50 protein-coding genes (1 of these 50 cut by a window edge) are annotated in these 56,938 nt (G+C 62.2%); 30 read left to right on the forward strand and 20 right to left on the reverse strand.

Features of this window, described 5'->3' with window-relative positions; genetic code table 11:
• From mapR to QMK47_RS11215, 3 genes are all read right to left on the reverse strand, one after another.
• Complete coding sequence (mapR, locus tag QMK47_RS11205) at positions 1-1,410, reverse strand: GntR family transcriptional regulator MpaR (RefSeq protein WP_253473236.1); 1,410 nt, start codon at positions 1,408-1,410, stop codon at positions 1-3.
• A gap of 168 nt (positions 1,411-1,578) precedes the next feature.
• Positions 1,579-2,991: a cytochrome c oxidase accessory protein CcoG gene (gene ccoG / locus QMK47_RS11210; RefSeq protein ID WP_253473239.1), complete on the reverse strand. Its 1,413-nt coding sequence runs from the start codon at positions 2,989-2,991 to the stop codon at positions 1,579-1,581.
• A 287-nt stretch (positions 2,992-3,278) separates the two neighbouring features.
• A complete protein-coding gene (locus tag QMK47_RS11215) occupies positions 3,279-3,515 on the reverse strand; it encodes a DUF3203 family protein (RefSeq protein WP_214509041.1) in 237 nt (78 codons plus the stop codon).
• Positions 3,516-3,652: 137 nt separating this feature from the next.
• On the opposite strand from QMK47_RS11215, the gene QMK47_RS11220 reads away from it, so the two are divergent.
• On the forward strand, positions 3,653-4,153 hold the full coding sequence (locus QMK47_RS11220) for an MgtC/SapB family protein (protein ID WP_258690795.1): 501 nt from the start codon (positions 3,653-3,655) through the stop codon (positions 4,151-4,153).
• A 141-nt stretch (positions 4,154-4,294) separates the two neighbouring features.
• Here QMK47_RS11220 and QMK47_RS11225 read toward each other — a convergent pair whose 3' ends face one another.
• A complete protein-coding gene (locus tag QMK47_RS11225) occupies positions 4,295-4,459 on the reverse strand; it encodes a hypothetical protein (RefSeq protein ID WP_013692690.1) in 165 nt (54 codons plus the stop codon).
• A 210-nt stretch (positions 4,460-4,669) separates the two neighbouring features.
• On the opposite strand from QMK47_RS11225, the gene QMK47_RS11230 reads away from it, so the two are divergent.
• The 3 genes from QMK47_RS11230 (at position 4,670) to glgB (ending at position 12,497) form a co-directional block, all read left to right on the forward strand.
• The gene (locus tag QMK47_RS11230; RefSeq protein WP_253473245.1) at positions 4,670-6,667 is read left to right on the forward strand and encodes an alpha-1,4-glucan--maltose-1-phosphate maltosyltransferase; all 1,998 of its coding nucleotides are present in this window, start codon (positions 4,670-4,672) and stop codon (positions 6,665-6,667) included.
• 239 nt (positions 6,668-6,906) lie between these two features.
• A complete protein-coding gene (gene treS, locus QMK47_RS11235) occupies positions 6,907-10,251 on the forward strand; it encodes a maltose alpha-D-glucosyltransferase (protein WP_320390196.1) in 3,345 nt (1,114 codons plus the stop codon).
• Between the two features lie 11 nt (positions 10,252-10,262).
• On the forward strand, positions 10,263-12,497 hold the full coding sequence (glgB, locus tag QMK47_RS11240) for a 1,4-alpha-glucan branching protein GlgB (RefSeq protein ID WP_018611388.1): 2,235 nt from the start codon (positions 10,263-10,265) through the stop codon (positions 12,495-12,497).
• A gap of 274 nt (positions 12,498-12,771) precedes the next feature.
• Here the strand turns inward: glgB and gudD are convergent, their stop codons facing one another.
• Genes gudD through QMK47_RS11255 form a run of 3 tightly spaced genes read right to left on the reverse strand, consistent with a single transcriptional unit; the run spans position 12,772 to position 15,867 of the window.
• Complete coding sequence (gene gudD / locus QMK47_RS11245; protein WP_253473251.1) at positions 12,772-14,115, reverse strand: glucarate dehydratase; 1,344 nt, start codon at positions 14,113-14,115, stop codon at positions 12,772-12,774.
• Between the two features lie 28 nt (positions 14,116-14,143).
• On the reverse strand, positions 14,144-15,490 hold the full coding sequence (locus tag QMK47_RS11250) for an MFS transporter (protein ID WP_320390197.1): 1,347 nt from the start codon (positions 15,488-15,490) through the stop codon (positions 14,144-14,146).
• Positions 15,487-15,867: a hypothetical protein gene (locus QMK47_RS11255; RefSeq protein ID WP_320390198.1), complete on the reverse strand. Its 381-nt coding sequence runs from the start codon at positions 15,865-15,867 to the stop codon at positions 15,487-15,489. Before QMK47_RS11255 ends, QMK47_RS11250 begins: the two co-directional genes overlap by 4 nt.
• Between QMK47_RS11255 and QMK47_RS11260 the strand changes: the two genes are divergently transcribed.
• Positions 15,829-16,539, forward strand: coding sequence for a FadR/GntR family transcriptional regulator (locus QMK47_RS11260; RefSeq protein WP_253473259.1), 711 nt, complete (start codon positions 15,829-15,831; stop codon positions 16,537-16,539). The two genes, QMK47_RS11255 and QMK47_RS11260, sit on opposite strands and share 39 nt — an antisense overlap.
• Before the next feature lie 384 nt (positions 16,540-16,923).
• Here QMK47_RS11260 and QMK47_RS11265 read toward each other — a convergent pair whose 3' ends face one another.
• The 3 genes from QMK47_RS11265 to QMK47_RS11275 are packed head-to-tail and all read right to left on the reverse strand — an operon-like array spanning position 16,924 to position 19,516.
• Positions 16,924-18,105, reverse strand: coding sequence for an acetyl-CoA C-acetyltransferase (locus QMK47_RS11265; protein WP_253473262.1), 1,182 nt, complete (start codon positions 18,103-18,105; stop codon positions 16,924-16,926).
• A gap of 11 nt (positions 18,106-18,116) precedes the next feature.
• Entirely contained in the window at positions 18,117-18,782 is a 666-nt protein-coding gene (locus tag QMK47_RS11270; protein ID WP_003180355.1) for a CoA transferase subunit B, read from the reverse strand.
• Between the two features lie 35 nt (positions 18,783-18,817).
• Entirely contained in the window at positions 18,818-19,516 is a 699-nt protein-coding gene (locus QMK47_RS11275; protein ID WP_003200117.1) for a CoA transferase subunit A, read from the reverse strand.
• 251 nt (positions 19,517-19,767) lie between these two features.
• On the opposite strand from QMK47_RS11275, the gene QMK47_RS11280 reads away from it, so the two are divergent.
• Positions 19,768-20,670 (forward strand): LysR family transcriptional regulator, encoded by a 903-nt coding sequence (locus QMK47_RS11280; protein ID WP_320390199.1) that lies wholly within the window; start codon positions 19,768-19,770, stop codon positions 20,668-20,670.
• Between the two features lie 134 nt (positions 20,671-20,804).
• Here QMK47_RS11280 and QMK47_RS11285 read toward each other — a convergent pair whose 3' ends face one another.
• Complete coding sequence (locus QMK47_RS11285; protein ID WP_320390200.1) at positions 20,805-21,632, reverse strand: NAD-dependent protein deacetylase; 828 nt, start codon at positions 21,630-21,632, stop codon at positions 20,805-20,807.
• Between the two features lie 185 nt (positions 21,633-21,817).
• Between QMK47_RS11285 and QMK47_RS11290 the strand changes: the two genes are divergently transcribed.
• The 3 genes from QMK47_RS11290 (at position 21,818) to QMK47_RS11300 (ending at position 24,061) form a co-directional block, all read left to right on the forward strand.
• Positions 21,818-22,090, forward strand: a complete 273-nt coding sequence (locus tag QMK47_RS11290) for a hypothetical protein (protein ID WP_214509051.1) — start codon at positions 21,818-21,820, stop codon at positions 22,088-22,090.
• 358 nt (positions 22,091-22,448) lie between these two features.
• Positions 22,449-22,820 carry a general stress protein gene (locus QMK47_RS11295; protein ID WP_253473271.1) on the forward strand — a complete coding sequence of 124 codons (372 nt, stop codon included), beginning with the start codon at positions 22,449-22,451 and terminating at the stop codon, positions 22,818-22,820.
• 311 nt (positions 22,821-23,131) lie between these two features.
• Positions 23,132-24,061: a ZIP family metal transporter gene (locus QMK47_RS11300; protein ID WP_320390201.1), complete on the forward strand. Its 930-nt coding sequence runs from the start codon at positions 23,132-23,134 to the stop codon at positions 24,059-24,061.
• Between the two features lie 25 nt (positions 24,062-24,086).
• Here QMK47_RS11300 and QMK47_RS11305 read toward each other — a convergent pair whose 3' ends face one another.
• The 3 genes from QMK47_RS11305 to QMK47_RS11315 all read right to left on the reverse strand — a co-directional run bounded on the left by QMK47_RS11305 (position 24,087) and on the right by QMK47_RS11315 (position 27,244).
• Entirely contained in the window at positions 24,087-24,494 is a 408-nt protein-coding gene (locus QMK47_RS11305) for a YkvA family protein (RefSeq protein ID WP_320390202.1), read from the reverse strand.
• Positions 24,495-24,575: 81 nt separating this feature from the next.
• Positions 24,576-25,820 carry an NAD(P)/FAD-dependent oxidoreductase gene (locus QMK47_RS11310; RefSeq protein WP_253473280.1) on the reverse strand — a complete coding sequence of 415 codons (1,245 nt, stop codon included), beginning with the start codon at positions 25,818-25,820 and terminating at the stop codon, positions 24,576-24,578.
• Positions 25,821-25,825: 5 nt separating this feature from the next.
• Positions 25,826-27,244 (reverse strand): PLP-dependent aminotransferase family protein, encoded by a 1,419-nt coding sequence (locus QMK47_RS11315; protein ID WP_253473283.1) that lies wholly within the window; start codon positions 27,242-27,244, stop codon positions 25,826-25,828.
• A gap of 296 nt (positions 27,245-27,540) precedes the next feature.
• Here QMK47_RS11315 and QMK47_RS11320 point away from each other — a divergent pair, with 296 nt between their 5' ends.
• The 5 genes from QMK47_RS11320 (at position 27,541) to QMK47_RS11340 (ending at position 31,911) form a co-directional block, all read left to right on the forward strand.
• Positions 27,541-28,506 (forward strand): transporter substrate-binding domain-containing protein, encoded by a 966-nt coding sequence (locus QMK47_RS11320; RefSeq protein WP_320390203.1) that lies wholly within the window; start codon positions 27,541-27,543, stop codon positions 28,504-28,506.
• A 51-nt stretch (positions 28,507-28,557) separates the two neighbouring features.
• On the forward strand, positions 28,558-29,334 hold the full coding sequence (locus QMK47_RS11325) for an amino acid ABC transporter ATP-binding protein (protein ID WP_249410642.1): 777 nt from the start codon (positions 28,558-28,560) through the stop codon (positions 29,332-29,334).
• A gap of 3 nt (positions 29,335-29,337) precedes the next feature.
• Entirely contained in the window at positions 29,338-30,018 is a 681-nt protein-coding gene (locus tag QMK47_RS11330; RefSeq protein ID WP_253473289.1) for an amino acid ABC transporter permease, read from the forward strand.
• A 1-nt stretch (position 30,019) separates the two neighbouring features.
• A complete protein-coding gene (locus tag QMK47_RS11335; RefSeq protein WP_214509058.1) occupies positions 30,020-30,667 on the forward strand; it encodes an amino acid ABC transporter permease in 648 nt (215 codons plus the stop codon).
• 224 nt (positions 30,668-30,891) lie between these two features.
• Positions 30,892-31,911, forward strand: coding sequence for a hypothetical protein (locus QMK47_RS11340; RefSeq protein ID WP_253473293.1), 1,020 nt, complete (start codon positions 30,892-30,894; stop codon positions 31,909-31,911).
• Between the two features lie 9 nt (positions 31,912-31,920).
• Here QMK47_RS11340 and QMK47_RS11345 read toward each other — a convergent pair whose 3' ends face one another.
• Complete coding sequence (locus tag QMK47_RS11345; RefSeq protein ID WP_003200134.1) at positions 31,921-32,115, reverse strand: hypothetical protein; 195 nt, start codon at positions 32,113-32,115, stop codon at positions 31,921-31,923.
• A gap of 367 nt (positions 32,116-32,482) precedes the next feature.
• Here QMK47_RS11345 and glsB point away from each other — a divergent pair, with 367 nt between their 5' ends.
• Entirely contained in the window at positions 32,483-33,391 is a 909-nt protein-coding gene (gene glsB / locus QMK47_RS11350; RefSeq protein WP_253473296.1) for a glutaminase B, read from the forward strand.
• A gap of 62 nt (positions 33,392-33,453) precedes the next feature.
• Here the strand turns inward: glsB and QMK47_RS11355 are convergent, their stop codons facing one another.
• Complete coding sequence (locus QMK47_RS11355; protein ID WP_253473299.1) at positions 33,454-33,783, reverse strand: hypothetical protein; 330 nt, start codon at positions 33,781-33,783, stop codon at positions 33,454-33,456.
• A 634-nt stretch (positions 33,784-34,417) separates the two neighbouring features.
• On the reverse strand, positions 34,418-36,364 hold the full coding sequence (locus QMK47_RS11360; RefSeq protein ID WP_253473302.1) for a DNA topoisomerase III: 1,947 nt from the start codon (positions 36,362-36,364) through the stop codon (positions 34,418-34,420).
• Between the two features lie 243 nt (positions 36,365-36,607).
• Here QMK47_RS11360 and QMK47_RS11365 point away from each other — a divergent pair, with 243 nt between their 5' ends.
• The 4 genes from QMK47_RS11365 to QMK47_RS11380 all read left to right on the forward strand — a co-directional run bounded on the left by QMK47_RS11365 (position 36,608) and on the right by QMK47_RS11380 (position 41,170).
• Entirely contained in the window at positions 36,608-37,015 is a 408-nt protein-coding gene (locus QMK47_RS11365) for a response regulator (RefSeq protein ID WP_003200142.1), read from the forward strand.
• Between the two features lie 103 nt (positions 37,016-37,118).
• Positions 37,119-37,640 carry a sigma-70 family RNA polymerase sigma factor gene (locus QMK47_RS11370; protein WP_253473305.1) on the forward strand — a complete coding sequence of 174 codons (522 nt, stop codon included), beginning with the start codon at positions 37,119-37,121 and terminating at the stop codon, positions 37,638-37,640.
• Entirely contained in the window at positions 37,637-38,596 is a 960-nt protein-coding gene (locus tag QMK47_RS11375; RefSeq protein ID WP_258690804.1) for a FecR domain-containing protein, read from the forward strand. The genes QMK47_RS11370 and QMK47_RS11375 overlap by 4 nt, the downstream gene beginning before the upstream one ends.
• 96 nt (positions 38,597-38,692) lie before the next feature.
• Complete coding sequence (locus tag QMK47_RS11380) at positions 38,693-41,170, forward strand: TonB-dependent siderophore receptor (protein ID WP_320390204.1); 2,478 nt, start codon at positions 38,693-38,695, stop codon at positions 41,168-41,170.
• Positions 41,171-41,213: 43 nt separating this feature from the next.
• Here the strand turns inward: QMK47_RS11380 and QMK47_RS11385 are convergent, their stop codons facing one another.
• Both QMK47_RS11385 and QMK47_RS11390 read right to left on the reverse strand, forming a co-directional pair.
• Positions 41,214-42,836, reverse strand: coding sequence for an MFS transporter (locus QMK47_RS11385; protein WP_320390205.1), 1,623 nt, complete (start codon positions 42,834-42,836; stop codon positions 41,214-41,216).
• A gap of 207 nt (positions 42,837-43,043) precedes the next feature.
• Positions 43,044-44,687: a GMC family oxidoreductase gene (locus tag QMK47_RS11390; protein ID WP_320390206.1), complete on the reverse strand. Its 1,644-nt coding sequence runs from the start codon at positions 44,685-44,687 to the stop codon at positions 43,044-43,046.
• A gap of 130 nt (positions 44,688-44,817) precedes the next feature.
• On the opposite strand from QMK47_RS11390, the gene QMK47_RS11395 reads away from it, so the two are divergent.
• From QMK47_RS11395 to QMK47_RS11405, 3 genes are all read left to right on the forward strand, one after another.
• Positions 44,818-45,702, forward strand: a complete 885-nt coding sequence (locus QMK47_RS11395) for a LysR family transcriptional regulator (protein WP_053123328.1) — start codon at positions 44,818-44,820, stop codon at positions 45,700-45,702.
• 272 nt (positions 45,703-45,974) lie between these two features.
• Positions 45,975-46,346, forward strand: coding sequence for a c-type cytochrome (locus tag QMK47_RS11400; RefSeq protein ID WP_320390207.1), 372 nt, complete (start codon positions 45,975-45,977; stop codon positions 46,344-46,346).
• 115 nt (positions 46,347-46,461) lie between these two features.
• A complete protein-coding gene (locus tag QMK47_RS11405) occupies positions 46,462-47,760 on the forward strand; it encodes a D-arabinono-1,4-lactone oxidase (protein ID WP_320390518.1) in 1,299 nt (432 codons plus the stop codon).
• Between the two features lie 226 nt (positions 47,761-47,986).
• On the opposite strand, the gene QMK47_RS11410 is transcribed toward QMK47_RS11405, so the two are convergent.
• Complete coding sequence (locus QMK47_RS11410) at positions 47,987-48,931, reverse strand: transporter (protein ID WP_253473339.1); 945 nt, start codon at positions 48,929-48,931, stop codon at positions 47,987-47,989.
• Positions 48,932-49,137: 206 nt separating this feature from the next.
• On the opposite strand from QMK47_RS11410, the gene QMK47_RS11415 reads away from it, so the two are divergent.
• The 8 genes from QMK47_RS11415 to QMK47_RS11450 all read left to right on the forward strand — a co-directional run.
• Positions 49,138-50,181 carry an AraC family transcriptional regulator gene (locus tag QMK47_RS11415; protein WP_320390208.1) on the forward strand — a complete coding sequence of 348 codons (1,044 nt, stop codon included), beginning with the start codon at positions 49,138-49,140 and terminating at the stop codon, positions 50,179-50,181.
• A gap of 84 nt (positions 50,182-50,265) precedes the next feature.
• Positions 50,266-51,024 (forward strand): GntR family transcriptional regulator, encoded by a 759-nt coding sequence (locus QMK47_RS11420; protein ID WP_258690807.1) that lies wholly within the window; start codon positions 50,266-50,268, stop codon positions 51,022-51,024.
• Positions 51,017-52,747, forward strand: a complete 1,731-nt coding sequence (locus QMK47_RS11425) for a fumarate reductase/succinate dehydrogenase flavoprotein subunit (protein ID WP_320390209.1) — start codon at positions 51,017-51,019, stop codon at positions 52,745-52,747. The genes QMK47_RS11420 and QMK47_RS11425 overlap by 8 nt, the downstream gene beginning before the upstream one ends.
• A gap of 24 nt (positions 52,748-52,771) precedes the next feature.
• On the forward strand, positions 52,772-53,017 hold the full coding sequence (locus tag QMK47_RS11430) for a ferredoxin family protein (protein WP_003180418.1): 246 nt from the start codon (positions 52,772-52,774) through the stop codon (positions 53,015-53,017).
• Between the two features lie 220 nt (positions 53,018-53,237).
• A complete protein-coding gene (locus QMK47_RS11435) occupies positions 53,238-54,644 on the forward strand; it encodes an ABC transporter substrate-binding protein (RefSeq protein ID WP_258690809.1) in 1,407 nt (468 codons plus the stop codon).
• A 129-nt stretch (positions 54,645-54,773) separates the two neighbouring features.
• Complete coding sequence (locus QMK47_RS11440; protein WP_253473354.1) at positions 54,774-55,556, forward strand: ABC transporter permease; 783 nt, start codon at positions 54,774-54,776, stop codon at positions 55,554-55,556.
• The gene (locus QMK47_RS11445) at positions 55,556-56,404 is read left to right on the forward strand and encodes an ABC transporter ATP-binding protein (RefSeq protein ID WP_253473357.1); all 849 of its coding nucleotides are present in this window, start codon (positions 55,556-55,558) and stop codon (positions 56,402-56,404) included. The genes QMK47_RS11440 and QMK47_RS11445 overlap by 1 nt, the downstream gene beginning before the upstream one ends.
• Positions 56,401-56,938: the 5' portion of a HEAT repeat domain-containing protein gene (locus QMK47_RS11450; RefSeq protein WP_258690810.1), read on the forward strand. The gene runs 425 nt beyond the window's last position; 538 of the gene's 963 nt are visible here — the first part of the coding sequence; the start codon lies at positions 56,401-56,403; its stop codon lies off the right edge, out of view. Before QMK47_RS11445 ends, QMK47_RS11450 begins: the two co-directional genes overlap by 4 nt.

A 56,938-nucleotide genomic window follows, 5' to 3' on the forward strand; every position in this document is an offset into this window, starting at 1 on the left:
TCAAAACGACCGAATAATCCGCCCCAACGTCTCCATGGCCTTTTCCGAGGCCTCGGTCCACGGGCTGCCATAGTTCAAGCGGATGCAATTCCTGAACCGCCGGGTCGGTGAAAAGATCGGGCCCGGCGCGATGCTGATGCCCTGGGCCAGGGCCATCTGGAACAGTTTCAGCGAATCCATCTGCTCCGGCAGCTCCAGCCACAGGAAGTAGCCCCCCGCCGGCTGGCTGACCCGGGTCTGGGCGGGGAAGTAGCGGGCGATGGCGGCGAGCATCGCGCTTTGCTGTTCCTCCAGGGCATAGCGCAGTTTGCGCAGGTGACGGTCGTAGCCGCCGTGTTGCAGGTAGTCGGCGATGGCGGCCTGGGCCGGCATCGAGGCGCACAACGAGGTCATGAGCTTGAGCCGTTCGATCTTCTGCGCGTAGCGCCCGGCGGCGACCCAGCCGATGCGATAACCCGGTGCCAGGCTCTTGGCGAACGAACCGCAATGCATCACCAGCCCTTCGGTGTCGAACGCCTTGGCGGGCTTGGGTGCCTGTTGGCCGTAATAGAGTTCGGCGTACACGTCGTCCTCGATCAGCGGCACCTGATGGCGACGCAGCAGCTCTACCAGCGCCTGTTTGCGCTCCTCGGGCATGGTCGCGCCCATGGGGTTCTGGAAGCTGGTCATGCACCAGCAGGCCTTGATCGGATGGCGCTCCAGTGTCTGCGCCAGCACGTCCAGGTCGATGCCATCGCGGGGGTGGACGGGAATTTCCACGGCCTTGAGCTTCAGGCGCTCCAACACTTGCAGGCTGGCGTAGAACGCTGGCGCTTCGATCGCCACCAGGTCGCCGGGCTCGGTCACGGCTTGCAGGCACAGGTTCAAGGCTTCCAGGGCGCCGTTGGTGACCAGCAGTTCCTCCATGGGCAGCATCAACCCGCCGACCATGTAGCGCAGGGCGATCTGTCGGCGCAAGTGTGGATTGCCCGGCGACATGTCCGTGACCACCATTCGCGGGTCCATGTCCCGTGTTGCGCTGGACAGCGAACGGGACAGCCGTTGCAGTGGGAACAGCATCGGGCTGGGGAATGCCGAGCCGAACGGTACGGTGGCCGGGTCCTTGATCGAGTCGAGGACCGAAAATACCAGTTCACTGACGTCGACTTCGGTGGACTCGTGCACCTGGCTGCTGATCGCAGGCTCCGAAAACGGGCTCGGCGCATGGGTGTTGACGAAGTAGCCGGAGCGCGGCCGGGCCCGGATCATGCCGCGTCGTTCCAGCAGGTAATAGGCCTGGAACACGGTGGATGGGCTGACACCGTAGGTCTGGCTGGCGTAGCGCACCGACGGCACGCGCTGACCTGGCCCCAGCATGCCCGAGCGGATCAGTTCAGCGATGTCGTCGGCAAATTTTTCGTAGCGTTTCATGGTGGGGCCCAGTGAATTTGTGAACTGACTGTGGGAGCGAGTTTGTGGGAGCAAAGCTTGCTCGCGAAGAACGATGACGCGACCTCACTGTTGATTTGTGTCGCCTGTATCGCGAGCAAGCTTTGCTCCCACAGGCTTGCCCTCACAGGTGCCCGGCATCTTACGGGTTCAACGATTCATCGGTGCGACAAAACGGCTCTTGGCCACGCTGTAGATGCCCGGCTCGTCACTGTCGGCAACCTTGAACATCATTTCCTGGGAGCCTTTGCCAGGCCGTTCGCTGAGCATCGCCACCGACACCGGCACATCGACGATTTCACCCGGGGCCAGGCTCAGTTGGGTCTTGCCTTGCAGGATGAAGCCGTCGCCGTCCACCAGGGACAGCTGATAATCCTGGCGCTGTTGGGTCTTGTTGATGATTTTCAAGCTGTAGATGTTCTCGATCTGGCCTGCGCTGTTTTCGCGGAACAGGCCACGGTCCTTGCTGACGTCTAGCGACACCATGGGCCGTTGCATCAGCGCCACGACCAGCGCGCCGATCATCACCAGCAGCACGGCGGTATAGCCGATCAGCCGAGGCCTGAGCAGGTGAGTCTTGCCGCCCTGCAACTGATGTTCGGAGGTGTATTTGATCAGGCCGCGGGCGTAGCCCATCTTGTCCATGATCGAATCGCAGGCATCGATGCAGGCCGCGCAGCCGATGCATTCCATCTGCAGGCCGTCGCGGATGTCGATGCCGGTGGGGCAGACCTGCACGCACATCTGGCAGTCGATGCAGTCGCCCAGGCCAATATTGGCCGGGTTTGCCTCGCGTTTGCGTGGGCCGCGGATTTCACCACGGGCCGCATCGTAGGAAATAGTCAGCGTGTCCTTGTCGAACATCACGCTCTGAAAGCGTGCATAGGGGCACATATGCATGCACACCGCTTCACGCAGCCAGCCGGCGTTGAGGTAGGTGGCTGCGGTAAAGAAAAGCACCCAGAACAGGCTCACGCCGGCCATTTGCAGGGTCAGCAGTTCTTCGGCCAGGGGGCGGATCGGCGTGAAGTACCCCACGAACGTCAGGCCGGTGAGCAGGCTGATGGCCAGCCACAGCGTGTGCTTGGCTGAGCGGCGCAAGAGTTTGTTCAGGCCCCAGGGCGCGGCCTGCAGCTTGATCCGCTGGTTGCGTTCGCCTTCGGTGATTTTCTCGCACCACATGAAGATCCAGGTCCAGGAACTCTGCGGGCAGGTGTAGCCGCACCACACGCGACCGGCAAACACGGTGATCGCAAACAGGCCGAAGGCGGCAATGATCAGCAAGGCCGACAGCAGGATGAAATCCTGGGGCCAGAAGGTCGCGCCAAAGATGTGGAATTTGCTTTCGGAAAGGTCCCAGAGCACCGCCTGGCGGCCGCCCCAGTTCAACCATACCGTGCCGAAGAACAGCAGGAACAGAACCCCCGCACCGCTGATGCGCAGGGTACGAAACAAACCGGTGAAACTGCGGGTGTGGATCAGGTTGTCGGTGCTCCTGGCCTTTATCTTCGTTGGCGCAGGTTCGAACGTCTGTATCAACTGGACGGGGATTCTATCGCTCATGGTCGGTCGCTCATCAGCCTCTATCTGGCCGGCGCACTATGACCATGGAACTGTTTGCATAACAGACTCAGGTGTTTCGATAAAAACCGGATCAGATGCCGCGAAACCCAGGCGCTGCGACACTTTGATGCACCCACGGACGAACGAACAATCCCTGTGGCAAAGGGATCTGTGGGAGCAAAGCTTGCTCGCGATACAGGCACCTCGGTTCAGGAGGTACCGTGTTGTTTGCATCGCGAGCAAGCTTTGCTCCCACCGATTGAACTTGTCGCAAAGGTCCAGGGGGTTCAGATCGCCGAGCCGCTGTCCGTGGCCTTGAGGTGCTTGCGCCCGTCGACCGCGCCGGCCACGGTCAAGGCATCCACTTCGGCTTCAGTGAGGTAGACCAGGTCGCCATTGATCTCCACGGCCGACATGGCTTTGTCCGGGTCGGTGATAACGACCAGTTCGCTGGCGGGGCGTAATTTCTCTCCAGCGGCGGTTTCGAAATGGCAGGTCTTGTCGTTGTCGATTTCTTTAAGCATGGCGTCGCTCCTTTCTGAGTGTCCTGAGCATTAGGTCTCGCGGCCAAGCCAGGGTTCGTGGCGGCTGATCAGCGGTCGGGCGCACCTCTGGCGCCGCCTGCGGTCCATCGTTTATCGAATGAAAAAGAGGACGGTCCATGGACGCCTGGTGGCATGAAGTCTGGGTAACCCTGCAGGCGGAATTCGCCGACATCACCGATGCCCAGCAGATGACCCGGGTCGCGGTGCGCCTGCTCATGGCCGCGCTGCTGGGCGGCATCCTGGGTTTCGAGCGCGAACACAAGGGCAAGGCTGCCGGCGTGCGAACCCACATGCTTGTGGCCCTGGGGGCGGCGCTGTTCGTCTTGGTGCCACAGATGTCCGGGTCCCAGGCCGACGCGATGAGCCGGGTGATACAAGGCGTGGTCGCCGGCATCGGTTTTCTCGGCGCTGGCACCATCCTGAAAAACACCGACGGCGACGAAGGTCACGTCAAGGGCCTGACCACCGCTGCGGGCCTCTGGATGACCGCCGCCATTGGCGTCGCCGCCGGGTTGGGGCGAGAGGCGACGGCGGTGCTCAGTACAGTGCTGGCGCTGGCGATCTTCAGTGTGATGCCGGTGATCGTCCGGGCGCTGGAGAAGGGCGGCAAGCCATAGCCTGGGTATAAGACTTGAACATTAGACTTGTGGGAGCGAGCTTGCTCGCGATAGCGGAGGATCAGCCAGCCACTATGCTGATTGACAGTCCGCTATCGCGAGCAAGCTCGCTCCCACAGGGATTAGCTCCAAATCGTTGACTCAAACCCGCTCCGGCGGCGCCTCGCTCGGCGGGTCACCCAGCGGCGGTTGTGGGTCCAGCGGCGGGTCTTTCTCTGGAATAGGCTCGGGATCAGGGCCGGGCGGGGGCAAGGTGGGGTCGTCGATGTTCGGATCGGGTGTTTCGGCCGGGATGGGAATATTCATCAGGACGGGTCTCCGTGACGCACATGGCTTGAGTCGTGCTTATTGTTGTTGACCACCTTGCACCGGCTTTGATCCCCGGATGCATCGGGGTAAATACCTCTGAACTTTTAGCCGTTGATTCGGTTCGGAGTTTAAGTGAGTTTTTTCAGGGACCCGTTGGGCCTTTACCGCCACAAGCGCGTCCATGGGGCGTAAAAGGAGCGATGCTCGATGACTGCCGAACACCCGACTGAACTGGCCTACAACCCGCATTTGCCACTGTCTCAAGCCTTGCTGTTGCCGCGTATTGCTATTGAAAACACCATGCCGGTGATCGACGGCGGGCAATTCGCCGCCAAGGCCGTAGCTGGGCAGGACGTGACGGTGACCAGCAAAGTCTTCGCCGATGGTCATGACAAGCTGGCCGTGCGCATTCGCTGGCGTGCGCTGCAGGATGAAGTGTGGAACAGCGAGGTCATGAGTGACCTGGGCAACAACGGCTGGCACGGCCAGTTCAACGTGCCGGAACAAGGCCGCTATGTGTTTTGTATCGAGGCCTGGATCGACCAGTTCGCCAGTTTTCGCTACGAGCTGGAAAAGAAATTCGCTGCAGGGGTGCCGATCAGCCTGGAGTTGCAAGAAGGGCGCAACCAAGTGCAAATGGCCGTCGAGCGCAGCACCGGTGACCTGAGCGAGCAACTGGCGGCCTTGCACCATGAGCTCTCCGGTCTGTTGCCGACCGAGCAGGTGGCGCTGTTCCTGGCGCCGCGCAGTGCCGATCTGATGTCCCGGGCCGATCATCGCCCATACTTGAGCATCAGCCCCGAGTATCCGCTGGATGTGGAGCGCCAGCTGTCGGAGTTTGCCAGCTGGTACGAGCTGTTTCCCCGCTCGATCACCGACGACCCCCAGCGCCACGGCACTTTCAACGACGTGCATTCGCGCCTGGCGATGATCCAGGACATGGGCTTCGACGTGCTGTACTTCCCGCCGATCCATCCCATCGGTCGCAGTTTCCGCAAAGGCCCGAACAACTCCCTCACCGCCGGTCCCGACGATCCGGGCAGCCCGTATGCCATTGGCAGCGAGGAGGGTGGGCACGAGGCCATTCACCCGCAATTGGGTAGCCGCGAGGACTTCCGGCGCCTGGTGGCGGCGGCCGCTGACCACGGCCTGGAGATCGCCCTGGACTTCGCGATCCAGTGTTCCCAGGACCACCCCTGGCTCAAGCAGCACCCGGGCTGGTTCAGCTGGCGGCCGGACGGCACGATCAAATATGCGGAAAACCCGCCGAAGAAATACCAGGACATCGTCAACGTTGATTTCTACGCGGCCGATGCGATTCCCAGCCTGTGGGTGGAGCTGCGGGACATCGTGGTGGGCTGGGTCAAGGAAGGCGTGAAGATATTCCGCGTCGACAACCCTCACACCAAGCCGCTGCCGTTCTGGCAATGGCTGATCGCCGATGTGCGGGCCCAGTACCCTGAAGTGATCTTCCTGGCTGAAGCGTTCACCACGCCGGCCATGATGGCGCGGCTGGGCAAGGTCGGTTACTCCCAGAGCTACACCTATTTCACCTGGCGCAACACCAAGGCTGAGCTGGCGACCTACTTCAGTGAGCTCAATGAATCGCCGTGGCGTGAATGTTACCGGCCGAATTTTTTCGTCAACACGCCAGACATCAACCCGGCCTTTCTCCATGAGTCGGGGCGCGCCGGTTTTTTGATCCGCGCGGCCCTGGCAACCATGGGCTCGGGCCTGTGGGGCATGTATTCGGGCTTCGAGCTGTGTGAGTCGGCACCGGTGCCGGGCAAGGAGGAATACCTCGATTCGGAGAAATACGAGATCCGCCCCCGGGACTTCACCGCGCCGGGCAACATCATTGCCGAGATCGCCCAGCTCAACCGCATCCGCCGGCAGAACCCGGCGCTGCAAACCCACCTGGGCCTGAAAATCTACAACGCCTGGAACGACAACATTCTCTATTTCGGCAAGCGCACCGCCGACGGCAGCAATTTCATCCTGGTGGCGGTGAGCCTTGATCCGCGCAACCCGCAGGAAGCCAGTTTTGAGTTGCCGCTCTGGGAGATGGGCCTGCCCGACGACGCCCAGACCCAGGGCGAGGATCTGATGAACGGACATCGCTGGACCTGGTACGGCAAGCACCAGTTCATGCGGATCGACCCGGCGTACCAGCCGTTCGGGATTTGGCGGATCAGCGTGGCGTGATGCGCACTCCCACAGGCGCTGCCTAGGAGCTGTGTAGGAGCTGTGTAGGAGCTGTGTAGGAGCTGTCGAGTGCAGCGAGGCTGCGATCTTTCCCCAGCCACTTGAATCTCAAGCGAAAGATCAAAAGCTCAAAAGATCGCAGGCTTCGCCAGCTCCTACAGGGGGATAAGGCCCTCCGCCACAAAAAGACCTCACAAGCCTGTCTCCCGCGGCTTTATTGAATTCATCAGGAGTTGCAAATGGCGAAGAAACCCCGGTCTGCCAACTTCATCAAAGATCCGCTCTGGTACAAGGACGCGGTGATTTACCAGGTCCACGTAAAATCCTATTTCGACTCCAATAACGACGGGATCGGTGACTTTCCCGGCCTGATCGAAAAGCTCGACTACATCGCCGACCTGGGCGTCAACACCATCTGGCTGCTGCCGTTCTATCCTTCACCCAGGCGCGACGACGGTTATGACATTGCCGAATACCGCGGTGTCAGCGCCGACTACGGCACCATGGCCGATGCGCGACGGTTCATTGCCGAAGCCCACAAGCGCAACCTGCGGGTAATCACCGAGCTGGTCATCAACCACACCTCGGACCAGCACCCCTGGTTCCAGCGCGCGCGCAAGGCCAAGCCGGGTTCGAAGGCGCGGGACTTCTACGTCTGGTCCGATGACGACCACAAGTACGACGGCACGCGGATCATTTTCCTCGACACCGAGAAGTCCAACTGGACCTGGGACCCGGTGGCGGGCCAATACTTCTGGCACCGCTTCTACTCCCACCAGCCCGACCTCAACTTCGATAACCCGCAGGTCATCAAGGCCGTGTTGTCGGTGATGCGCTACTGGCTGGACATGGGTATTGACGGCCTGCGCCTGGACGCCATCCCGTACCTGATCGAGCGCGACGGCACCAACAACGAAAACCTGCCCGAGACCCATGACGTACTGAAGCTGATCCGCGCCGAGATCGACGCCAACTACCCCGACCGCATGTTGCTGGCCGAAGCCAACCAGTGGCCGGAAGACACCCAGTTGTACTTCGGCGATGTCGACGCCCAAGGGATGAACGGTGACGAATGCCACATGGCCTTCCACTTCCCGCTGATGCCGCGCATGTACATGGCGCTGGCCCAGGAAGATCGCTTCCCTATCACCGACATCCTGCGCCAGACCCCGGAGATCCCCGCCAATTGCCAGTGGGCGATTTTCCTGCGCAACCACGATGAGTTGACCCTGGAGATGGTCACCGACAAGGAGCGTGACTACCTGTGGAACTACTACGCCGCCGACCGTCGGGCGCGTATCAACCTGGGCATTCGTCGGCGCCTGGCGCCGTTGGTGGAGCGCGACCGTCGTCGCGTCGAGTTGCTCAACAGCCTGCTGCTGTCGATGCCTGGCACGCCGACGCTGTACTACGGCGATGAAATCGGCATGGGCGACAACATCTACCTGGGCGACCGTGATGGCGTGCGTACGCCGATGCAGTGGTCCATCGACCGCAACGGCGGTTTCTCCCGTGCCGACCCGGCCAGCCTGGTGCTGCCGCCGATCATGGACCCGCAGTACGGCTACCAGTCGGTCAACGTCGAAACCCAGGCCGGTGACCCGCACTCGCTGCTCAACTGGACCCGACGCATGCTGGCGGTGCGCAAGCAATCCAAGGCCTTTGGCCGTGGCACGTTGAAGATGCTCTCGCCGAGCAACCGCCGGATCCTGGCCTATACCCGCGAATACACCGGGCCCGACGGCAAGCACGAAATCATCCTCTGCGTGGCCAACGTGTCCCGCAGCGCCCAGGCCGCCGAACTGGATCTGTCGACCTACGCCGGTATGGTCCCGGTGGAGATGCTCGGCGGCAACGCTTTCCCACCCATCGGCCAGTTGAACTTCCTGCTGACCCTGGCGCCGTATGGCTTCTATTGGTTCGCCCTGGCAACCGAGAACCAGATGCCGAGCTGGCACGTGGAACCGGCCCAGAGCTTGCCGGACTTCACCACCCTGGTGCTGAAAAAACGCCTGGAAGAATTGCTCGAAGCGCCATCGCGCACCACGCTGGAGCAAACCATCCTGCCGAGCTGGTTGCAGAACCGGCGCTGGTTCGCCGGCAAGGACAGCGCGATCGAGAAGGTCGAGATTGTCTATGGCGTGCGTTTTGGTGACCCGCAGCACCCGGTGCTGCTCAGTGAAATCGATGTCACCAGTGGCGGCCAGACCCTGCGTTATCAGCTGCCGTTCGGCCTGCTCGCCGAAGACCAGGTGGGTGCGGCGTTACCGCAGCAACTGGCGTTGTCACGGGTACGTCGGGTGCGTCAGGTGGGCTTGATCACCGATGCATTCAGCCTGGAAAGCTTCGTGCGCGCCGTGCTGCACAGCATGCAGGCCGCCACGGTGCTGCCGTTCGCCGAAGGTGAGTTGCGCTTCGAACCCACCGAAGGCCTGGCCGCGCTGAACCTGGGCGATGAGCCGGAGGTGCGTTACCTGTCCGCCGAACAGTCCAACAGTTCGGTGGTGGTGGGCAGCAGCCTGGTGCTCAAGCTGATTCGCAAGGTCGCCTCGGGCGTGCACCCGGAACTGGAAATGAGCGCCTACCTGACCGCTGCCGGTTTCAGCAATATTTCACCGCTGCTGGGTTCGGTGGTTCGCCGCGACGCCCAGGGTGAAGATGCGCTGCTGATGATCGCCCAGGGCTACTTGAGCAATCAGGGCGATGCCTGGGAATGGACCCAGAACAACCTCGAACGCGCCCTGCGCGATGAGCTGGCGGACGCGGTGTCCGAGCAGGAGCAACATTACAACGCCCTGGGCGAACTGAAGGATTTCGCCGGCATGCTCGGCCAGCGCCTGGGGGAAATGCACCAGGTATTGGCCCAGGCTACCGACGACCCGGACTTCGCGCCGCAGGCTACCAACGCCAAGCAAGCCCAGGCCATCGGCAAGGACGTGGTCGCCCAAGTGGAAAACGCCTTGCGCCTGCTCAAGCAGAACCAGGGCCAGTTGAACCCCGCGGACCAGGCCATGGTCGCACGCTTGCTGGAGCACAAGAAAACCGTCCTGGCCCATGTCCAGGCACTGGCCAGCAAGGCTGAAGGAGGCTTGCGCATTCGCGTCCATGGCGACCTGCACCTGGGGCAGGTGCTGGTGATCAAGGGCGACGCCTACCTGATCGACTTCGAAGGTGAGCCGGCGCGACCATTGCATGAACGACGGGGCAAGCACAGCCCGTACAAGGATGTCAGTGGCGTGTTGCGTTCTTTCGATTATGCAGCGGCCATGGCGATTCACTTGCACACCGTCGACAGCACGGCCGATGCCGATGCGGCGCGGCAACGAGTCGCCGATCGTTATCTGAAAGAGGCTCGCCAGGCATTTGTCGAGGCATATCGGCTGGCGGCAGCTAGTCTTGCCCATGAGTGGAAGGATGCTGAAGGCGAAGACGCCGCACTGGCGTTGTTCGGCCTGGAGAAGGCGGCCTATGAAGTGGCCTATGAAGCCGAGAATCGCCCCACCTGGCTGCCCGTGCCGTTGCACGGTCTGGTCGGGTTATTGAGTGGGCTGCAACCCTTTTCCGACGTAGCCGGACCGATTTAGTGGAGAGAATCATGAGTGTCTCGAACAAAGAACCACAGGGGCAGGCCAAAGAGTCGTTGCTGCCGGCGCCCCATGACATCGACGCGCTGGTGCGCGCCGAACACCACGACCCGTTTTCCATCCTGGGGCCTCATGGCGACGACGCCGGCGGCCAATTCATTCGCGCGTATCTGCCCGGTGCCCTGAGCGTGCATGTGCTGGCCCGCGATGGCGGCGAAGAGCTGGGGGAGCTGCAACCCACTGCAACCCCGGGGCTGTTCGTCGGCCATTTCGACCGCGCCCAGGCGTACTTGCTGCGCACCCGTTGGGCCGGCGGCGAGCAGGTAGCCGAAGACCCCTACAGCTTCGGTCCGTTGCTGGGGGAGATGGACCTTTACCTGTTTGGCGAGGGCAATCACCGCGATCTCAGTTCCTGCCTCGGCGCGCAGCTGACCACCGTCGATGGCATCGACGGCGTGCGGTTCGCGGTCTGGGCGCCGAACGCCCGGCGCGTTTCGGTGGTCGGGGATTTCAACGTCTGGGACGGGCGTCGGCATCCGATGCGCATCCGTTATCCGTCCGGCGTGTGGGAGATATTCGTCCCCAGGCTGGGTGCCGGTGAAGGTTACAAGTATGAAATCCTCGGTGCCCACGGCATCCTGCCGCTCAAGGCCGACCCAGTGGCCCTGGCCACGCAGATGCCGCCAGACACGGCGTCGAGAGTCGCCTCGCCCCTGAAGATCGAGTGGCAGGACGACGAGTGGATGCAGCACCGTCGCGAGCGCCAGCTCCCGGGTGCGCCGCTGTCGATCTACGAATTGCACGCCGGCTCCTGGCAGTGCGAAATCGACGAGGCGGGAGAGGTGGCCCGGCAATACAACTGGCATGAAATGGCCGAGCGGCTGATCCCGTATGTCAAGGACCTGGGCTTCACCCACATCGAGCTGATGCCGATCATGGAGCACCCGTTCGGCGGCTCCTGGGGCTATCAGCCGCTGTCGCAATTCGCGCCGACGGCACGCTTCGGCTCGCCGGACGATTTCGCGGCGTTCGTCAACGCCTGCCACCAGGCCAATATCGGCGTCATCCTCGACTGGGTGCCGGCGCATTTTCCCACCGACACCCACGGCCTGGCCCAGTTCGACGGTACTGCGCTGTACGAATACGGCAATCCGCTGGAAGGCTTCCACCAGGATTGGGACACGCTGATCTACAACCTGGGCCGCACCGAAGTGCACGGCTTCATGCTGGCGTCGGCGCTGCACTGGCTCAAGCATTTCCACGTCGATGGCCTGCGGGTGGATGCCGTGGCCTCGATGTTGTACCGCGACTATTCGCGCAAGGCCGGCGAGTGGGTACCCAACCGCCACGGCGGACGGGAAAACCTCGAAGCCATCGATTTCCTGCGGCACCTCAACGATGTGGTGGCGCTGGAAACCCCCGGTGCGCTGGTTATTGCCGAAGAATCCACGGCGTGGCCGGGTGTCAGCCAGAGCACCCAGCAGGGCGGCCTGGGTTTTGCCTACAAGTGGAACATGGGCTGGATGCACGATTCGCTGCACTACATCCAGCAAGACCCGGTGTACCGCGCTCATCACCACAACGAACTGAGTTTCGGCCTGGTGTATGCCTGGTCCGAGCGCTTCGTCCTGCCGATTTCCCATGACGAAGTGGTTCATGGCAAACGCTCGCTGATCGACAAGATGCCCGGTGACCGTTGGCAGAAATTCGCCAACCTGAGGGCCTACCTCAGCTTCATGTGGGGCCATCCCGGCAAGAAGCTGTTGTTCATGGGCTGTGAGTTCGGCCAATGGCGCGAGTGGAACCACGACCAGCAATTGGACTGGTATCTGCTGCAATACCCTGAGCACCGTGGCGTGCAGAAACTGGTGAGCGACCTGAACCGGCTGTATCGCGAAGAACCGGCGCTGCACGACCAGGATGATGCGCCCCAGGGTTTCCAGTGGTTGATTGGTGACGATGCGCTCAACAGCGTCTACGCCTGGCTGCGCTGGAGCAAGGAGGGCCGGCCGGTGCTGGTGGTCGCCAACTTCACACCGGTGCCGCGCGAGGCCTACCGGGTCGGCGTGCCGTTCGGCGGGCGCTGGGTCGAATTGCTCAACAGCGATGCCGACACCTATGCCGGCTCCAACTATGGCAATGGCGGCGGGGCCTCCACCGAAGAAGTGCCCAGCCATGGCCAGGCCCTGTCGCTGGAGCTCAACTTGCCGCCGTTGGCGGTATTGATCCTGCGGCCGGAGGGTTAACGTTCACCAGGCCCGACTGCCAAAGGCTGAGCTGATAACTGAAGGGGAATGATGACTGTGGCGAGGGAGCAAGCTCCCTCGCCACAGGTATTTGTGGCGCTCATGAAATCAAAGGCCACCCCAGAACCAAATGTGGGAGCGAGCTTGCTCGCGATAGCGGAGTGTCAGTCGACATCAATGTGGCTGACCCACTGCAATCGCGAGCAAGCTCGCTCCCACAAGAAGTCATGGATGACTTCAATTTCATGGGCTCCCACAGGGGGAATTGCTCGCTTCAGCGAACCAGGCACGGCCGCTTGTTGTTGAACGTCCAGCCCGGAATCAGGAACTGCATCGCCACCGCATCGTCCCGCGCGCCAAGGCCCATGCCCTTGTACAACTCATGGGCCTTGGCCAGTTGGTCGGTGTCCAGCTCAATCCCCAACCCCGGTTTTTTCGGTACCTGCACGCAACCGCCCTGGATCTGCAACGGCGCCTTGGTCAGCCGCTGGCCGTCCTGCCAGATCCAATGGGTGTCGATGGCCGTGATGTCGCCCGGTGCGGCGGCGGCCACGTGGGTGAACATCGCCAGGGAAATGTCGAAGTGGTTGTTGGAGTGCGAGCCCCAGGTCAGGCCCCATTCATTGCACATCTGCGCCACCCGTACCGAGCCCTGCATGGTCCAGAAGTGCGGATCGGCCAGGGGAATGTCCACGGACTGCAAGGTGATGGCGTGGCCCATCTCGCGCCAGTCGGTGGCGATCATGTTGGTGGCGGTCTTCAGGCCCGTGGCGCGGCGGAACTCGGCCATGACCTCGCGGCCCGAATAGCCGTTCTCGGCACCGCACGGGTCTTCGGCATAGGCCAGCACCTTGTGCTGGTCGCGGCACAAACGCACCGCTTCCTTGAGCGACCAGGCGCCGTTCGGGTCCAGGGTGATGCGTGCCTGGGGAAAGCGCTCGGCCAGCGCCGTGACCGCTTCGATCTCCGCGTCGCCTTGCAGTACACCGCCCTTGAGCTTGAAGTCCTGGAAGCCATAGCGGGCGTGGGCGGCCTCGGCCAGGCGGACCACGGCGTCGGCGTCCAGGGCTTGCTCATGGCGTACGCGGAACCAGTCGTTGTCGGCGTCCGGCTCGCTGCGGTAGGGCAGGTCGGTCTGCTGGCGATCGCCGACGTAAAACAGATAGCCGAGCATCTTCACTTCATCGCGTTGCTGGCCTTCGCCAAGCAGCGCCGCGACCGGTACGTCCAGGTGTTGGCCGAGCAGGTCCAGCAGTGCCGCTTCCAGGCCGGTCACCGCGTGGATGGTGATGCGCAGGTCGAAAGTCTGCAGGCCACGGCCGCCGGCATCGCGGTCGGCAAAGGCGTGGCGCACGGTGTTGAGGATCTTCTGGTACGTGCCGATGGGGCTGCCGACCACCAGGGAACGGGCGTCTTCGAGGGTCTGGCGAATGCGCTCGCCACCGGGTACTTCGCCCACGCCGGTGTGGCCGGCGTTGTCCTTGAGGATGACGATGTTGCGGGTGAAGAACGGGCCATGGGCGCCGCTGAGGTTCAGCAACATGCCGTCATGGCCCGCCACGGGCACGATCTGCATGCTGGTGATGATCGGGGCTTTGCTGGTTTCTGGGGTGCTCATCTGTACTTATCCTTGAACAATCGAATGATCAGACGTGGCTGGCGGCCGGGTCGGCTGGGGGTGTCACGGCTTTGGGCTTGGGCGTGTTGCGCGCGGCAAACACGATGATCGCGGCAATGATCGAGGTGGCCGCCAAGCCATAGAGGCCGCCCTGGATCGAGCCGGTGTTCTGTTCCAGCAGGCCGAACGTGGTTGGGGCGACGAACCCGCCGAGGTTGCCCACCGAGTTGATCAGGGCAATCACCCCGGCGGCGATCCGGGCGTCCAGGTAAGCCTGGGGAATCGGCCAGAACAGCGACGATGCGGATTTGAAACCCAGGGCCGCGAAACAGATGGCGACGAAGGCGAAGATCGGTCCGCCGGTGGTGGACATGAACATCCCGGCTGCCGCGATCAACAGGGCCGTGGCGACCCAGGCCTGCTGGAATTTCCACTTGGCCGACAGCGAGGCGAAGGCGTACATGCCGACGATCGACAGCAACCACGGGATCGAGTTGAACAGCCCGACCTGGATGTCGCTCAGTTCGCCCATTTTCTTGATGATGCTCGGCAGCCAGAACGTGGCGGCATAGATCGTCAATTGGATGAAGAAGTAGATCAGGCAAAACAGGATGATCTGGCGGTCCTTGAGCAGCTGGCCGATGGACAGTTTGATCGGCGAGGCGGCTTCCCGTGCGCGCTGTTCGTCATCGATGGTCTGGACCAGCACATCTTGTTCTTCGCGGCTCAACCATTTGGCGTCGTGGGGCTTGGAGTCCAGCCAGAACCAGACGAAGACGCACAGGCTGACGGAAAACATCCCTTCGATGAAGTACATCCACTGCCAGCCATGCATGCCCAGGCCGTTGATTTGCAGCAGTAGCCCCGACAGCGGGCCGGAGATCAGCGACGCGATGGCCGAACCGCTGAGGAAGATGGCGATGGCTTTGCCGCGTTCGACACCCGGCAGCCAGCGGGTGAAGTAGTAGATCACCCCAGGGAAGAAACCGGCTTCGGCCACGCCCAGCAGGAAACGCAGGATGTAGAAGTGGGTTTCGTTCTGGATGAAGGCCATGCCCGCGGCCACCAGGCCCCAGGTGAGCATGATGCGCGTCAGCCAGATGCGTGCGCCGATTCGTTGCAAGAGGATGTTGGACGGGACTTCGAACAGCGCATAGCCGATGAAGAACAGGCCGGCACCAAAGCCATAGGCCGCGGCACCGATGCCCAGGTCGTGCTCCATATGGGCGCGCACGAAGCCGATGTTCACACGGTCGATGTAGTTGACGATAAACATGATGACGAACAGCGGCAGGATGTGGCGCTTGACCTTGGCAATGGCCGACAGCAGCACCGGATCCGCTCCGGCATTCGCCTTGAGGCTGGATGTGTTCACTGGTTTTTCTCCCACTCGTTATTTTTATGCGGGGCATCGTGCAGGTGCCGATGTTGATAGACATCATACAACTTGATTTTTTTGAGTGACAATACATTTTTTAGCGCGATTGGATGGGCGGTTAGACTTTTTAGTGCCGTATTTATTGGGCGATGTTGAGGTGTTTGATTGTGTGCAGGGTGGGCGGTGCGGTAGGGGTCGAGGCTTTCTGGGCGTTGATTTTCGAAGTTAATCGCCAGAAATGGTGTGTTGTCATACAAGTTTGGCGTTCTGTAATGCGCACTCTCAAGCCTGCCGGTGGTAGGATCGATCAGGCCTGTTTTCGAGGAACCCTGGCGATGCAAGACACCGAAGCGCCGCTGCGCAAGCGTACCCATAACCTGGCCCATGATTTGGTGGCGAAGCTGAGCCAGAGCATCTTGCTGGGGCAGTTGAAACCCGGGGAAAAACTGCCATCGGAAGGTGCCATCGTTCGCGAGCATGGCGTCAGCCGGACCGTGGTGCGCGAGGCGATTTCCAAGTTGCAGGCTTCGGGGCTGGTGGAGACCCGCCACGGCATCGGCACCTTTGTGCTGGCTCAAACCGGCGAGCCGGGGTTGCGGCTCAATGTCGACACTGCGGCGGGTGTGCGGGCAATCCTGGAGCTGCGCCTGGGCCTGGAAACCCAGGCGGTGGCCTTGGCGGCCCGGCGTCGTAGCGAACACCAGTTGCAGCAGATGCGCCAGGCGCTGGATGACTATCAGCGGTTGTCCAGCAATAACGACAGCTGTGTCGAGGCCGACCGGCGCTTCCATCTGCTCATCGCCGAGGCCACGGACAATGCCTGTTTTGTCGAAATCATGCAGCACCTGGGCAGTGCGATGATCCCCAGGACCCGAGTGAACGTGGCCGAACGCGGCCAGGCGGACCTGGGCAAGCTGGCACAACTGGCCAACCTCGAGCATGAGGCGATCTTCAATGCCATCAAGCGCCAGGACCCGGACGCCGCCCGCGCCGCCATGTGGCTGCACCTGACCAACAGTCGCGACCGGTTTGGTGCAGGTTCCTGACGGCTCATCGTCGCCTGACCCACCGCCATCGCGAGCAAGCTCGCTCCCACAGTGGATCTTCAGTGGGTATAAACCTTGTGGTTGGCCCCGGCCCCCTGTGGGAGCGAGCCTGCTCGCGATAGCGGCCTGGCATTCAACATTGATGCAAACTGACCCGACGCCATCGCGAGCAAGCTCGCTCCCACAATGGATCTGCGGTGGGCAGCGGATCTGTGAACCCCCAAGCCCCCCTGTGGGAGCGAGCTTGCTCGCGATGAGGCCGGTAGGCCGTGCTCAAAACCAGCAGGCAAAAAAAACCGGCGCAACCGAGGTTGCGCCGGTGGTGGTGCCAGTGGTTGTGCGGATATTCGTGGGTCCGCGCAACCACTGTTGAACTTGTGTCGGTTATGCCCGTTCCAGCGCCAGGGCCACGCCTTGGCCGCCGCCGATGCACAGTGTCGCGAGGCCTTTCTTGGCGTCGCGCTTGATCATTTCATGCAGCAGCGACACCAGGACTCGGCACCCCGATGCGCCGATAGGGTGGCCCAGGGCGATGGCGCCGCCGTTGACGTTGACCTTGTCCATGTCCCATTTCAGTTCCCGGGCCACGGCCAGCGATTGGGCTGCGAAGGCTTCGTTGGCTTCGACCAGGTCCAGTTGATCCAGCGACCAGCCGGCCTTGTCCAGGCAGCGGCGGGTGGCCGAGACCGGGCCAATGCCCATGATGGCCGGGTCGACGCCGGCATTGGCGTAGGCACTGATTTTCGCCAGCACGGGCAGGCCCAGGGCCTTGGCTTTTTCCGCGCTCATCAGGATCACGGCGGCGGCGCCATCGTTGAGCGAGGACGCATTGCCCGCGGTGACGCTGCCGTCCTTCTTGAAGGCAGGCTTGAGCTTGCCCAAGGATTCGGCGGTGGTACCGGCGCGCGGTTGTTCGTCGGTGGCGAACGCGACAGGATCGCCTTTGCGCTGGGGAATCAGGATCGGCGTGATCTCCTCGGCGAACCGCCCGCCCTCGATGGCGGCGACGGCCTTCTGTTGGGACGCGGCAGCGAAAGCGTCCTGCTCCTCGCGGCTGATGCCGTACTTGTCCACCAGGTTCTCGGCGGTGATGCCCATGTGGTAATCGTTGAAGGCGTCCCACAGGCCGTCGGTGATCATGCTGTCGATCATCTTCGCGTGGCCCATGCGCAGGCCGGTGCGGGCGGCCGGCAACACGTACGGGGCCAGGCTCATGTTCTCCATGCCGCCGGCGATGATGACGTCGGCATCGCCACAGCGGATCGCCTGGGCGCCCAGGTGCAACGCCTTGAGTCCCGAACCGCAGACCTTGTTCAGCGTCAGCGCCGGCACCGCATGAGGCAGGCCGGCCAGGATCGCCGCCTGGCGCGCCGGGTTTTGCCCGGATCCGGCGGTCAGCACCTGGCCAAGAATCACTTCATCGACCTGTTCGCCCGACAAACCGGTCTGTTCCAGCAGGCGACGAATCACCGCGGCACCGAGTTCCGGCGCGGGAATGGCAGCCAGCGAACCCTGGAAACTGCCAATGGCGGTACGGGTAGCGGCGACAATCACGACTTCTTGCATCGAATCTCTCCTCACTGGGCAGCGAACTGCATTTCAGGCACGTGGTCCGGCACGATCAATTTGCCGGCGGTCTTGGCGACGATTTCCTCGACGCTGACGCCCGGGGCACGTTCTTTCAGGATGAAGGCGCCGTCCTGGATTTCCAAGTAGGCCAGGTCGGTCAGCACGCGCTTGATGCAACCGGCGCCGGTCAGCGGCAGGCTGCAACGGGGCAGCAGTTTCGACTCGCCGTCCTTGGATGCATGGGTCATGGTGACGATGATGTTCTCGGCACCGGCCACCAGGTCCATCGCGCCGCCCATGCCCTTGACCAGCTTGCCGGGGATCATCCACGAGGCGATGTTGCCTTCGACGTCCACCTCGAACGCGCCCAGCACGGTCAGGTCGATATGGCCGCCACGGATCATGGCAAACGATTCGGCCGAAGAGAAGATCGACGCGCCGATGCGCGCGGTGACGGTCTGCTTGCCGGCGTTGATCATGTCGGCATCAACTTCGGCTTCAGTGGGAAACGCGCCCATGCCGAGCAGGCCGTTTTCCGATTGCAGCATGACTTCCATGCCTTCGGGAATGTAGTTGGCGACCAGGGTCGGAATGCCGATGCCCAGGTTCACGTAGTAGCCGTCCTGCATTTCGCGGGCGACGCGTTGAGCCATTTGTTCGCGGGAAAGTGCCATGTTGTTATTCCTTCATTCGGGCCGGGGGCAGGGGATCACTTACGCACGGTGCGCTGTTCGATGCGTTTTTCGAACGTGCCGCAAATGACCCGGTCGACGTAGATGCCAGGGGTATGGATCTGCGTCGGGTCCAGCTCGCCGGGTTCGACGATTTCTTCGACTTCCACCACCGTGATCTTGCCCGCCGTGGCGGCCAGCGGATTGAAGTTCTGCGCGGTGTGGCGATAGATCACGTTGCCGAAATGGTCGGCCTTCCAGCCTTTGACGATGGCGAAGTCGCCGGTGATGGATTCTTCCATCAGGTACTGGCGGCCATGGAATTCACGCACTTCCTTGCCCTCGGCCACTGGAGTACCGACGCCGGTGGCGGTGAAAAACGCCGGGATGCCTGCGCCGCCGGCGCGCATTTTTTCCGCGAGGGTGCCTTGGGGGGTGAGTACGACTTCGATTTCGCCGCTGAGCAGCTGCTTCTCGAACAGGGCATTTTCGCCCACGTAGGAGGCGACCACCTTGCGGATCTGCCGGTCTTCCAGCAGTACGCCGAGGCCGAAGCCGTCGACGCCGCAGTTGTTGGACACGACGGTGAGGTCGCGGATGCCCTTGCGCTTGATCTCGGCGATCAGGTTTTCCGGGATACCGCACAGGCCGAAGCCGCCGGCGATGACGGTCATGCCGTCCTTCAAGCCTTCCAGCGCTTCTTCATAAGAACTCACGCGTTTGTCGAAACCTGCCATAGACACCTCTTTTATTCTTGATGGGGTCGCAATGGAATGCAGTGTTGCGCCAAGTCATATATTTGTTAAGTTGATTTTTAGGTTGGATTGATTGATAAAACTCAATAATTGCCTCCCACTGTAGGAGCTGTCGAGTGCAACGAGGCTGCGATCTTGCCAGAGACGCTTGAATCCCAAGCGAAAGATCAAAAGATCGTCCGAACGCGGCCCGAGCCTTCGGCAGCTCCTACGCAACCGGACACAGGACGCCCATGACCCTCAAGCAAATCCGCGCCTTCCTCGCCGTGGCCCAGAGCCTGAGCTTTGCCGTGGCCTGCGAGCGGCTGCATCTGTCCCAATCGGCCCTGAGCCTGACCATCAAGGCCTTGGAAGAAGGCCTCGGCGGTCGTTTGTTCAGCCGCAATACCCGTAACGTGGCGCTGACGCCCGAAGGTGAATCCTTGCTGCCACTGGCCCGACGGCTGATTGCCGACTGGGACAACGTCGAGGACGAAATGCGCCAGCGCTTCACCTTGCAGCGCGGTCGCGTGACGTTGGCGGCGATGCCGTCATTTGCCGGCAACCTGCTGCCGCCGATCCTCAAGACCTTCCGCGCCCGCTACCCGAATGTCAACGTTACGGTCAACGACGTGATCAACGAGCAGGTGCTGGAAATGGTGCGTGATCGTCATGTCGAATTGGGCGTGGCGTTCGAGCCGATGCAGGGTTCGTCATTGGCGTTCACGCCCTTGTATCTCGATCGCTTCGTCGCGGTGGTGCCGCTGGACTCACCGCTTGCCCAGCGCGACGAGATCCAGTGGGAAACCTTGCTGGAACAGCCGTTCATCACGCTGCAACGACCGTCCACCGTACGGGTGATGCTGGAAGAGCACCTGCAGGCCCGGGGCATGAAACTGCCTGTGGAGTTCGAGAGCCACCAGTTGGCGACCGTCGGGCGGATGGTCGCCAGCGGGCTGGGGGTGAGTGCCGTGCCGGCGCTGTGCGTCGGGCAGATGCATGAACTGGGTGCCCGCTGCATCACCTTGAGCGATCCGGTGATCGAACGGGTCATCGGGGTGCTGACCAAGCCGGGGTACGAACTGTCGGCGGCGGCGCAGGCGTTGTTCGATACGCTCAGGGATCAGGATTTGGGGGCGCAGTTGATACCGAAGTAACCACAATCCCCTGTGGGAGTGATGACCCTGTGGGAGCGAGCTTGCTCGCGATGGCGTCGGATCAGCCAGCAGTGATATTGACTGACCCACCGCCATCGCGAGCAAGCTCGCTCCCACAGGGAGGTGGCGTGGTGTCAGATCAACAGTGGCAACAGTTGCTCACACGGCTCTTCAAGCTTGAGGTCCAGCAGCTCATCGGCCCGGGTCTTGCCCCGGTTGATCGCCAGCAGCGGCTTGCCCTGGTCCTTGATGGCCCGGCACAGGCGAAACGCCGAATACGCCATCAGCGACGAGCCCACCACCAGCAGGCCGTCCGCTTGCTCGACGGCTTGCACGGCGCGGGTCGCGGTGAGGGGGGCGACGTTCTCGCCGAAAAACACCACGTCGGGTTTCAACCGCTCGCCGTCGCAATGAGGGCAGCGGGGCACCTGGAAGCGCGCCTCGAAAGCCGGGTCGAGCAGGGTGTCGCCATCGGGCGCCTGCACCGCATCGACACCGGCCAGGTAAGGATTTTCGGTTTCCATCAACTGTTGAATCTGCTGTCGTTGGCTGCGCTGGCCGCAATCCAGGCACAGTACGCGATGCAGGCTGCCGTGCAGTTCGATGACGTCCTGGCTGCCGGCCTGGTCATGCAGCGTGTCGACATTCTGGGTAATCAGGCCGCTGATGCGTTGCCGTGCCTGCAACTCGGCCAAGGCCTCGTGAGCCGCGTTCGGCCTGGCCTGCCGCACGCGGGGCCAGCCCAGCATCGCCCGCGCCCAGTAGCGCCGTCGTGCCTCGGCCTGGGCGAGGAACTCCTGGTACATCATCGGCTGTCGACCCCGGCGCACCCCGTCGCTGTCGCGGTAGTCGGGGATGCCCGAAGGGGTGCTGATGCCAGCGCCAGTGAGTACCAGGAAGCGGCGTCCGGCCAGGTACGCCTGCAACTGATCGAGCGGTTCGCGATGCAAATCGTCCGGCATGGGGGGTTCTCCGTGAGCCTGGATTCGTTGAGGGTAGCACTGTCGAGCACAAGGTCTACGTCACGCCTTTCGTCGCTCAGCGGCGCTGTTCTGCAAACTTTCCTTGCAGGAGGGGCCTCCACACTTATGTGTGAAAGAGCAATCGGGTTGTTTCGGTCGCTCTGAACCTGTCGCAGAGGAGGCTTATGAAGCAGACCATCGGTGAAGTACGGGCCATCAACAGACAGCGCGGATTGGTGGGTGTGTACGTGGGGCAGGAGCACGGCCATACCGTGCTCGCTCTGCGTTCGGCCAATGACATCGATATTGGCGACATCCTGGAATGGGACAGCGGCACGGCCTTGGGCACTCAGTCCTATCACAACCAGACCAAGGGCTGGACCGCCGATGTGTATGTGGCAAACCACGGTGTGGCGACGGCCAATCTTGAGGTCCAGTTGATGGTGGGCTCTTCCTGACGGAGCCTTCGAGACCGCTGCAACGGGTTGCTGGCGCGACCTGGCCCCCTGTGGGAGCGAGCTTGCTCGCGATAGCGTCGGATCAGCCTGTATTGATATTGACTGACACGCCGCCATCGCGAGCAAGCTCGCTTCCACAGGATGTTGCTGGATGAAGTTTCGGTGTTCAGGGCGGCTAATCAATCACCGCCTGTTTAATAGCCTGTTGCAATAGAGGCCGAGGCAGCAGGGAAATAAATAACGACATTGACCACTCGTCGCCGTTTGCAGATTTCCCTTAAAACCTTGGCGGCGCCATGTTTTCCGAATAAGACGAGTCAGCAAGGCTCGTTGACATCAACTAAACGAGGTGAATGAAATGGCTAACACAGGAAATAACAATCCTGGCAATTTCGCTAACGATCGTGAAAAGGCATCGGCAGCCGGGAAAAAGGGCGGCCATGCATCAGGTGGCAACTTCGCCAATAATCCTGAGCGGGCATCCGAGGCCGGGCGCAAGGGCGGGCAGGCATCGGGTGGTAATTTTGCCAACGACCCTGGGCGTGCCGCAGAAGCCGGCCGCAAAGGCGGGCAAGCCTCGGGTGGTAATTTTGCCAACGACCCTGAGCGGGCGTCGGAAGCCGGCCGCAAAGGTGGCCAGGCCTCGGGCGGCAACTTTGCCAACGATCGGGAAAAAGCCTCCAAAGCGGGTAGAAAAGGCGGTGAAAACAGCCGTGTCGGCGATTCATAATGCCCGCTGACATGGCCAGCCCCGTGCCCATGGCATGGGGCCCATTGGTCTATATAGCGGATTTTGCCGGATTTAAACTACAGCCGGGTTTTACAGCTTTTTCGCTTTATTCGTTAAAAAATACTAGCTAATTGGTGAGTTAATCACCGTTCGTCTCGTTTATTGAATAAAAGATAAATCATCCTTTTACTTCCTCCGACTATAAAAAGCGGCGAGGGCGGCGCTTCCTCGCCTGAATATTGCGTTTGATCGTCACCACCGTTTAGGAGCACGATCAGCCATGTTTTGGTCAACACCCGTAAGGACCTTCGATGGACCAGTCCACCTCCCGGAGTCGATCTTCCTGGCGCACCTGGCTCAACCCCGTGCAAGACAACTTGTTGCTGGGGGTGACGTTCTGGCTCGGGTTGGCGTTGGTGGCCGCGTTGTTGCTCTACAGTGGCTACAACGCCCTGGTTGGCGCCAATCGTCAAAACCTGGGCTATGCGGTGTTGGGCGGTACCTCGGGCTTTGCCGCCACCGCCCTGGGGGCGGTGATGGCGGTGGTGCTGCGCGATATCGCCTCGCGTACCCAGGACATCATGCTGGGTTTTGCCGCCGGCATGATGCTCGCCGCCAGTTCGTTCTCATTGATCCTGCCTGGGATCGAAGCGGCACAGGTCATCTGTGGCAATCAGTTGCTCGCCGCGTTTGTCGTCGTGCTGGGCCTGGGTCTGGGCGTGGCCCTGATGATCGGCCTGGACCGCTTCGTGCCGCACGAGCACGAGCTCAGTGGCCGGCGTGGGCCCCAGGCCGAGCGCATCAATCGCGTCTGGCTGTTCGTGCTTGCCATCACCTTGCACAACTTGCCGGAGGGCATGGCCATCGGCGTCAGTTTTGCCGACGGCGACTTCAAGGTCGGCCTGCCCCTGACCACTGCCATCGCCATCCAGGACATCCCCGAAGGCCTGGCCATTGCCATGGCGCTGCGCGTCACCGGCATCAGCACCTTGCGTGCCGCGCTCATCGCGGTCGGCTCGGGGTTGATGGAGCCACTGGGGGCGGTGATCGGCCTGGGCATGTCGTCGGGCGTCGCCGTCGCGTACCCCATCAGCCTGGGGTTGGCGGCGGGGGCGATGATCTTCGTGGTCTCCCACGAAGTGATTCCCGAAACCCACCGCAACGGCCATGAAACCCCGGCCACTCTGGGGCTGATGATGGGGTTTGCGGTGATGATGTTTCTCGACACGGCGCTGGGCTGAGCCCCCCGACACCGAATGCATGGTTTCAGCCGGTTTTGACGGGACCGCCGTAGAACATGAACCAGGCTCCTGCCAGTGCCGCTATCCAGGCCAGCACAATCAGCGCCGCCGCTAGCTTGTTCACCGGGCGCTGGCCATCGTTTTCCTGCCATTGCCGGGCCTTGGCTGCACATTCTGCGAGCACTGCGAGCGGCATCAGGCGAAGCGCCAACCAAATCCCCAGGGGCAACAAGATCACATCATCCAGATAACCCAATACCGGGATGAAATCCGGGATCAGGTCAATGGGGCTCAGGGCATACGCCACCACGACAATGGCGATCCATTTGGGCAGCCAGGGCGTCTGCGGATGGCGATAGCAGAACCACAGCGTCATGGTCTGGCGTTTCAGTGTCCTGGCCCATTGGCGAAGACGTTCAAGGAGCTTGGTCATCAAAGCCCTGCAAGGTCTGGGATAGAGAAGGGTAACCGCAAACTGCGACGACAATGTACCCAACATGTGGCGAGGAGCTCTTTAGAAACGCTGCACGGAAAACCGTTCGAGCCATTGCGGTGCGGTGCCGGCGATGCACTCGGTGACCAGTTGTCCGGTCGCCCCGGCGAGGGTCAGGCCCAGGTGTTGATGACCGAAGGCGTAGATCAAGCGTGGCTCGTTCGGTGAGGGGCCGATCACGGGCAATGAGTCGGGCAGCGACGGGCGAAACCCCAGCCAGCGACGGGCAACCGGCTCGCGCAGGCCAAGCACGCGGCGCACGTGGTGTTCCAGATAATCGAAGCGTCGAGGATTGGCCGGGTCGTGAATCGAGCCCAGTTCTACCGTGCCTGCCACCCGCAGGCGCCCGGCCATGGGCGTCATGTAGAAGGCGCTTTCCACCGGACAGCAGGGCCGGTTGAGGAGCGTGTCCGGCAGGTCGAACTCGATGTGATAACCCCGTTCGGTGTCCAGGGGGATGCGATCGCCCATCTGCGCCGCCAGCACACCGGACCACGCCCCGCCGCACAGCACCACCCGGTCGGCCAAGTACTGCTGGCCGTCGGCGCTGTGCAAATGAAGCCCGTTGGCGGCGCGTTTTATCGCGATGACCGTCGCCTTGCGCAGCACCCCTTCGGCTACCAACGGTGCGGCCAGGGCTTCGATGAACAGCTTCGGGTCGTCCATGTGGGAGGACTCGGGAAAAAGCAGTCCGGCCACCGAGCGACCCGCCAGTGCCGGTTCCAGCTGTTCGATTTCGATGGCGCTCAACACCTGTTGGGCAATGCCCAGTGAGCGCCGCAATTCGATGGCGGCTTGTGCGGCGGCGAAGCCTTGCTGGGTGCCATAGGCATACAGGCAACCGTTGTGCCGCAAGCGCTGGTTGGCCAGGGGCGTGTCGGCCAGCAACGGTTCGTACCCGCTGTAGGTGCGTTGCAGGATCGTCGCCAGCGCCTGGGTATTGGCGGCGCAGCGCGAGGTCCGGCATTCATTGAGAAAACGCAACAGCCACGGCATCAGTCGCGGCAACCGGGCCCAGTTGATCACGAAAGGCGAATCGGCCGAGAACAGCAACGATGGGATGGCCCGCAGCAACGAGGGTTGAGCAATCGGCATCACCCCGTACGGTGCCAGCGTCCCGGCGTTGCCATACGAGGCGCCGGCGGCAATGCCATCGCGCTCGAGCACCAAGACCCGATACCCTTGGCGCCGCAACCAGCGCGCCGTGGCCACACCAACCACACCGGCGCCGATAACGGCGATCTCGCAATGAACGGGCTGTGTCATCGGCTTCAGATCCGGTTGTGCATGTGAAGGTGCCCCTGGCGAGCCAACTGGCTGATCACGGTCAGGGCCTTGACCAGTTGCTCCCGGGACAACGCGGCTGAAATGTTGATGCGCACTGCTTGCGGTGACAGTTCCGGGCTGAGGGTAAACGCGCCGCCGGGTAGCAGCACCACGCCCTGTTCCTGGCAGAGGCGGGCGAAGCGCGAGCTGTTCCAGGGTTCGGGCAGCAGCAGCCAGGCATGGGTGCCGGTGGCGCTGTGCTGAAACTCCAGCCCTTGCAGATGTGTCGCCAGCAGCGTCTGGCGGATCCGCAGCTCTTCGCGTTGTTCCGAGACCAATTGTTCGGCCAGGCCTTCCTCGATCAACCGTGTGGCGATCAGTGCAGTCAGCGGTGAATTGCTCCAGCAGTCGATGCGTTGCATGGCGATGATGCCCTGCAGCAACGCGGGCGGCGCCATGACAAAGCCCATGCGCAAACCGGGGGCGATGCATTTGGACAGGGCGCTGACGTAAATCGTCTGCTCCGGCAGCAGGGCTGCGAAGGGCGCGGGCGATTGTTCCAGCAGCGGTCGGTAGACGTCATCCTCGATCACCAGCACATCGGTCTGGCGAATGACCGCCGCCAGGGCTTCGCGGCGATCGGCGTCGAGGGTGATGGCGGTCGGGTTGTGAATCGATGGCACCAGGAACAGCAAGCGCGGTTGATGCTCGGCGCAGGCCTGGCGCAAGGCTTCGGGGCACATGCCGCGCTCATCGGCGTCGACACCCAGCAGGTTCAGGCCGAGGGTACGGCACAACCCGTTGATGCCCTGGTACGTAATGCTGTCGGCCAGCACCGTGTCGCCACTGCTGGTGAGGCTGCGCAAGGTATGGGCGATGCCGTGTTGGGCGCCTTCGGCGATCAGGATGTGATCGGCCTGGGCTTCGACGCCGGTGTGTCGCAACCATTGCGCAATGGCCTGGCGGGCCCAGAGCGGACCTTCGCAGGGGTGGTAATCCTTCATGTCGGCAAAACGCGGGTCATCGGCCAGCCGCGGCAGCAACTGGGCAAGCACCCGGTTGTAGCCGTCCGTGGCGGGGCGGTTGACGCTCAGGTCGGCGGTGCCTGGGTCGTTGCTGGGGGCCGACTGGAACTGCGCGGCCGGATGACGCCCCTGAGCCACTTGCGTACCACGGCCCGGCCGGCTTTCCACCAACCCTTTTTGCTGCAGCACCGCCATGGCCCGGGTGACGGTGGTGATGTTCACCCCCAGGGCACTGGCGAACTCACGATGAGGCGGCAGGCGATCGCCCGGCTTGAGCTGGCCATGAAGGATTGCGTGGGTCAGCGCGTCGGCCAGCTGCGCGTACAGCGTCTCGGCTTTCTCGCGATGCAGGCCGGCATGGTTCTTCAGTTCTTTCAGCAGTTTCTCAAATTGACTCATGAGTCCTTGTTCCTGGATTGTCATGCTTCTTCGTGCGCCTTAAAGCAGACTTGTCATGCTTTTTATCCGATACAAAGGCCATTGACAAGGCAAAATAGCGTGATTAGTGTGTGAATTGTAATGCTTGTCATGCAGATGAGCATGACAATGCGTTGAAAATTCGTTTCTCGCACCGGCTTCATTGAAATCGAGCCCCGGAGGGGCGTGGTGGCCGCTTAGGGATCAGGCGGCAAGGTTGTTGTTTGGTTGTATGGCTTGTCCCGGTCAAAATCCTCAATTGCCAATAGGTGAAACCCATGTCCGACTCCAAATTCGATACCCCCGGCCTTTCCCGCCGTTCGGTGCTCAAGGCCGCCGGTTACGGTTCACTGGCCGCCGTCGCCGGCTCGGCCCTGGGGCCGATGCCATTCGCCCTCGCGGCCGGGCAACCGATCAAGACCATTCGCCCCGGTTACCTGACCGCCGCGTGCCTGGGGGACATGCCACTGGGGGCCCTGCGCGACGGCGTGCCGGTCGGCACTGACCTGGAATTGCTGAAGCTGATCGCCGACCGCCTCGAACTCAAGCTCGATGTCTTGACCATGGGCTTTCCGGCGGTGATCGAAGCCGTGCGTTCGGGGCGCGCCGACTGGTTTGGCGGCAACTTCGCCTGGAACCCGATGCGTTCCAAGATCCTGTTGCTCACCGACGCTGTGTTCTACACCGGGGCATACGTGATCATGCGCGACAGCGAGCCGTTCCAGACCAGCATCAGCGTCAATGACATGAAAGGGCGTACGGTGGGCAGCAACACCGGCTATTTCACCATCCCCGACATGAAGAAAATCGACGGTGTAAAAGAGGTGAAACTCTATGACAACACCGACGCCTGCCTACGGGACGTGCGCGCCGGACGGCTGGACTTCGCCGTGCTCGACGCCCCCACCATCGACTACATGATCCTCCAGGACCCCAGCCTCAAGCTCAAGCAAGTGCCCATGGCCTACGACGAGAAATTCCCCAGCCTGACCGCCAAGTTCGAGGCGATCTGGGGCATTCATCCGCAGAACCAGGACCTGTTCGACGGCGTGAACCAAGGGCTACGCTGGTTACGGAGCACCGGACAGATCGGCCCCATCCTGGCCCGCTACGGCATCAAGAACCCCGACTACCTGGTGCCGCTGCCCAAGGACCAGCGCGTCGGCGTGGACCGGGACGAGCAGGGCAACCTCATCGGCCCGTTCAAGCACGCGCCCCGGGATTTCAGCCAGGCGTTTGCCTGACACACCCTCGCGCCTGCGCTCACGATTGTCATCCACTTGCGGACATTGCTCATGGCTGAATCTCATCCACTGGTGCGGGTCGAGGGGCTTCACAAGTCCTTTGGCCGGCTGGACGTCTTGAAAGGCATCGACCTGCAGGTGCAGCAGGGTCAGAAAATATCCCTGATCGGGCCCAGCGGTTCGGGCAAGACCACCTTGTTGCGTTGCATCAACTACCTGGAAGAGCCGACCCGGGGCAGCATCTACATCGACAACGCGCTGATCGGCCAGCGCAAGGTGGGCGAGCGCACGGTGCCCATGGGCGACAAGGAGTTGGCCCGGATGCGCGCCAACATCGGCATGGTGTTCCAGCGCTTCAACCTGTTCCCGCACCTCAGTGTGCTGGACAACATCACCCTCGGCCCGCTGAAGGTCCAGCAGCGCAATCGCCCGGAAGCGGTGGAACTGGCCGAAGACTTGTTGAACAAGGTCGGCATGTTCGCCAAGCGCGACGCCTACCCGGACCAACTGTCCGGCGGCCAGCAACAACGCATTGCCATCGCCCGAGCCTTGGCGATGCGTCCCAAGTTGATGCTGTTCGACGAGGCCACCTCGGCGCTCGACCCGGAGTTGGTGGGCGAAGTGCTGACGGTGATGCGCAAGCTGGCCGAGGAGGGCATGACCATGATCATCGTGACCCATGAGATGCGTTTCGCCGAAAGCGTGTCCGACCAGGTGATTTTCATGGCCGATGGCAACATCGTCGAACAGGGACCGCCCCGGCAGATCTTCCGGGAAAGCCAGGTGGAGCGTACACGCGCTTTCATCAGCGCCGTTCAGGAGCATTGATCGATGTTCGATTCAAGCGAGCTGACCAAGTCCCTCGACCTGCTGCCCTATTTTCTTGAGGTCCTGGGCATCGGCGCACTGACCACCCTGGGCCTGACGGCGGCGTCTTTCATCGTGGCGGCGTTGCTGGGGTTTGGCCTGGCGCTGATGCGCCTGTCGCGTCACCGGGTCTTGCGATGGGTGGCCAGTGTTTACCTGGAGGTGTTTCGCAACGTCCCGATCCTGACCCAGCTGTTCATTCTTTATTTCGGCCTGACCTACATTGGCATCACGTTACCGGCCATCGGCGCGGCGATCATCGGTTTTGGCCTCAATGGCGCGGCGATGCTGTCGGAGGTGTTCCGTTCCAGCATCCTGAACGTCGATCGTGGGCAGAGCGAGGCCGCGTTCTCCATCGGCATGACGCGGGCCATGGCGATGCGCATGATCGTCTTGCCCCAGGCCTTCAAGGTGTCTATTCCAGGCATGGCGAACTTTGCCATCGGTTTGCTCAAGGATACGTCGCTGGCCTCGGCGGCGGCAGTGCCGGAGCTGACATTCAAGGCCAAGATGCTGGTGAGCGAGACCTACCAGACCAACCTGATCTATTTCCTGCTGGCCATCATTTACCTGGCGCTGAGCCTGGTATTGGCCCATTGGGCGGCGCGCACCGAGCGTCGTCTCACCGTGATCAAGGAGCACTGACATGGGCTATGGCGAGTTGTGGGAAGCCACCCACGTCGAACTGCTGCAAGCCGCCTGGGCCACGTTGCAGTTGGCGTTTGGTGCACTGGTGATTGGTTTGGCGGTCGGGTTGTTGGTGGCGCTGGCGCGCTTGTCCGGCTCGCCGGCGTTGCGTCGGTGTGCGTTGTTCTACATCGAGATTTTTCGCGGCACGCCGGCGCTGGTGCAGCTGTTCATCGTCTACTTCAGCTTGACGGCGGTGGGCGTGCAGTTCAGTTCGTTCCAAGCGGCGATGATCGGGCTGGGGCTCAATGCGGCGGCCTACTTGTCGGAAATCTATCGTTCGGGCCTGGAGGCCGTGCCCAAGGGCCAGGTCGAGGCGGCGAAAGCCATCGGCATGCCGCGCCTCCAACTGTTGCGTTGGGTGGTGCTGCCCCAGGCGATCCGCATCGTGCTGGCGCCCATCGGCAATGTGGCGATTTCCCTGCTCAAGGACACCTCGGTGGCCTCGCTGATTGCCGCACCGGACTTGATGCTGCGGGCCCAGGATTTGAGCTCCGTGTATTTCATGCCGCTGGAAACCTATGTGCTGGTCGGCGCCATGTATTTCGCCATGTGCTATCCGTTGTCGATGGCGGTGCGCAGATTGGAGCGGCGGCATAAATCCTGAGCAGCAATCAAACACTTTCGTAGATTCTTAGATGAAACCTGTGGGAGCAAAGCTTGCTCGCGATGGCGGTGTATCAGTCGACATCAATACTGCTGACACACCTATCGCGAGCAAGCTTTGCTCCCACAGGTTTTGCTTCAACAGGTTTTGTTTTCACAGGTTTTACGGTGCCTCGCGACCTATACTCAACTCCGTGAGTGACGTGAATCCGGGGTGGCGCGATCGTGCTGCGTTCGCTGATGTTGGCCGTTTTGCTCGTTCTGGCGGGGTGCGCCACGCCGCAGCGCGGTCAACAGGCTGCCACGGTGTCGATCGACCAGGCCACTTGGCGACAGGTGGACCAGCAGATCATCGCAGCATCGAAAAGCGCTATCGAACAGGCCGGACGCTACGCCCGCGGGTCGATGGAACATTGGCGTGTGTTGGTCTATGAGCGCACCGAGGCTGAGTTCATCCCCTGGTTCAGCAGTTATTGGACCCAGGAATGGCTGGCGGTGAAGGTCAGCTGGTATGCCGCCAGTGCCAAGGCTGAGGAGGATTCCCCGGCCAGGCGCCTGGCGGTTTACTTGCAAGAACAATATCGTGAGCAGGTGTTGGAGCCGGTGGCGGTGGAAATTGATCCCGAGGCGATCAGGGCTGCCGCGACGGACTACTACATACGCCAGCTCAATCAGCAGGTCCAGGTCATCGCCCTGCGGCATCGAATCCCGAACGAACTGATGAACCGGCGTCTGCACGGCATTCCTGCCATCAGCCTGGGGCCGCCGGCGGCGCGTAACGCGTCGTTGTACGAAGTGGTGCATACCGAACCGCTGAATACGCTGCCGGCTTATGCGGCCCTGATCGATCACGTCAATAAGGCCGCTGCCACAGGTGCCGGGCCCTCAGAGGCAGTGATCGCAACAGTGGCGCAACGCACCAGCGAAAAAATCGAGGCGCAATTTGCCACACGCGGGGCGACCGGCGCGGCGGCGGCGGTCGCCGGGAAGGCGGCCGGGGCGTTGATTTCGGTGGGGGTGGCGGGTATTCGCGCGATCATCCACGAGGGCGAGCGGCCGGAAATGGAGGCGCAGATCCGCAAAAGCCTGAGTGCTGCGTTCGATGAGGCGTGGTTCAAGTCGCTCAAGCATCCCCTCAGCGGGGTGATGGCACCGGTGTACTACCTGGACGAGGAAATAGAAGGCAACCTGGTGGAAGCGGAGCTGGCCAATCGCGCGGTGGCATTGCCGGACATCAAGCCGTGACGGGCCGGCTCATTCTGACCCGAGGGTGACACGACAACCCTTGCGCTGGCGGATCTGCTCGTCCGATGGGCGCTCCTTGATGAACTCGAAGCGCGGCTCGCCTTCGCTGTAGATCACCAGCCAACCCCATTCCAGCTCGCTTTCATCCTGCCCGGGCTTGGGCGGTGAGGCCCACCAGGGTTCTTTTTGCATGATCTGGCGCATCGTCTACTCCTGTCGATTGATCCTTTGCACTATAGACCGCTCGATTCGACGACCAGCGCCCATGAAAACGCTTGCATTCATTGCGGCGAACACGGCTGTTGTGGCGAGGGAGCTTGCTCCCGCTGGGGCGCGTTGTAGGAGCTGTCGAGTGCAACGAGGCTGCGATCTTGTCCCAGACAATTGAGTCTAGAGCGAAAGATCAAGATCAAAAGATCGCAGCCTTCGGCAGCTCCTACCACAGCCCAGCGGGAGCAAGCTCCCTCGCCACGTTTTTTTAACTGGCAAATCAGTGTGCTCTGACCTCGCCCACCAGCGTCTAGCGTCTGTATCCCCGCACTCGAACGGGGAATGACTGGACCCCGCGCATATGCAAGCACTGTTGAACGAGATCCTCGATGCGGTTCGCCCCCTGATTGGTCAGGGCAAGGTGGCCGACTACATTCCGGCCCTGGGCACTGTGGCGCCCAACCAGTTGGGTATTGCCGTGTATGGCAACGACGGCGAGTTGTATTGCGCCGGCGACGCCGAAACAGCGTTTTCGGTGCAGAGTATTTCCAAGGTGTTCAGCCTGGTGCAGGCCATCGGGCATTCCGGCGAAGCGATCTGGGAGCGCTTGGGCCATGAGCCGTCTGGCCAACCGTTCAATTCCCTGGTGCAACTGGAATTCGAACGTGGTCGACCGCGCAACCCGTTCATCAATGCCGGCGCGTTGGTGATCTGCGATATCAACCAGTCGCGTTTCGCCGCCCCGGCGTTGTCGATGCGCGATTTCGTACGCCGTCTGTCGGGTAACCCACAGGTGATGGTGGACGGCAAGGTCGCCGAATCGGAATACCAGCACCGCGCCCGCAACGCGGCGATGGCGTACCTGATGCAATCGTTCGGCAATTTCCATAACGATGTGGAAGCGGTACTGCGCAGTTATTTCAGCCACTGTGCCTTGCGGATGAGCTGTGTCGACCTGGCGCGGGCGTTCTGCTTCCTGGCCAACGACGGGTTCTGCAAGCACAGCGGCGAACAGATCCTCACCGCCCGGCAAACCCAGCAGGTCAACTCCATCATGGCCACCAGCGGCTTGTACGATGAGGCCGGCAATTTCGCTTATCGCGTCGGCCTGCCGGGCAAGAGCGGGGTCGGTGGCGGGATTGTCGCCGTGGTGCCGGGGCGGTTCACGGTGTGCGTCTGGTCGCCTGAGCTCAACGTCGCCGGCAACTCCCTGGCCGGCATGGCGGCGCTGGAACTGATGAGCCAGCGGATCGGCTGGTCGGTGTTCTAGAGCCTGCCTCACAAAAAAAGCCCGCTCCTGATCCAGGAGCGGGCCTTTTTGTCGAGTGGCGATCAGCAGAGGCGGTCGATGACCCGGACCTCAGAGGTGCTCTGCATCGACTGCCAGGCCTGGGTCAGCGTTTGCAACACGCGACCGATGAAGTCTTTGTCTGCCGCGGCCTTCTTGCCAACGTAGCCCTGGCCACGGCGGTACATCTTCAGCCGGGCACCCAGCTCTTGCGTGTTCTTTTCGAACTCGTCTTCGCGGGTGTAGGGCGACAGGCAGTCCATATGCACCTGGCCAGTCTTGCTGATCCACAGGATATGGCTGTCGAGAGTGTCCTTGTGTGCGGCGAATATGCGAGCCAGTTCATCAATAGATGGTTGATTATTCAGATTCATGTGTAAGCCCCTTGACCATTTGGTTGATCTGTCTGGTGGTTCGCAAAAACTTCGCTACTCGGTAAGTACCTGCCTGCTACCGAAACCAGGCCGTCAGCGTTCTTCCGTCGAACTTCGACGGGGTCGTGCATCGGTTGTGTAGTGTTATCGAAGGGCTGCTACGCAAATGCGCTGCAACGAAGAGAAACAGCGAAGAATCTTCAGGCAGTGTCAACTTTCGAGGGTTGAACCACGCGCATCATGAGGATCTTCGCCGACGTTTCTCGCCCTTGTTACCGGACGGTCAGGCCAGGTCAGCACCTTCAATCTGCCTTGTGGGCAGTCCCTTATCCAAAAAACAGCTCGGCGGTCAGACGAGCTTGCTCAAACAATTGCCTGTACTCCCGATCGGGGAGACGTCTGCATCATGCAAGGGCAAATCGGAGGCGTCAACGGTTTTGTAGTGATTATTTTTGATCACTACATATTGTCTGACAAAACGGTTTGGGTATGAGGATTTCCAGCCAGACCCCATTCAATGTGGGAGCGAGCTTGCTCGCGATGGCGGTGAATCAGCCCCAGATAATTGACTGACACACCTCTATCGCGAGCAAGCTCGCTCTCACAGGGGATTTATGGTGGGCCTGATTTCAGCTCAGGTTGCCTTGGTTTTAGTGGCTTTGCGCGGTGCGCCGCCGGTCTTGCGCTTGGTCGGCTTGCGTTTGTTTTTCCACGGCGTGGCGCCGCGCCCGGCGGGGCTGGCCGGGCCGCTGATGGTCAGGCTCATGCCTTGGCAGCGGGCGACGTGTTTGCTCATCCAGGCGGCTTGCCGGGTCACGAATTCTTCCAGGCTCATTTCGCCGCTTTGCACCATGTCCAGCGCTTGCTCCCAGATGGCCGTGGTGCCCGGGTCGGCGATGGCCCGGGGCACGGCGTCGATCAGGCTGAAGGCCGCCGGGGTAGCGGACAGCGCCTTGCCGTTTTTCACCAGGTAACCGCGGTCGAGCAGCCCCTGGATAATCGAGGCCCGGGTCGCTTCGGTGCCGATGCCGGTGGTGTCCTTGAGCTTCTGCTTGAGCAACGGGTCTTCTACCAGCTTGGCGACGTTCTTCATCGCCTTGATTAGGTCGCCTTCGGTGAACGGCTTGGGCGGTTGGGTCCACAGGTCCTTGGGTTTCACCTCGTCTACGGCGCAATCGCGGCCTTCGGCCAGCGCCGGCAAGGTCTGCGGCGCCGGTGCTTCACGGCCCCTGGCCGGTGCTAGCGCTTCGGGCAGGGCGCGTTTCCAGCCGGGTTCGACGATCTGCTTGCCCACGGCGCGCAGCGCCTGGCCGGCACAGTCGAAGTCGGCCTGGGTCCGGTCGTATTCATGGTTGGGCAGGAACTGCGCCAGGTAGCGCGCGCGAATCAGCGTATAGACCGCGCGCTGCTTGCCGGCGAGTTTGTCGAGGTTCCTGGCGGCGGCGGTGGGAATGATGCCGTGGTGGGCGCTGACCTTGGCGTCGTTCCAGGCCCGGGACTTGCGTTGCGGTTGCAGGTGCTCGCGCAGCTGTGCAAGGCTTGGTTCGGCCTGGGCGAGGGCGGCCAGGATGGCTGGTGCTTCACTGTGCTGGCTCAAGGGCAGGAAACCGCAATCGCTGCGAGGGTAGGTGATGAGCTTGTAGGTCTCGTAGAGCGACTGGGCGATGTCCAGGGTTTCCTGGGCGCCGAGGCCGAGTTTCTTCGAGCAGACTTCCTGCAGCGTGCCCAGGTCGAAGGGCAACGGTGCCGCTTCGCGCAGACGTTCGGTACGTACCTTCAGTGTCCGGGCGGTGGCGGCGTTGGCCATGGCTTGGGCGGCGTCCCGGGCCAGGGCCTGGTTCAGGCAGCGCTCCTGGTCGTCGCAGGCGTCCGGATCGGCGCGCCACTGGGCGGTGAACGCCGTGCCTTCGTGGCTGAGCTGTACGTCGATGGCCCAGTAGGCGACCGGCACGAAGTCGGCGATGCTGCGGTCGCGGTCCACCACCAGCCGCAGCGTCGGTGTCTGCACGCGGCCCACCGGCAACACGCCCTGGTAGCCGGACTGGCGCCCCAGCAAGGTGAACAGGCGACTCATGTTCATGCCGATCAGCCAGTCGGCCCGGGATCGACCCAGGGCCGAGTGATACAGGTTGAAGGTTTCGGCCCCTGGCTTGAGGGCGGCCAGGGCCTTGCGGATCGATGCTTCGTCCAGGGCCGAGAGCCATAGCCGCCGGATCGGCCCTCGATAACGGCAATGTTCCACCAGCTCCCGGGCGATCATTTCGCCTTCGCGGTCGGCGTCGGTGGCGATCACCAATTCCTTCGCTTCCCCCAGCAGGCGCTTGACCGCCTTGTACTGGCTGGCGGTTTTCGGCTTGACGGTCATTTTCCATTGCGCCGGCACGATGGGCAGGTCGGCCAGTACCCAGCGCTTGTAGCGCGCATCGTAGGCGTCGGGTGGGGCGGTTTCCAGCAGGTGGCCGATGCACCAGGTGACCGTGATGCCAGGGCCCAGCCAGCAACCGTCGCCACGGCGCGTGGCACCGAGCACGGCGGCGATGTCCTTGGCCTGGGACGGTTTTTCACACAGGTACAGCTGCATAGCGCCCTTTTCCTGAGCAGGTTTCATGGGGTTGTAGCATGGTCATGGATGCGCGCCAGGGCAAGTTTTATCTGTATGGATATACAGATAAAAAGCGTTGCGCTGCGTTGCCAAGGGGGCTCTGGCATGACATTCGGCGGCCTGTTGGCACACAGAATGAATTTCTCGCAGGGGGATTGCTCATAACTTCAAGGCGGTTGTTGCCGCAAAGAAGGTTTTATGAGGTCAAGGAGAGTCACTTTCATGAATTCGATGCCAAATGGCAACGGCCAGGCGACTACACGTTTGATTCTCGTTGTGGAAGATGATCCGACCATCCTGGAGTTCCTCTGTGAAATCCTCGAGGAGGAAGGGTTTGTCGTGGAGCCTCGGGAAAGCGCCGACGCGGCGTTGACGTTTCTCGAAGAGAGTGCCCATTACGTCGACCTGTTGCTCACCGATATCACCATGCCCGGCAAGATCGACGGCGCGGACCTGGCCAACCTGACCGGAGACCGCTGGCCACAGATACCGCTGCTGATCATGTCCGGCTTCGAAACGCCGGAAAGCGCGGGAATCAAGCATCACGCTTCGTTCATCGCCAAGCCCTGGGCGCTCGGACAGATGCTGGACCTGGTGGAAAGCACGGTGAAAAGTCACTCCATGAACTGAGCCATTCCAGCGAGTGGGCAGTGGCCGGGCATGTTTGGGTTGCAAGCGGCGATAGGCTCCATGACAATGCGAGTCATTATCAGTCGCGAATTATTCCATTGCCATGTCCGCCAACGATCTGACCCTACGCAGTGCTGTCGACGTTCTGTACAGTGATCATCACGGTTGGCTCCAGGGCTGGCTGCGCAAGCGTTTGGGCAACACCTTCGATGCCGCGGACCTTGCCCAGGATACGTTTGTGCGGGTGATCAAGGCGCGCACTGCGCTGGATATCCGTGAGCCACGACCGTATTTGTCGATGATCGCCAAAGGGCTGTTGATCGACCTGTTTCGCCGTCGCTCGCTGGAGCAATCCTACCTCGAAGTATTGGCGGCCATGCCGCAAGAGCAGCACCCCTCGCTGGAAGAGCAGGCGATCATGCTCCAGGCCCTGATGGAGATCGATCGCTTGCTCCTGGGGTTGGGGCCGCGGGTCAGGCAGGCGTTCATCCTGTCGCAGTTCGATGGCCTGACGTACCCGCAAATTGCCGAACGCCTGGGTGTCAGCGTACGCACGGTCAACAACCACATGGCCAAGGCCATGGAGCATTGCTGCCTGATGCAGATTCAATTGCAGCTTTCATGAACCTGCCCCCGGAAGAGTTGAACGCCATTCGCGTGGCGGCGCAGTGGTACGCCCGGCTGCATTCCGGCATCAGCACCGACGCGGACCGCGCCGACTGGCGCGCCTGGCTGGCTGCCGATCCGTTGCACAGCCAGGCCTGGCAACGCATGGCGGCAGTGGCCGAGCAGATGGCAAGCGTACCGGGTGCCTTGGCCGCACCGACCTTGAGCGACACCCATCATCGATCCCGCCGCCAGGTGTTGCGCAGCGCCTTGCTGCTGACGTCCGCTGGCGGCCTGGGTTGGTTGGGCTGGCACAGCCAGGCAAGCCAGCACCTGTTTTGCGATTACCGCACCGCCGTGGGTGAGCGTCGCGAGTTCCAACTCGCTGATGGCAGCACGGTCCTGCTCAACACCGATACCTCGATCAATGTTCGTTTCGATGGACAGCAGCGGCTCGTGGAGTTGTTGCGGGGTGAGGTGCTCGTGACGACGGCGGTCGATCCCTTGCGGCGTCCGTTCAAGGTGGTGACGGGGCCAGTCGAGGTGCTTGCGTTGGGCACGCAGTTTATCGTCCGGGCCCAGGCGCGGGGCGGCGAAGTGGTGGTGCTGGAGAAAGCGGTCGAGGTGAGTCTGCCGGCGATGGGGTCAAGGCGGCGGGTCGAAGCCGGCCAGCGCCTGGATTTCAATGAGCGGTCGCTGGGAACGTTGCGTGGCAACGATGTGTCGGTCGGTGCCTGGCAGAAAGGCAGCATCATTGCCATTGACCGTCCCTTGGCGGCGCTGCTGGAGGAGCTATCGCGCTACCGTCCCGGTGTGTTGCGTTGGGATCCGGCGATTGGCGACTTGACGGTGTCCGGTGTGTTTCCCGTCGATAACACCGATCTTGCCTTGGCCGCGCTGGAAAGTGGTTTCTCGTTGCGGGTGACCCGCTACAGCCGATTCTGGGTCCAGGTCGCAGGTGGCGACCGGCGGTGACGCTGTGTAATAAAAAAATCCGGGCCTGCACTTTTCATCCTCATCGTTCGGCTCTTCCTCAGTGAGTTTTTATCGACCGTTTTGGGGAGGGGAAATATGCCTTGGGTAAGCGCGCCAGGCCGTCTGGTGTTTGCAGTGAAAATCGGCTTGCTAGCTGTCACCACCGCCGGCGCCACGGCCGTGAATGCCAACCCGGTTCCAGGCGCCTCGGCGCAGTTGCGCTCGGTGCAGGCCTACGATATCGGCGCCGGCAGCCTGGTGGATGTGCTGACCCGTTTCTCCAGCGCCGCCGGGGTCGCTCTTTCGTTTGATGCCCGGCAACTTGAGGATCTGCAATCGCCTGGCCTGAGAGGTTCTTTCGGCGTGGGCGACGGCTTTGCCCGCATCCTTGGCGGTAGTGGCCTGCAAGCTGAGCCCCAGGCCAACGGCACGTATGTGCTGCGCCGGCTGCCCGCCAACGGTTCGGTCATGGAACTGGGAGCAACCAGCATCGAGGCACAGATGCTCGGGGCGACCACCGAGAACAGTGGTTCCTACACGACAGGCGCGGTGACCATCGGCAAGGGCGAGCATACCCTGCGCGAAACGCCGCAGTCGGTGACGGTGATCACCCGCAAGATGCTCGATGACCAGAACCTCAACACCATCGATCAAGTGATGGAAAAGACCCCCGGCATTACCGTCTACGACTCGACCATGGGCGGCAAGTATTTCTATTCCCGTGGGTTCCGCATGTCCGGCCAGTATCAATACGACGGCGTTCCACTGGACATGGGCAACAGCTATGTCCAGGCCGACAGTTTCAGCAGCGACATGGCTTATTACGACCGTGTCGAAGTCCTGCGTGGTGCCGCCGGGATGATGAAGGGCGCGGGCGGCACCTCCGGTGGCGTCAATTTCGTGCGTAAACGTGGCCAGGCCACGGCCCAGACCGAACTCAGCCTCTCGGGTGGCACCTGGGACAACTACCGTGGGCAGGTCGATACCGGTGGCCCGCTGAATGATTCCGGCACCGTGCGGGGCAGGGCGGTGATCGCCGAGCAGAGCCGGCATTTTTTCTACGACGATGCCCGGCGCAAGGACCAGATTTATTACGGTGCCCTGGATTTCGATCTGTCGCCCGACACGACGCTTGGCGTGGGCGTTGCCTATGAAGACGTCGATGCAAGCCCTTGCTGGGGCGGGCTTCCTCGCTATCGGGACGGTAGCGATCTGAAACTCAGCCGTTCCACTTGCCTGGATCCGTCGTGGAACACTTGGCACAGCCAGCGGACCACGGTGTTCAGCGATCTCAAGCATCAGCTCAATGACGATTGGGCGGTGAAGGTCGCTGGTGTCTATACGAAAAATACCCAGGACATCAAATACGCCTTTGCATCGGGTTCGGTGGCGCCGGGCACCTCGACCACCAACCTGCTGGGCAGCATGTACGACTACGACCAGGTCGATTACGGCCTCGACGCCTACCTGGACGGCAAGTTCGACGCCCTGGGGCAGCAACATGAATTGATCGTCGGTTTCAACGCCAGTCGTTCGGACAAGGATGACTTCTTCTCGGTGGCACTGCTGCCACAGAAGCAGAACGTGTTCGATCCGGATCGACATATTCCCGAACCGGACGACAGTTACTTCATCGAAAACTCGACGCGCGGTGGCCCGGTCAAGACCGTTACCCAGCAGCAAGGCATGTATTCGACCCTGCGCCTGAAACTGGCGGACCCGTTGACCGTTGTCGTCGGCAGTCGGGTGAGCTGGTACCGCTCCAAGACCGACTCGGTGTTCCTCACCGGCGGTTCGGAGCATGCCAAGAGCACGGAGACCGGCCAGGTCACGCCGTTTGCCGCCGTGCTGCTGGACCTCAATGAGCACCTGACGGCCTATGCCAGTTATTCGGATATCTTCACGCCCCAGGGCAACTATCGTTCCGAAAGCGGCTCGGCGCTCAAGCCCCTGGTGGGCGAGAGTTATGAGTTGGGGATCAAGGGCGAATGGTTCGAGGGACGCTTGAACAGTGCTTTCAACCTGTTCCGCACGCTGCAGAAAGACCAGGCCCAGACCGACTACTTCTCCAGTTGTGCGTCCTCGGACGGCTTCTGCTATGAGAACGCCGGCAAGGTTCGCGCCCAGGGCTTCGAAGCCGAGATCAGCGGTGAAGTCATCGAGCGCCTGCAACTGCTGGCCGGCTACACCTACACCCAGACCAAGACCCTCAGCGACATAGACACCAGTCTCAACAGTGGTTCGTTCAACAGCTACGTGCCGCGCCATGTGCTGCGCCTGTGGGCCGATTATACCCTCGGCGGAGCGTTCGAACGGGTTAGTGTCGGTGCCGGGGTCAATGCCCAAAGCGATAATTTCCGGGTATCGCCGGCGACGGGCGAGAAGATCACCCAGGCCGGTTATGCCGTGTGGAATGGCCGTGTCGGCTACCGCATCGATGACACCTGGTCGGTGGCCCTCAATGGCAACAACCTGTTCGACAAGCGCTACTACACCACCATCGGCACCGAGAATTTCGGTAACTATTACGGTGAGCCGCGCAACTTCACCATGACCGTGAAGGCGCGCTTCTGATCCCGGTGGCGAGGGCGCCAGTGCCCTCGCCACGGTTTCGTCCTCAGTTTTTATCCAAATCCACGTTCCGGGTTTCCCGCAGGCAGATCATGCCCACCACCAGGCTGACCCCGGTGATCACCACCGGGTACCACAGCCCATAGAAAATATCCCCGGTGTAGACCACCAGGGCGAACGACACGGTGGGCAGGAAGCCGCCGAACCAGCCGTTGCCGATGTGATAGGGCAGGGACATGGAGGTGTAGCGAATGCGGGTCGGGAACAGTTCGACCATCAACGCCGCCAGCGGTCCGTAGCACATCGCCGAGATGATGATCAGCGCCACGATCAAGGCCACGATCATCGGCCGGTTGATCTGCTGGGCGTCGGCCTGTTGGGGGTAGCCGGCCAGGGTCACGGCGCCGCGCAGGGCGGCTTCGTCGTAACCTTCGAGTTTCACGTCACCGACGCTGACCTGCACCGTACTGCCAGACGGAGCCGCAACGCTGCTGTAGGGCAGGCCTTGCTTGACCAGGAAGGTCTTGACCTTGTCGCAAGGGCTGTCGAAACGCGCCTTGCCCACCGGATCGAACTGGAAGGTGCAGGTGGCCGGGTCGGCGACCACGGTGATCGGTGCCTGGCGGCTCGCCTGGTCGATGGCCGGGTTGGCGTAGTGGGCCAGGGTCTTGAAGATCGGGAAGTACAGCGCGGTGGCCAGCAGCAGGCCGATCATCAGCACCGGTTTGCGCCCGACCTTGTCCGACAGCCAGCCGAAAAAGATGAAGAACGGTGCGCCGATCACCACGCTGACGATCAGCAGGCTGTTGGCCAGGGCCGGGTCCATCTTCAGGAACTGGGTGAGGAAAAACAGTACGTAGAACTGCGCGGCATAGAAGGTCACCGCTTGCCCCGCGTTGATGCTGAACAGGGCGATAAGCACCACTTTCAAGTTTTCCCATTTGCCGAAGGATTCGCGGATCGGTGCCTTGCAGCACTTGCCTTCTTCTTTCATTTTCAGGAAGGCCGGCGACTCATGCAGGCTCAGGCGAATCCAGGTGGAGATGCCCAGCAGCAGGATCGACAGCAGGAACGGAATGCGCCAGCCCCAGACTTCGAACTGATCGCCGGTGAAGTAGCGGCAGCCCAGCACCACCAGCAGCGACAGCAGTAGCCCGAGGGTGGCGGTGGACTGAATCCAGCTGGTATGGAAACCGCGCTTGCCCATTGGCGCGTGCTCGGCAACGTAGGTTGCTGCGCCGCCGTACTCACCACCCAGGGCCAGGCCCTGGAGCATGCGCAACAGCACCAGGATTATCGGCGCGGCGATGCCGATGCTGGCGTAGTTGGGCAGCAGGCCGACGCAGAATGTCGCCAGGCCCATGAGGATGATGGTCGCCAGGAAGGTGTATTTGCGCCCGATCATGTCTCCCAGCCGGCCGAACACCAGTGCCCCGAACGGCCGCACGATGAAGCCGGCGGCGAACGCCATCAGGGCGAAGATGAACGCGGTGGTGTCGTTGACCCCGGCAAAGAACTGCTTGCTGATCACCGCCGCCAGGGCGCCATAGAGGAAAAAGTCGTACCACTCGAACACCGTCCCCAGGGACGAGGCGAAGATGACTTTCTGGGTTTCCTGGCTGGTGCCGACGCTGCGCGTGGCTTCCAGGGGCTGAACATGCTCGGACATAGCGGTATCCCTCACAGTGATTGTTTTTGTTGTTCCACTGCGACGCCGGGGTGGCGTCTCCTGATTTGACACACTTTCCTTGAATCGACTCAGCCCCCTTGTGGGAGCGAGCTTGCTCGCGATAGCGGTCTGTCTGTCGCCTAGGTGTTGAATGTGCCGCCGTCATCGCGAGCAAGCTCGCTCCCACAGGGGGACTTTTGTTGTTTTTCAGACCGTGGCCGGCTCCTTTTGGGGCGTGGTGATTCTTGTGTCTGCCTCAAGCATCATCTGCGCCGCCTTCTCGGCAATCATCAACGTCGGCGAGCAGGTGTTGCCCGAGGTGATGCGCGGCATGATCGAGGCGTCGGCGATGCGCAGGCCCTTGATGCCATGGACACGCAGTTGCGCATCCACCACCGCGTCGCGATCCTGGCCCATGCGGCACGTGCCGACCGGGTGGAAAATCGTCGTGCCAATGCGGGCGGCGGCCTGGTGCAGTTCCTCTTCGGTTTGCAGGCTGGGGCCCGGCAGGTATTCCACTGGTTTGAACGCGCTCAGGGCCGGGGCCGCGACGATGCGTCGGGTCAGGCGGATGGCGTCGGCGGCGACCCGCAAGTCTTCGGGGTGGCTCAGGTAATTGGGTTGGATCAGCGGCGCTTCGTGCGGGTCGGCCGAACGAATGTCCACCCGACCACGGCTTTGCGGGCGCAGGTCGCAGACCGATGCGGTGAACGCCGGGAAGCTGTGCAGCGGTTCTCCGAAGCGTTCCAGGGACAACGGTTGTACGTGGTATTCGAGGTTGGCCGAGGCCTGCTCCGGGCCCGAGCGGGCGAATGCGCCGAGTTGGCTGGGGGCCATGGACAGTGGGCCGCTGCGGTCGTACAGGTAGCGCAGGCCCATGCCCATCTTGCCCCACAGGGTGCCGGCGATCTGGTTCAGGGTGCGGGCGTTTTCCAACTGGTAGATCAGCCGCAGTTGCAGGTGGTCCTGCAAGTTACCGCCGACGCCGGGCAGCTCATGCGTCACGCCGATGCCCAGGCGTTGCAGCAGGCTGCGCGGGCCGATCCCGGAACGTTGCAGGATGCCCGGCGAGCCAACGGCGCCGGCGCACAGGACAATTTCCTTGCGGGCCTTGAAGGTCATGCCCTTGCCTTGCCAGCGGGCGCTGATGGCGTGGGCGCGGTCGTCACGCAGCAACACGCGGTCGACCTCGACGTCGGTCAATACCGTGAGGTTGGCGCGGTGGCGAATCGGCTTGAGAAATGCCTTGGCCGCGTTCCAGCGCACCCCGGCTTTCTGGTTGACCTGGAAGTAGCCGCAGCCTTCATTGTCGCCGCTGTTGAAGTCGTCGACGTTGGGGATGCCGCTCTGTTCGGCGGCACTGCGAAAGGCATCGAGAATCGGCCATGACAGGCGCTGGCGTTCGACCCGCCATTCCCCACCGGCGCCGTGAAATTCGGACGCGCCGGCAAAGTGGTTTTCACTCTGGCGGAACAGCGGCAGCACGTCGTTCCAGGCCCAGCCAGCGTTGCCCTCGGCGGCCCAGCCGTCGTAGTCCGCCGCCTGGCCGCGCATGTAGATCATGCCGTTGATGGAGGAGCAGCCACCCAGGACTTTGCCGCGGGGGTAGCTCAGGGCGCGGCCTTGCAGGCCGGGTTGTGCTTCGGTCTTGAAGCACCAGTCGGTGCGTGGGTTGCCGATGCAGAACAGGTAGCCGACCGGGATGTGAATCCACGGATAGTTGTCGCGCCCGCCGGCTTCGAGCAGCAGCACCCGGTGTTGCGGATTGGCCGACAGCCGATTGGCCAGCAGGCATCCGGCAGGGCCGGCGCCCACGATCACGTAATCGTATTCATCGACGACAGGTTGCATTCGCGACCTCATTCTTGTTTTTGTGGGATCCATCCTAGTTGTTAGTTTTCGTCAAAAGAATGTTAGTTTTTGCGCAGCGGCTGTGCGTTTATAAACAGTCATGCCTTCAGGCGCGTTCAAGGATCGCCTCATGTTCGACTGGAATGACCTGCGTTATTTCCTGGAGCTGCAACGCAGCGGGCGTCTGCTGACGGCTGCACGGCGCCTGAACACTACCCACGCCACGGTGGCCCGGCACATCGAGGCCATCGAGAAAAGCCTGGGCACCGCGCTGTTTGTCCAGCATGCCCAGGGCTATGAACTGACCCCGGCCGGCGAGACGCTGCTCAAGCACGCCGAAGCCATGGAGAACGTGGCGTTGCTGGCCCAGGAGGACATCACCCAGTCCAGTGCGCCCCTGGGCAAGATCCGCCTGGGGGTGACCGAAGGGCTGGGCATCATGTTCCTCGCCAGTCGCATGGACGGGTTGTTCCAGCGCTATCCGGGGCTGGAGGTGGAACTGGTGGCGGTGCCGCGCTTTGTCAGTATCCTCAACCGTGAGGCGGAAATCAGCATCCACCTCGAGCGCCCGGCGGCCGACCTGCTGGTCACCCGCAAGCTCACCGACTACAGCCTGGCGCTGTACGCCAGCCAGGCCTACCTGGACCGTTCGCCAGCACTGCGCAGCCGCGAGGACCTGGCCCGCCACGCCTGGATCGGGTATGTCGATGACCTGCTGTTCAGCCAGGAACTGATGTTCCTCAACAGCTTTTGCCGCAACCCTCGGGTGGTGTTCCACAGCACCAGCGTCATCGCCCAGCAGCAGGCCGCGCGCTCCGGCCTGGGGATTGCCGTGCTGCCTTGCTACATGGCCAGCGGCGACCCGACGCTGGTGCCGTTGCTGCCGGACGAAACCATCCGCCGCAGCTACTGGATCAGCACCCGCCGCGAACTGCACAAATCCGTACGCCTGCGGGTGCTGTGGGATTACGTGGTGCAGCTGTGCGAGCGCGAGCAGGGGCTGCTGTTGCCCTGACCCCAAATCCGGTGACATCCCTGTGGCGAGGGCGCTTGCTCCCGCTGGGCTGCGCAGCAGCCCCAAAACCTCAGTTCGCAAAGTCCCTGACCCACCGCAATGAATGATCAGGGCTGCTTCGCACCCCAGCGGGAGCAAGCTCCCTCGCCACAGAGGGCGCAGCGAATGGGCTGGCCGCCCAAGCCCCCTTTTATGGCCCCCAATGACCTCAAGCCGAAGCAGTGGCGTGCCTTAGTGTTGACCCACAACAAAAGCGCCGCCGAGAGGGCCCCATGCCGGCAACGACACCTTCAACCTGGCTCAACCCAGCCTTCATCCTCCTGATCGGCACCTTGCTCGCCGGCTGCGGCGAAGAGGCCAAGCCGCCCGCGCCCACGGTGTTCACGGCCATGCCCAGCGATGCGGCGCTGGCCCAGGTCTACGACAGTAGCTGCAAGCTCTGCCACGCCAACCCTGGTGCCGGGGCGCCGTTGACCGGCGATACGAACGCCTGGGCGCCACGGGTGGCCCAGGGCGCCGACACCCTGCTGGACCACGCGATCAACGGCTACAACGGCATGCCGCCGATGGGCCTGTGCATGCACTGTTCCGAAGAACAGTTCCTGGCCCTGATCGCCTTCATGTCCGGTCATCACTTCCAATAATAAATACGGGTACTACGGCATGACGATGGACTCCTCACGGCGCCGGTTGCTGCAGCAGGCCGGCGTTATCGCAGCCTTTACGGCCCTGGGTAGCCAGGGTGCCCTGGCCGAGCTGATGCGCGCGCCGCGGCTGATCCCCTGGCGCAACTGGTCCGGCGCGCAGAGTTGCCTGCCGGCGGCGCGCCTGGCCCCCAAGGACCTCGATGAACTGGTGAGCGTGGTGAGGCGCGCCGAAGGGCGGATTCGTCCGGTGGGTTCCGGACATTCCTTCAGTGCCCTGGTGCCCACTGACGGCACCTTGTTGTCGCTGAGTTTTTTCAGCGACCTGTTGGCTCATGATGCAGCCAGCCTGCAAGCCGAGTTCGGCGGTGGCACGCCCATGTCCCGCATGGGCCCGGCGCTCAAGGCCATCGGCCAGGCACTGCCGAACATGGCCGACGTGGATTACCAGACCCTGGCCGGTGCCATCGCCACCTCGACCCACGGCACTGGCAAGGCCTTCGGCTCCTACGCATCCCAAGTGGTCGGCCTGCAACTGGTGACGGCCAGCGGCGCGGTCCTCGATTGCGATGCCCAGCGTCATCCAGAAGTGTTCAATGCCGGCCGGGTGTCCCTTGGCGCGCTGGGGCTGGTGACTCGCGTGCGCCTGCAGAACCGCGCCGCCTATCGCTTGCGCGAGCACCAATGGGTGGCGAAAACCGAGGAGTTGCTCGAAGACGTGGACACCCACACCCGGGACAACCAGCACTGGGAAATGCAGGTCGTCACCCATTCCGACTATGCGTTGTCGATCGCCCTGAACGAAACCGCGGATCCGGCCACGCCGCCGATCAGCCCCGAGGAGGAGGGCGGCAACGAATTCGTCAGCCTGATCGAAAACCTCGACAAGTATGGCAGCGACTTTCCAGCGACCCGGCGAGTCCTGCTCAACAGCCTGCGGCTGGTGGCCGATTTCGACGACCGGGTCGGTGACTCCCATGACATCTATGCCAACGCTCGCACCGTGCGCTTCAACGAGATGGAGTACTCGGTGCCGGCTGAATACGGCCCGGCGTGCCTGCGAGAGATTCTGGCGCTGATCCGCGACAAGGACCTGCGCACCTGGTTTCCCATCGAATACCGCTACGTGAAGGCCGACGACATTGCCCTGAGCATGTTCGAAGGCCGGGACAGCTGCTCGATCTCGGTGCACCAGCATTACCAGATGGACCATCATAATTTCTTTGCCGTCATCGAGCCGATCTTCTGGAAATACCAGGGCCGTCCGCATTGGGGGAAATTGCATTCCCTGAACGCCAAGGCGCTCCAGGCGCTGTACCCGCGCTGGACGGAATTCACCGAGGTGCGCCAGGCGCTGGACCCCAGCGGCAAGTTCCTCAATGGGCATCTTTCATCGATTCTGGGTTTGAGCTGAAGGAAGACCCTGTGGGAGCGAGCTTGCTCGCGATGGCGGTGTAGGAGCTGGCGAAGCCTGCGATCTTTTGATCTTGATCTTTCGCTCTCGACTCAATTGTCAGTGGAAAGATCGCAGCCTCGTTGCACTCGATAGCTCCTACACGGCTCCTACCCAGCGCCTACACAGCTAGCCCTACACCGCCGAGCGGGAGCAAGCTCCCTCGCCACAGGTGCTGTGAAACACTCTAGAACGCAAACGGAATACAGACCTTGGCCCAGAGCATTTCGCCCTCGGTGCGGTTCTCCACTGCAAACTCCTTGGCCCAGCGGATTTCGGCGCTGGCGTACTTGAGGAAGGTCAGGTGTAGCGCCGGGCCGATGGCGAAGACCTGGCCGCGTACGCCGTCGTCGACGTCCTGCCCGGCGAATTGCACGGTGCGGCCGTATTGTTTGTCGTCGGTGGTCTGTTTGAGGTAGTAGCCGTTGAGCCCCAGCCTCACGTTGTCGGTCAGGCGGTAGCTGGCGGAATAATCGAAGTGGAAAATCTGCCCCGAACGGTAGTCGGTGTCCTTGTTCTTGCGGTTGAAGCTGTAGGTGGTTTTCATCGACACCTCGGTGTCTTCCGAGGGCAACCAGGTGAAGGAAAACAGCGGCTTGTAGGTGTAGAAATTGTTGCTGGTATTGGCCAGTCGATCGGTGCTGTATTCGCCGGTCGGCACGGTGATTTCCAGCGCCGCGGCCAGGGTCAGGTTCTTGCCCATGTCCCAGAGCACGATGGGCGAAATGGTGGTGTCGCCCATGCCCTCGCGGGTGTCGTGCAAGCCGAACACCGAGACTTCCTGCTTGATCCAGGGCTGGGCGATGTAGATCCCCGCGCGCCCGCCGGCCACCCGCAACGGGCTCAAGTAATCGATACGCGGGACCACTGCCGTGGATTCGATTTCTACGTCCGGCAGTTCACCGCCCAACGAACTGATATTGAATTTCCGGGCCTTGTAGTGGTTGTAGTAGAGGTTGAACGCGACCATGTTGTCCGGAAGGCTGTCGACTTCCAGCGGCAACACGAAAAAACCGTCGGTGCCGGGGCCGATGTTGTCGACCCCCGATTCGGTCGCCAAGGCGGGCAAGGCACTGGCGCAGGCCAGGCCGAGGGTCAATTGCAAGGCGAATGTCGTGCGGATCGGGTTCATGTGGAGGCTCATTATTATTGTTGGAGATGCACCGAAAGTCCGAGCCATACAAATAAGCCGTTCGCCGCCAACAGGGCAGGGTATTGGCGGCCATACAGGGGACTTGGGCGGCCAGATTTTTGTGCCCCTCGATCCGCCGGGGCATGCTAACTTTGTGAAACAACCGGTTACAAAAACGCCACCTAACGTGCTCCGGAACCCGCCCCATGCAGATGAAAGTCATCGACCCGACCTATGAATTGGCGTTGGTATCGCCATTCCTGCTACAGACCCTGGCCGAGGTGGTGGCGGACAAGGGCTTCGATGCCGCCAGCCTGTGTCGCGGCCTGGGGTTCGGCCTCGATGATCTGCAAGACCCCGCCCAGCGCATTTCCTACCGCCAGGCCGTGGTCATGATTCAGCGGGCGCTCAAGCTGTTGCCCGACCAGGGACTGGGGTTGTGGGTGGGGGACCGCAACGTGCTTGGCACCCTTGGCCTGCTGGGCCACGTCCTATCGCTGTGCGAAACCCTGCGCGATGCCTTTGCCCTGGGGGTTCGTTACCAGCACACCACCGGCGGCATCGCGGTGACCAGCGTCGAAGAAGCCACTGACCGGATCATGGTCGAGGCGACCTGCCGGCTGCCTTTCGCCGAGATCCAGGTGTTTGCCGTGGAAGAGTTCTTCGCCAGCCTGATGGTCTATGGCCGGGCGCTGGCGGGGCCCGATTTCAAGCCCCTGGCCGTGGAGTTCATGCACGCCGCGCCGTCCTATGCCCAGGAATATCGGCGGATTTTGGGACCGGATGTGCACTTCGGTTGCCGACACAATCGCATGCTGATCGACGTGCGCTGGCTGGATATGCGTTTGCCCAATCACCACCCGTTGGCCCTGCGCCAGGCATTGGCCTTGCTGGAGCAGGAGGCCACCGAGGTGCACCAGAAAATCGATCTGATCCAGACCGTGGAACGGGCGATTGCCCGGGATCTGACTCGGGGCAGCCACATCGAGAAAATCGCCAGCGATCTCAATATGAGCAGCCGCACCCTGCGTCGGCGCCTGACCGAACACAGCCTGACCTTCGAAGCCTTGCTCGAACAAGTGCGCCGCGGCCGGACCCTGAACCTGTTGGCCAACCCTGAACTGTCCATCGAGCGCATCACCGAAGAAGTCGGCTACAGCGATGTGCGCAGTTTTCGCCGGGCGTTCCGACGCTGGACAGGCATGAGCCCGAGCGCGTTTCGCAATGAGAGCGCCGACGCCCGGCTCTAAGGATATGTCCAAACAGTATTTCTCAAGCCGTGTGGGCTTTCCCTAAGATCACGTCATAACTCGTTATGACAAGTGATAAGGGCCATGTCCGACAACGTTCTTCCCCTCAACAGCGTACCGCTGCATACGCAACTGCGAGACGTGCTGCGTGCGCGCATTCTCGACGGTGAATACCCCCAGGGCGGCCAGATGCCCTCGGAAAGCGAGCTCGGTGCGCTGTTTCGCGTCAGCCGCATCACCGTGCGCCAGGCCCTGGGCGATCTGCAAAAGGAAGGCCTGATTTTCAAGATCCACGGCAAAGGCACGTTCGTGGCCAAGCCCAAGACCTTCCAGAACGTCAGCACCCTCCAGGGCCTGGCCGAATCCATGACCGGGCGCGGCTTCGAGGTGATCAACCGCTTGCTCAGTTTCAAGTTCATCGCCGCCGACCGGCTGGTGGCCGAGCGGCTGAAGTTGACTGAAGGGGAAATGGTGGCGCAGATCAAGCGGGTGCGCTTGATCAACCGCGAGCCGGTCTCCCTGGAGATCACCTACCTGCCCAGGGCCCTTGGTGAACGACTGGAAAAGGCCGACCTGGTCACCCGGGACATTTTCCTGATCCTGGAAAACGACTGCGCCTTGACCTTGGGCCATGCCGACCTGGCCATCGATGCGGTGCTGGCCGACAACGACCTGACCCAGGCGCTGGAGGTCGAGCCGGGCTCGCCCATCATGCGCATCGAACGCCTGACCCATGACGCCAGCGGCCAGCCACTGGACTTCGAACACCTCTACTACCGTGGCGATGCCTTCCAGTACCGCTTGCGGATCGACCGGCAAAAAGGAACGCAGCGCCATGACTAGAAACACCCTGGAACAGGAATACGACATCGTCGTCATCGGTGGTGGCACGGCCGGCCCCATGGCGGCGATCAAGGCCAAGGAGCGCAACCGTGATTTGCGCGTGCTGCTGGTGGACAAGGCCAACGTCAAGCGCAGCGGTGCCATCAGCATGGGCATGGACGGCTTGAACAACGCGATCATCCCCGGCCATTCCACGCCCGAGCAATACACCAAGGAAATCACCATCGCCAACGACGGCGTCGTCAACCAGGCGGCGGTGTACGCCTACGCGACCCACAGCTTCGAAACGATCGAGCAACTGGACCGTTGGGGCGTGAAGTTCGAGAAGGACGAAACCGGTGACTATGCGGTGAAAAAGGTCCACCACATGGGGGCCTACGTGCTGCCGATGCCGGAAGGGCATGACATCAAGAAAGTCCTCTACCGGCAGTTGAAACGGGCGCGGGTGAGCATCACCAATCGCTTGGTCTGCACTCGCTTGCTGACCGACGAAGCGGGCGCGGTGAACGGTGTGATGGGTTTCGATTGCCGCACCGCCGATTTTCATGTGATCAAGGCCAAGGCGGTCATCCTCTGCTGCGGCGCGGCGGGGCGCCTGGGGTTGCCGGCCTCCGGCTACTTGATGGGCACCTATGAAAATCCGACCAATGCCGGCGATGGTTATGCCATGGCCTATCACGCCGGCGCCGAACTGGCGAACCTGGAATGCTTCCAGATCAACCCGCTGATCAAGGATTACAACGGCCCGGCGTGCGCCTATGTCACCGGTCCCCTGGGCGGCTACACCGCCAACAACAAGGGCGAACGCTTCATCGAGTGCGACTACTGGAGTGGGCAAATGATGTGGGAGTTCCACCAGGAGCTCGAAGGTGGCAATGGTCCGGTGTTCCTCAAGCTCGATCACCTGGCCGAGGAGACCATCCAGAACGTCGAGGAGATCCTGCACAGCAACGAGCGGCCCAGTCGCGGTCAGTTCCATGCCAACCGCGGCACCGACTACCGCACGCAGATGGTGGAAATGCACATCTCCGAAATCGGTTTTTGCAGCGGTCATTCGGCGTCGGGCGTGTGGGTCAACGAGCGGGCCGAGACTTCGGTCAAGGGCTTGTACTCGGCCGGCGACATGGCGGCGGTGCCGCACAACTACATGCTCGGTGCGTTCACCTACGGTTGGTTTGCCGGCAACAACGCAGCGGATTTCGTGGCGCAGAAGGAGTTCTCGGCGCTGGATGCCGGGCAGATCGAACGGGAGAGGGCACGTGTCTACGCGCCCCTGGACCGCGAGCACGGCCTGCCGCCAGCCCAGGTGGAATACAAGCTGCGACGTTTCGTCAACGATTACCTGCAACCGCCGAAGGTCACCAAGAAAATGCAGATCGGCCTGCAACGCTTCAGCGATATCCAGCGCGACCTGGACCAGATCAAGGCCCACAACCCTCACGAATTGATGCGCGCCATGGAGGTCAGCGTGATCCGCGATTGCGCCGAAATGGCCGCCCGCGCCTCGCTGTTTCGCGCCGAAAGTCGTTGGGGGCTGTACCACTATCGAGTCGATCACCCACAACGCAACGACAGCGACTGGTTCTGTCATTGCCACTTGAAGAAGGGCGACGACGGCGCGATGACCTCATTCAAGAAAGCCGTCGAGCCCTACATCATCGCCCTCGATGCCGACGAACTGCAGGCCTATGACCGGCTGCGGGTCGGTGCCGACGCGGCGTGAACCGTCCACCCAGAGAGACCGCCCATGGCCTATCAACCCCAGGAAATCTTCTTCCGCTCCAATGCCCCCGTCACCGTGGACGAGGACAAGTGCATCGCCCACAAAGGCTGCACCGTCTGCGTCGATGTCTGCCCCATGGACTTGCTGGCGATCAACCCGGCGACCCAGAAGGCCTACATGGCGTTCGACGAATGCTGGTACTGCATGCCCTGTGAAAAGGACTGCCCGACCGGGGCGGTGAAAGTCGAGATTCCGTACCTGCTGCGTTGACTGACAGGACGCTATCGCGAGCACGCTCGCTCCCACAGTGGATTTGTGGTGAGCGCCGAAAAAAATGTGGGAGCGAACTTGCTCGCGAAGAGGCCCGCCCAAACACCACAAAAGCCATCCGGCCACCCCGGACGCCAAATTCAGAACACCCCTCGTTTCCCACCGCGCCCTGATCGCGGCGGAGACGAACATCCAATAAATGATTCGAGGGGACACACCCATGTTATTGCGTGCAGCACTCGCCGGTCTGGTACTGGCTTCGTTGACCTTGCCTGCCCAGGCAGAAACCATCCGTATCGCCATCGGCACCCAGGACACCACCATCAACTGCGCCGCCGGCGGGTTGTTGATTCGTGAACTGGGCCTGCTGGATAAATACCTGCCCCACGACGGCGCCTACAAGAGCGCCCAATACGATATCCAGTGGAAGAACTTCACCAGCGGCGCGCCGCTGACCAACGAGATGGTCGCCGGCAAGCTCGACTTCGGCGCCATGGCCGATTTCCCCGGGGCGTTCAACGGCGTGGCGTTCGAAACCGCCGGCAAGCACAGCCTGTTCATCAGCGTGTTGTCGGGCAGCACCCAGGGCAGTGGCAACGGCATCGTGGTGCCCAGCGCGTCGGGCGTGCAGTCGTTGGCCGAGCTCAAGGGCAAGACCATTTCGGTGCCGTTCGCTTCCACCGCCCATGGCATGTTGCTGCGCGCTGTCGCGGCCCAGGGATGGGACCCGCTCAAGGACGTCAACATCATTGCCCAGCCGCCGGAGGTGGCCGGCTCCGCGTTGCAAGCTGGCAAGATCGACGCCCACGCTGACTTCGTGCCTTTCGCCGAACTGTTCCCCAGCCGGGGTTTCGCCCGCAAGATCTACGACGGTGCCCAGGCGGGCGCGCCAACCTTCCACGGCGCGTTGGTAGATCAAGCCTACGCCAGACAGTACCCGGAAATTGTCGTGGCCTACCTGCGCGCGAGCATCGAGGCCAATCAACTGCTGGCCGCCGAGCCGGAGAAGTACAGCGAGTTGATCGCCAAGGTCACTGGCGTGGATGCCGAGGTCAATTACCTGTTCCACGGGCCGCTGGGCGTGCAGACCCGCGACTTGACCTGGAAACCGGAATACCGCCAAGCCGTCGGCACCGCCATCGACACCCTCAAGCTGCTGAAAAAGGCCGATCGCGGCCTGGACCTCAACACCTTCATCGATGACCAGTACATCCGCGCCGCATTCAAGGCATCGAACCTCGATTACACCGCGCAACTGGGTAACTACGCCCAGACCCCGCTGGGCAGTACCGATGCGGCGACCGGCCAGGCGATAACCGATTTCAGCCACGTGGCCGAGATCTGGGTGCGTGGCGAGTCGAAAGTGCGCCATTACGCCTCGGCGCAATCGGCCTTCGCCGCGCTGGCGAGCCTCAAGCAGGAAGGCAAGGGCATCCGCGCCGTCTATGCCCAGGCCAGCGACAGCGGGATCAAGCTGCTGGCCGAACAGGCGTGGTTTGCCAGTGATGCCAAGGGCCAGCTCAGCGCATTTCTGCTCAAGGACCAGGCCCAGCAATTTGCTAGCGCCCAGGGCGGCAAAGTCTTGGACTTCAGCGAAGCCACCACCCAGGCGGTCGCAGCCCGCTGACCTGACTCATGACCCTGTGGGAGCGAGCTTGCTCGCGATAGCGGTGTGTCAGTCATCTCAATTGCAGCTGATCTGACGCCATCGCGAGCAAGCTCGCTCCCACAGGGATTCCACTCCGGAGGAAGATTTGTGCATCCATCACCCAAACGCTGGTTCCTGCGAGCCGCTTCCCTGTTGCTCTGCCTGCTGTTCTGGCAACTCGCCGCCAACGGCCACTGGAACCTCGGCCTGGTGACCTTCGCCAACGTCCCGACCCCTCTGGCGGTGATCGAGGCGGCGCTGGGCCTGGGCGAGTCCGGCAATCTCGCCCGGCACCTGGGCAGTAGCCTGGGTCGGGTCTTTGCCGGTTATGGCGCGGCGCTGTTGATCGGCGTGGCGCTGGGCTTGGCCATCGGTCGTTCGAAATGGGCTGAAGACTTATTGCTGCCACCGCTGGAAGTGCTGCGGCCGATCCCGGCGGTGGCCTGGATTCCCCTGGCGATCCTGATGTTCCCTTCGTCGGAACTGTCGATGGTATTCATCACCTTCACCGGCGCGCTGTTCCCGATCCTGCTCAACACCGTGCACGGCGTCGAAGGGGTGGACCGGCGGCTGATCGCGTCGGCGAAGAGCCTGGGGGCCGGGCGCCGGGCGATCCTGCTGGAAGTGATTCTGCCGGGCGCCGCGCCGAGCATCATCACCGGCCTGGCCATCGGCATGGGCACGTCCTGGTTCTGTCTGGTGACGGCGGAAATGATCGCCGGCCAGTACGGCATCGGCTACTACACCTGGGCTTCCTACACCGTGCAGAACTACGCCGATATCGTGGTCGGCATGTTGCTGATCGGTGTGTTGGGCATGGGCAGCAGCCTGTTGATCAAGCGCCTGGGCGGGTTGTTCACGCCTTGGCATCGACCACGAGGAAAAGCCTGATGAGTGTGATGCAAACACCCGAAGGACGGATCGACATCCGTCAGTTGTCCATTGTCCTTGGCCAGGGGAACCAAGCCTTCGAAGCGGTCCAGGGCCTCGATTGCCAGATCGAGGCGGGCCAGTTCGTCTGTGTCCTGGGGCCGTCCGGTTGCGGCAAATCCACCTTGCTCGGGGCCCTGGCCGGGCATCTGCAACCGCGCACCGGCACTTTGAATGTCGACGGCGTGAGCGTTTGCGGCCCGTCGCCCCAACGCGGCATGGTGTTCCAGCAACACACGTTGTTTCCCTGGCGCAGCGTGCGCGACAACGTCGCCTTCGGCCTGAAGATGCGTGGCCTGGGCAAGGCCGAACGGCACCGGGCCGCCGATGAAATCCTCGCATTGGTGGGCCTGGAAGGCTTCGCCGGGCACTGGCCGGACCAGCTCTCCGGGGGTATGCAGCAACGGGTGGAGATCGCCCGGGTGCTGGTCAACCGTCCACGGCTGCTGTTGATGGACGAACCCTTCGGCGCGCTGGATGCCCTGACCCGGTTGAACATGCAGGAGCTGCTGCTGGACATCTGGACGCGCATCCGCACCACCGTGGTGTTCGTGACCCACGACATCGACGAGGCGTTGTTCCTGGCCGATCGTTTGCTGGTGATGAGCCCGCGTCCCGGCCGGATCATCGAGGACCTGCGTTTGGATTTTCCACGGCCACGCACGACCGAACTGGTGACCCGCCCTGAATTCTCCCGCTTGAAGCGCCACTGCCTCGACCTGCTGCGCCATGAAGACGGCCGGCAATTGCCGCGCCTCAATCCTCTCGGGCTTCCCCCTGAAACCTCCTTGCCGCGATTTGCCCTATGACCTCTCTATTCGAAGACACCGACAACGACGACATCCTCGCCCTGCAACCGCGCCTGACCGACGAGGACCCTGGCGTGCGCCGCATTGCCTTGATTGAACTGGCCGACCTTGAGGAACCTGAGGGGCTGCTGTGGCTGGTGGATCGTCTGGCCGAGGACTCCAGTGCCGATGTTCGGGCCGAAGCCGCGCGATTGCTTGAAGCCTGGGAGGACGCGTCGGTGGTTGCGGCCCTGTGCGAGGCCCTGACCGACCCGTCCGCGACCGTACAGGCCGCTGCCGCCCAGAGCCTGAGCCTGCTCAAGAGCGAGGCAGCGGGGCGGGTGATCCTGCCCTGGACGGCCCATGCCGATGCTAGCGTGCGTGTCGCGGCGTTCAGGGCTTTGCGCGAACTGCGCCTGGCCGACGCTGCGCCGGCTGCAATCGCCGCATTGGCCGACAGCGATGCCAGCGTGCGTCGCGAGGCAGTTGGCGTGCTGGGCTGGCTCAAACACCTCGACGCTTTGCCAGCCCTGGCCCGGCTGGCCAGCGATGATC

It is taken from the genome of Pseudomonas sp. P9_35 (assembly GCF_034008205.1).
GTDB lineage: Bacteria > Pseudomonadota > Gammaproteobacteria > Pseudomonadales > Pseudomonadaceae > Aquipseudomonas > Aquipseudomonas kilonensis.

Coding starts and splice junctions, on each gene's coding strand:
- QMK47_RS11390 (WP_320390206.1), bottom strand. CDS start 44,687: ATGCAACCTGTCGTCGATGAATACGATTACGTGATCGTGGGCGCCGGC.
- QMK47_RS11410 (WP_253473339.1), bottom strand. CDS start 48,931: ATGAACCCGATCCGCACGACATTCGCCTTGCAATTGACCCTCGGCCTG.
- QMK47_RS11330 (WP_253473289.1), top strand. CDS start 29,338: ATGTTCGATTCAAGCGAGCTGACCAAGTCCCTCGACCTGCTGCCCTAT.
- QMK47_RS11425 (WP_320390209.1), top strand. CDS start 51,017: ATGACTAGAAACACCCTGGAACAGGAATACGACATCGTCGTCATCGGT.
- QMK47_RS11300 (WP_320390201.1), top strand. CDS start 23,132: ATGGACCAGTCCACCTCCCGGAGTCGATCTTCCTGGCGCACCTGGCTC.
- QMK47_RS11290 (WP_214509051.1), top strand. CDS start 21,818: ATGAAGCAGACCATCGGTGAAGTACGGGCCATCAACAGACAGCGCGGA.
- glgB (WP_018611388.1), top strand. CDS start 10,263: ATGAGTGTCTCGAACAAAGAACCACAGGGGCAGGCCAAAGAGTCGTTG.
- QMK47_RS11435 (WP_258690809.1), top strand. CDS start 53,238: ATGTTATTGCGTGCAGCACTCGCCGGTCTGGTACTGGCTTCGTTGACC.
- QMK47_RS11375 (WP_258690804.1), top strand. CDS start 37,637: ATGAACCTGCCCCCGGAAGAGTTGAACGCCATTCGCGTGGCGGCGCAG.
- treS (WP_320390196.1), top strand. CDS start 6,907: ATGGCGAAGAAACCCCGGTCTGCCAACTTCATCAAAGATCCGCTCTGG.
- QMK47_RS11315 (WP_253473283.1), bottom strand. CDS start 27,244: ATGAGTCAATTTGAGAAACTGCTGAAAGAACTGAAGAACCATGCCGGC.
- QMK47_RS11305 (WP_320390202.1), bottom strand. CDS start 24,494: ATGACCAAGCTCCTTGAACGTCTTCGCCAATGGGCCAGGACACTGAAA.
- QMK47_RS11445 (WP_253473357.1), top strand. CDS start 55,556: ATGAGTGTGATGCAAACACCCGAAGGACGGATCGACATCCGTCAGTTG.
- QMK47_RS11275 (WP_003200117.1), bottom strand. CDS start 19,516: ATGGCAGGTTTCGACAAACGCGTGAGTTCTTATGAAGAAGCGCTGGAA.
- QMK47_RS11270 (WP_003180355.1), bottom strand. CDS start 18,782: ATGGCACTTTCCCGCGAACAAATGGCTCAACGCGTCGCCCGCGAAATG.
- QMK47_RS11405 (WP_320390518.1), top strand. CDS start 46,462: ATGCGCGCGCCGCGGCTGATCCCCTGGCGCAACTGGTCCGGCGCGCAG.
- QMK47_RS11220 (WP_258690795.1), top strand. CDS start 3,653: ATGGACGCCTGGTGGCATGAAGTCTGGGTAACCCTGCAGGCGGAATTC.
- QMK47_RS11345 (WP_003200134.1), bottom strand. CDS start 32,115: ATGCGCCAGATCATGCAAAAAGAACCCTGGTGGGCCTCACCGCCCAAG.
- QMK47_RS11325 (WP_249410642.1), top strand. CDS start 28,558: ATGGCTGAATCTCATCCACTGGTGCGGGTCGAGGGGCTTCACAAGTCC.
- QMK47_RS11355 (WP_253473299.1), bottom strand. CDS start 33,783: ATGAATCTGAATAATCAACCATCTATTGATGAACTGGCTCGCATATTC.
- gudD (WP_253473251.1), bottom strand. CDS start 14,115: ATGAGCACCCCAGAAACCAGCAAAGCCCCGATCATCACCAGCATGCAG.
- QMK47_RS11285 (WP_320390200.1), bottom strand. CDS start 21,632: ATGCCGGACGATTTGCATCGCGAACCGCTCGATCAGTTGCAGGCGTAC.
- QMK47_RS11255 (WP_320390198.1), bottom strand. CDS start 15,867: ATGGGTACGCTTGCGCAGCGGCGCTTCGGTGTCTTGCATCGCCAGGGT.
- glsB (WP_253473296.1), top strand. CDS start 32,483: ATGCAAGCACTGTTGAACGAGATCCTCGATGCGGTTCGCCCCCTGATT.
- QMK47_RS11370 (WP_253473305.1), top strand. CDS start 37,119: ATGTCCGCCAACGATCTGACCCTACGCAGTGCTGTCGACGTTCTGTAC.
- QMK47_RS11380 (WP_320390204.1), top strand. CDS start 38,693: ATGCCTTGGGTAAGCGCGCCAGGCCGTCTGGTGTTTGCAGTGAAAATC.
- QMK47_RS11415 (WP_320390208.1), top strand. CDS start 49,138: ATGCAGATGAAAGTCATCGACCCGACCTATGAATTGGCGTTGGTATCG.
- QMK47_RS11420 (WP_258690807.1), top strand. CDS start 50,266: ATGTCCGACAACGTTCTTCCCCTCAACAGCGTACCGCTGCATACGCAA.
- QMK47_RS11365 (WP_003200142.1), top strand. CDS start 36,608: ATGAATTCGATGCCAAATGGCAACGGCCAGGCGACTACACGTTTGATT.
- QMK47_RS11360 (WP_253473302.1), bottom strand. CDS start 36,364: ATGCAGCTGTACCTGTGTGAAAAACCGTCCCAGGCCAAGGACATCGCC.
- QMK47_RS11335 (WP_214509058.1), top strand. CDS start 30,020: ATGGGCTATGGCGAGTTGTGGGAAGCCACCCACGTCGAACTGCTGCAA.
- mapR (WP_253473236.1), bottom strand. CDS start 1,410: ATGAAACGCTACGAAAAATTTGCCGACGACATCGCTGAACTGATCCGC.
- QMK47_RS11310 (WP_253473280.1), bottom strand. CDS start 25,820: ATGACACAGCCCGTTCATTGCGAGATCGCCGTTATCGGCGCCGGTGTG.
- QMK47_RS11265 (WP_253473262.1), bottom strand. CDS start 18,105: ATGCAAGAAGTCGTGATTGTCGCCGCTACCCGTACCGCCATTGGCAGT.
- QMK47_RS11295 (WP_253473271.1), top strand. CDS start 22,449: ATGGCTAACACAGGAAATAACAATCCTGGCAATTTCGCTAACGATCGT.
- QMK47_RS11430 (WP_003180418.1), top strand. CDS start 52,772: ATGGCCTATCAACCCCAGGAAATCTTCTTCCGCTCCAATGCCCCCGTC.
- QMK47_RS11395 (WP_053123328.1), top strand. CDS start 44,818: ATGTTCGACTGGAATGACCTGCGTTATTTCCTGGAGCTGCAACGCAGC.
- QMK47_RS11280 (WP_320390199.1), top strand. CDS start 19,768: ATGACCCTCAAGCAAATCCGCGCCTTCCTCGCCGTGGCCCAGAGCCTG.
- QMK47_RS11385 (WP_320390205.1), bottom strand. CDS start 42,836: ATGTCCGAGCATGTTCAGCCCCTGGAAGCCACGCGCAGCGTCGGCACC.
- QMK47_RS11230 (WP_253473245.1), top strand. CDS start 4,670: ATGACTGCCGAACACCCGACTGAACTGGCCTACAACCCGCATTTGCCA.
- QMK47_RS11260 (WP_253473259.1), top strand. CDS start 15,829: ATGCAAGACACCGAAGCGCCGCTGCGCAAGCGTACCCATAACCTGGCC.
- QMK47_RS11400 (WP_320390207.1), top strand. CDS start 45,975: ATGCCGGCAACGACACCTTCAACCTGGCTCAACCCAGCCTTCATCCTC.
- QMK47_RS11225 (WP_013692690.1), bottom strand. CDS start 4,459: ATGAATATTCCCATCCCGGCCGAAACACCCGATCCGAACATCGACGAC.
- QMK47_RS11215 (WP_214509041.1), bottom strand. CDS start 3,515: ATGCTTAAAGAAATCGACAACGACAAGACCTGCCATTTCGAAACCGCC.
- ccoG (WP_253473239.1), bottom strand. CDS start 2,991: ATGAGCGATAGAATCCCCGTCCAGTTGATACAGACGTTCGAACCTGCG.
- QMK47_RS11320 (WP_320390203.1), top strand. CDS start 27,541: ATGTCCGACTCCAAATTCGATACCCCCGGCCTTTCCCGCCGTTCGGTG.